The 56,261-nt window shown below is 69.0% G+C and carries 49 protein-coding genes (2 of these 49 cut by a window edge); 20 read left to right on the top strand and 29 right to left on the bottom strand.

Features of this window, described 5'->3' with window-relative positions:
- The 7 genes from DA1_RS11185 to DA1_RS11215 form a co-directional block, all read right to left on the bottom strand.
- A protein-coding gene (locus DA1_RS11185; protein ID WP_034398795.1) for an ABC transporter ATP-binding protein crosses the window boundary here: on the bottom strand, positions 1–39 show its 5' end (the start). It extends 738 nt beyond the left edge of the window; the window shows 39 of its 777 coding nt (coding positions 1–39); its start codon is at positions 37–39; the stop codon falls past the left edge of the window.
- 26 nt (positions 40–65) lie between these two features.
- Positions 66–1,562: an acyl-CoA reductase gene (locus DA1_RS11190; protein ID WP_034395515.1), complete on the bottom strand. Its 1,497-nt coding sequence runs from the start codon at positions 1,560–1,562 to the stop codon at positions 66–68.
- Entirely contained in the window at positions 1,559–2,677 is a 1,119-nt protein-coding gene (locus DA1_RS11195; protein ID WP_034395513.1) for a LuxE/PaaK family acyltransferase, read from the bottom strand. The genes DA1_RS11190 and DA1_RS11195 overlap by 4 nt, the downstream gene beginning before the upstream one ends.
- 187 nt (positions 2,678–2,864) lie before the next feature.
- Entirely contained in the window at positions 2,865–4,613 is a 1,749-nt protein-coding gene (locus DA1_RS11200; RefSeq protein ID WP_034395510.1) for a YncE family protein, read from the bottom strand.
- Between the two features lie 100 nt (positions 4,614–4,713).
- Positions 4,714–5,763: a DUF418 domain-containing protein gene (locus DA1_RS11205; RefSeq protein ID WP_034395507.1), complete on the bottom strand. Its 1,050-nt coding sequence runs from the start codon at positions 5,761–5,763 to the stop codon at positions 4,714–4,716.
- A complete protein-coding gene (locus DA1_RS11210; protein ID WP_034398794.1) occupies positions 5,760–6,386 on the bottom strand; it encodes a TetR/AcrR family transcriptional regulator in 627 nt (208 codons plus the stop codon). The genes DA1_RS11205 and DA1_RS11210 overlap by 4 nt, the downstream gene beginning before the upstream one ends.
- Positions 6,387–6,437: 51 nt before the next feature.
- Positions 6,438–8,267 (bottom strand): CocE/NonD family hydrolase, encoded by a 1,830-nt coding sequence (locus tag DA1_RS11215; RefSeq protein ID WP_012206333.1) that lies wholly within the window; start codon positions 8,265–8,267, stop codon positions 6,438–6,440.
- 354 nt (positions 8,268–8,621) lie between these two features.
- Between DA1_RS11215 and DA1_RS11220 the strand changes: the two genes are divergently transcribed.
- Together DA1_RS11220 and DA1_RS11225 are read left to right on the top strand one after the other, a co-directional pair.
- Positions 8,622–8,909 (top strand): TFIIB-type zinc ribbon-containing protein, encoded by a 288-nt coding sequence (locus tag DA1_RS11220; protein WP_013801755.1) that lies wholly within the window; start codon positions 8,622–8,624, stop codon positions 8,907–8,909.
- An 81-nt stretch (positions 8,910–8,990) separates the two neighbouring features.
- Positions 8,991–9,491 carry a MarR family winged helix-turn-helix transcriptional regulator gene (locus DA1_RS11225; RefSeq protein WP_034395504.1) on the top strand — a complete coding sequence of 167 codons (501 nt, stop codon included), beginning with the start codon at positions 8,991–8,993 and terminating at the stop codon, positions 9,489–9,491.
- A gap of 6 nt (positions 9,492–9,497) precedes the next feature.
- Here the strand turns inward: DA1_RS11225 and DA1_RS11230 are convergent, their stop codons facing one another.
- Positions 9,498–10,385, bottom strand: coding sequence for an amidohydrolase family protein (locus tag DA1_RS11230; protein WP_034395502.1), 888 nt, complete (start codon positions 10,383–10,385; stop codon positions 9,498–9,500).
- A 195-nt stretch (positions 10,386–10,580) separates the two neighbouring features.
- On the opposite strand from DA1_RS11230, the gene DA1_RS11235 reads away from it, so the two are divergent.
- The 9 genes from DA1_RS11235 to DA1_RS11275 all read left to right on the top strand — a co-directional run bounded on the left by DA1_RS11235 (position 10,581) and on the right by DA1_RS11275 (position 20,767).
- Positions 10,581–12,290, top strand: a complete 1,710-nt coding sequence (locus DA1_RS11235) for a tannase/feruloyl esterase family alpha/beta hydrolase (RefSeq protein WP_034395499.1) — start codon at positions 10,581–10,583, stop codon at positions 12,288–12,290.
- Between the two features lie 183 nt (positions 12,291–12,473).
- Positions 12,474–13,622, top strand: a complete 1,149-nt coding sequence (locus tag DA1_RS11240; RefSeq protein ID WP_034395496.1) for a porin — start codon at positions 12,474–12,476, stop codon at positions 13,620–13,622.
- A 50-nt stretch (positions 13,623–13,672) separates the two neighbouring features.
- The gene (locus tag DA1_RS11245) at positions 13,673–14,665 is read left to right on the top strand and encodes a tripartite tricarboxylate transporter substrate-binding protein (RefSeq protein WP_034395494.1); all 993 of its coding nucleotides are present in this window, start codon (positions 13,673–13,675) and stop codon (positions 14,663–14,665) included.
- Between the two features lie 66 nt (positions 14,666–14,731).
- Positions 14,732–15,217: an Rrf2 family transcriptional regulator gene (locus DA1_RS11250; protein ID WP_034395490.1), complete on the top strand. Its 486-nt coding sequence runs from the start codon at positions 14,732–14,734 to the stop codon at positions 15,215–15,217.
- Entirely contained in the window at positions 15,204–16,103 is a 900-nt protein-coding gene (locus tag DA1_RS11255) for an NAD(P)/FAD-dependent oxidoreductase (RefSeq protein ID WP_034395487.1), read from the top strand. Before DA1_RS11250 ends, DA1_RS11255 begins: the two co-directional genes overlap by 14 nt.
- Positions 16,104–16,295: 192 nt before the next feature.
- Positions 16,296–18,455 (top strand): TonB-dependent receptor, encoded by a 2,160-nt coding sequence (locus DA1_RS11260; RefSeq protein WP_332840443.1) that lies wholly within the window; start codon positions 16,296–16,298, stop codon positions 18,453–18,455.
- 74 nt (positions 18,456–18,529) lie between these two features.
- Positions 18,530–18,802, top strand: a complete 273-nt coding sequence (locus DA1_RS11265) for a hypothetical protein (protein ID WP_013801746.1) — start codon at positions 18,530–18,532, stop codon at positions 18,800–18,802.
- On the top strand, positions 18,783–19,121 hold the full coding sequence (locus DA1_RS11270) for a hypothetical protein (RefSeq protein ID WP_013801745.1): 339 nt from the start codon (positions 18,783–18,785) through the stop codon (positions 19,119–19,121). Before DA1_RS11265 ends, DA1_RS11270 begins: the two co-directional genes overlap by 20 nt.
- Complete coding sequence (locus tag DA1_RS11275) at positions 19,118–20,767, top strand: PepSY-associated TM helix domain-containing protein (RefSeq protein WP_034395484.1); 1,650 nt, start codon at positions 19,118–19,120, stop codon at positions 20,765–20,767. Before DA1_RS11270 ends, DA1_RS11275 begins: the two co-directional genes overlap by 4 nt.
- A gap of 73 nt (positions 20,768–20,840) precedes the next feature.
- Here DA1_RS11275 and DA1_RS11280 read toward each other — a convergent pair whose 3' ends face one another.
- The 3 genes from DA1_RS11280 to DA1_RS11290 form a co-directional block, all read right to left on the bottom strand.
- Positions 20,841–21,059, bottom strand: a complete 219-nt coding sequence (locus DA1_RS11280) for a hypothetical protein (protein WP_012206342.1) — start codon at positions 21,057–21,059, stop codon at positions 20,841–20,843.
- A gap of 94 nt (positions 21,060–21,153) precedes the next feature.
- Positions 21,154–21,954: a class D beta-lactamase gene (gene blaOXA, locus DA1_RS11285; protein ID WP_034395480.1), complete on the bottom strand. Its 801-nt coding sequence runs from the start codon at positions 21,952–21,954 to the stop codon at positions 21,154–21,156.
- Between the two features lie 172 nt (positions 21,955–22,126).
- Positions 22,127–23,821 (bottom strand): long-chain fatty acid--CoA ligase, encoded by a 1,695-nt coding sequence (locus tag DA1_RS11290; RefSeq protein ID WP_034395477.1) that lies wholly within the window; start codon positions 23,819–23,821, stop codon positions 22,127–22,129.
- Positions 23,822–24,070: 249 nt separating this feature from the next.
- On the opposite strand from DA1_RS11290, the gene DA1_RS11295 reads away from it, so the two are divergent.
- Positions 24,071–24,601 carry a pyridoxamine 5'-phosphate oxidase family protein gene (locus tag DA1_RS11295; RefSeq protein ID WP_034395474.1) on the top strand — a complete coding sequence of 177 codons (531 nt, stop codon included), beginning with the start codon at positions 24,071–24,073 and terminating at the stop codon, positions 24,599–24,601.
- 1 nt (position 24,602) lies between these two features.
- On the opposite strand, the gene DA1_RS11300 is transcribed toward DA1_RS11295, so the two are convergent.
- The 4 genes from DA1_RS11300 to hrpA form a co-directional block, all read right to left on the bottom strand.
- Positions 24,603–25,106, bottom strand: coding sequence for a hypothetical protein (locus DA1_RS11300; RefSeq protein ID WP_034395470.1), 504 nt, complete (start codon positions 25,104–25,106; stop codon positions 24,603–24,605).
- Positions 25,107–25,108: 2 nt separating this feature from the next.
- Positions 25,109–26,011 carry a LysR family transcriptional regulator gene (locus tag DA1_RS11305; RefSeq protein WP_034395467.1) on the bottom strand — a complete coding sequence of 301 codons (903 nt, stop codon included), beginning with the start codon at positions 26,009–26,011 and terminating at the stop codon, positions 25,109–25,111.
- A 61-nt stretch (positions 26,012–26,072) separates the two neighbouring features.
- A complete protein-coding gene (locus DA1_RS11310) occupies positions 26,073–26,723 on the bottom strand; it encodes a cysteine hydrolase family protein (protein ID WP_034395464.1) in 651 nt (216 codons plus the stop codon).
- Between the two features lie 259 nt (positions 26,724–26,982).
- Positions 26,983–31,056: an ATP-dependent RNA helicase HrpA gene (gene hrpA / locus DA1_RS11315; protein ID WP_034395461.1), complete on the bottom strand. Its 4,074-nt coding sequence runs from the start codon at positions 31,054–31,056 to the stop codon at positions 26,983–26,985.
- Between the two features lie 214 nt (positions 31,057–31,270).
- Between hrpA and DA1_RS11320 the strand changes: the two genes are divergently transcribed.
- Positions 31,271–32,437 carry a metallophosphoesterase gene (locus DA1_RS11320; protein WP_034398790.1) on the top strand — a complete coding sequence of 389 codons (1,167 nt, stop codon included), beginning with the start codon at positions 31,271–31,273 and terminating at the stop codon, positions 32,435–32,437.
- A gap of 27 nt (positions 32,438–32,464) precedes the next feature.
- On the opposite strand, the gene DA1_RS11325 is transcribed toward DA1_RS11320, so the two are convergent.
- The 4 genes from DA1_RS11325 to DA1_RS11340 are packed head-to-tail and all read right to left on the bottom strand — an operon-like array spanning position 32,465 to position 37,940.
- A complete protein-coding gene (locus tag DA1_RS11325) occupies positions 32,465–33,574 on the bottom strand; it encodes a lactonase family protein (RefSeq protein ID WP_034395458.1) in 1,110 nt (369 codons plus the stop codon).
- Positions 33,571–34,314: an ABC transporter substrate-binding protein gene (locus tag DA1_RS11330; protein ID WP_012206352.1), complete on the bottom strand. Its 744-nt coding sequence runs from the start codon at positions 34,312–34,314 to the stop codon at positions 33,571–33,573. The genes DA1_RS11325 and DA1_RS11330 overlap by 4 nt, the downstream gene beginning before the upstream one ends.
- A gap of 19 nt (positions 34,315–34,333) precedes the next feature.
- Positions 34,334–35,299, bottom strand: coding sequence for a GntR family transcriptional regulator (locus tag DA1_RS11335; protein WP_034398788.1), 966 nt, complete (start codon positions 35,297–35,299; stop codon positions 34,334–34,336).
- A gap of 25 nt (positions 35,300–35,324) precedes the next feature.
- Positions 35,325–37,940: an aconitate hydratase AcnA gene (locus DA1_RS11340; protein WP_034395455.1), complete on the bottom strand. Its 2,616-nt coding sequence runs from the start codon at positions 37,938–37,940 to the stop codon at positions 35,325–35,327.
- Positions 37,941–38,037: 97 nt separating this feature from the next.
- On the opposite strand from DA1_RS11340, the gene DA1_RS11345 reads away from it, so the two are divergent.
- Positions 38,038–39,042 carry a Bug family tripartite tricarboxylate transporter substrate binding protein gene (locus tag DA1_RS11345; RefSeq protein ID WP_174549384.1) on the top strand — a complete coding sequence of 335 codons (1,005 nt, stop codon included), beginning with the start codon at positions 38,038–38,040 and terminating at the stop codon, positions 39,040–39,042.
- 57 nt (positions 39,043–39,099) lie between these two features.
- Positions 39,100–40,083, top strand: coding sequence for a Bug family tripartite tricarboxylate transporter substrate binding protein (locus DA1_RS11350; RefSeq protein WP_034395452.1), 984 nt, complete (start codon positions 39,100–39,102; stop codon positions 40,081–40,083).
- 32 nt (positions 40,084–40,115) lie between these two features.
- On the opposite strand, the gene DA1_RS11355 is transcribed toward DA1_RS11350, so the two are convergent.
- The 3 genes from DA1_RS11355 to DA1_RS11365 all read right to left on the bottom strand — a co-directional run bounded on the left by DA1_RS11355 (position 40,116) and on the right by DA1_RS11365 (position 43,420).
- Positions 40,116–41,261, bottom strand: coding sequence for an AAA family ATPase (locus DA1_RS11355; RefSeq protein ID WP_034395450.1), 1,146 nt, complete (start codon positions 41,259–41,261; stop codon positions 40,116–40,118).
- Between the two features lie 35 nt (positions 41,262–41,296).
- Entirely contained in the window at positions 41,297–42,151 is an 855-nt protein-coding gene (locus tag DA1_RS11360) for an RNA ligase family protein (protein ID WP_034395448.1), read from the bottom strand.
- Between the two features lie 411 nt (positions 42,152–42,562).
- On the bottom strand, positions 42,563–43,420 hold the full coding sequence (locus tag DA1_RS11365) for a LysR family transcriptional regulator (protein ID WP_016448234.1): 858 nt from the start codon (positions 43,418–43,420) through the stop codon (positions 42,563–42,565).
- 110 nt (positions 43,421–43,530) lie between these two features.
- Between DA1_RS11365 and DA1_RS11370 the strand changes: the two genes are divergently transcribed.
- The gene (locus DA1_RS11370; RefSeq protein ID WP_034395446.1) at positions 43,531–43,914 is read left to right on the top strand and encodes a tautomerase family protein; all 384 of its coding nucleotides are present in this window, start codon (positions 43,531–43,533) and stop codon (positions 43,912–43,914) included.
- A gap of 36 nt (positions 43,915–43,950) precedes the next feature.
- Here the strand turns inward: DA1_RS11370 and DA1_RS11375 are convergent, their stop codons facing one another.
- On the bottom strand, positions 43,951–44,835 hold the full coding sequence (locus DA1_RS11375) for a LysR family transcriptional regulator (protein ID WP_034395444.1): 885 nt from the start codon (positions 44,833–44,835) through the stop codon (positions 43,951–43,953).
- Positions 44,836–44,967: 132 nt separating this feature from the next.
- Between DA1_RS11375 and DA1_RS11380 the strand changes: the two genes are divergently transcribed.
- Both DA1_RS11380 and DA1_RS11385 read left to right on the top strand, forming a co-directional pair.
- Complete coding sequence (locus tag DA1_RS11380) at positions 44,968–45,957, top strand: Bug family tripartite tricarboxylate transporter substrate binding protein (RefSeq protein WP_013801719.1); 990 nt, start codon at positions 44,968–44,970, stop codon at positions 45,955–45,957.
- 13 nt (positions 45,958–45,970) lie between these two features.
- On the top strand, positions 45,971–47,602 hold the full coding sequence (locus DA1_RS11385; protein WP_034395442.1) for a gamma-glutamyltransferase family protein: 1,632 nt from the start codon (positions 45,971–45,973) through the stop codon (positions 47,600–47,602).
- 23 nt (positions 47,603–47,625) lie between these two features.
- On the opposite strand, the gene DA1_RS11390 is transcribed toward DA1_RS11385, so the two are convergent.
- Both DA1_RS11390 and DA1_RS11395 read right to left on the bottom strand, forming a co-directional pair.
- The gene (locus DA1_RS11390; RefSeq protein WP_034395439.1) at positions 47,626–48,621 is read right to left on the bottom strand and encodes a tripartite tricarboxylate transporter substrate binding protein; all 996 of its coding nucleotides are present in this window, start codon (positions 48,619–48,621) and stop codon (positions 47,626–47,628) included.
- 26 nt (positions 48,622–48,647) lie between these two features.
- Entirely contained in the window at positions 48,648–49,532 is an 885-nt protein-coding gene (locus DA1_RS11395) for an amidohydrolase family protein (RefSeq protein ID WP_169807221.1), read from the bottom strand.
- Between the two features lie 76 nt (positions 49,533–49,608).
- Between DA1_RS11395 and DA1_RS11400 the strand changes: the two genes are divergently transcribed.
- Positions 49,609–50,607 carry a LysR family transcriptional regulator gene (locus DA1_RS11400; RefSeq protein ID WP_034395433.1) on the top strand — a complete coding sequence of 333 codons (999 nt, stop codon included), beginning with the start codon at positions 49,609–49,611 and terminating at the stop codon, positions 50,605–50,607.
- Between the two features lie 51 nt (positions 50,608–50,658).
- Positions 50,659–51,864 (top strand): MFS transporter, encoded by a 1,206-nt coding sequence (locus DA1_RS11405; RefSeq protein ID WP_013801714.1) that lies wholly within the window; start codon positions 50,659–50,661, stop codon positions 51,862–51,864.
- A gap of 12 nt (positions 51,865–51,876) precedes the next feature.
- Here the strand turns inward: DA1_RS11405 and DA1_RS11410 are convergent, their stop codons facing one another.
- The 4 genes in view from DA1_RS11410 to DA1_RS11425 are tightly spaced (at most 13 nt apart) and all read right to left on the bottom strand, a layout consistent with a single transcriptional unit that may run on beyond the window.
- Entirely contained in the window at positions 51,877–53,010 is a 1,134-nt protein-coding gene (locus DA1_RS11410; protein ID WP_034395430.1) for an ABC transporter permease, read from the bottom strand.
- 1 nt (position 53,011) lies between these two features.
- Complete coding sequence (locus DA1_RS11415) at positions 53,012–54,226, bottom strand: ABC transporter permease (protein WP_034395427.1); 1,215 nt, start codon at positions 54,224–54,226, stop codon at positions 53,012–53,014.
- Between the two features lie 13 nt (positions 54,227–54,239).
- Positions 54,240–55,289, bottom strand: a complete 1,050-nt coding sequence (locus tag DA1_RS11420) for an HlyD family secretion protein (RefSeq protein ID WP_034395423.1) — start codon at positions 55,287–55,289, stop codon at positions 54,240–54,242.
- On the bottom strand, positions 55,286–56,261 hold the 3' portion of the coding sequence (locus DA1_RS11425) for a TolC family protein (protein ID WP_034395420.1). 476 nt of this gene lie beyond the right edge of the window; only the last 976 of its 1,452 coding nucleotides appear in the window; the start codon falls outside the window, past its right edge — the gene reads right to left on this strand; the stop codon is at positions 55,286–55,288. The genes DA1_RS11420 and DA1_RS11425 overlap by 4 nt, the downstream gene beginning before the upstream one ends.

Genomic DNA, 56,261 nt, shown 5'->3' on the forward strand with positions numbered 1-56,261 from the left:
AAACGCCATGCCGTCAGCCCCGTCTGTGATGCCCGTCATGCCCGTCGTGCCGGTGTGCATGGATGTCAATCCGCATACGGGGCGAACGGCTGCGCCGCCGCCTCGGCAGATTGCTCGATCTCGGTCATGCGCACCAGGTCCAGCAGGTTGAAGCGGCCGTCATGGTGCCAGCCGGCCTCGGGCATGCTCATGGAGCCGATGGCACTGATGCGCGTGACGCCGGCCGCGCCCAGCAGGCCCGCCAGCCGGTACAGCTGCTCGGGCGATGCGGCAATCCCGGCCGTCTGCAGGTATTCGCGCTGCGCGGCCACCACGGGCACGGCGTCATCCAGGCGGTCCACACCCACCACGGCAATCGTGCGGTACAGGGCCGTGGGCGCCAGCGGCTGCAGGCTGTCGCTGTACGCCACGCTCCAGGGCGCGTCAACGGGGCCCAGCAGCTGCTGCGCGTCGCCCGACCATTCCACGGACTGCTGCCAGCGGGCCACGGCGGCGCCCTCCTCCAGCTCCAACGGCCGGCGCGCAAAGCGCCGCTGCAGGTTGGCCAGCTCGGCCGCCAGATAGTCGGCAAAGGCACGCGCAGAGACGGGGGCGCCGCGCTCCACGTAGAAGACATGGGGCGAGTAGCAGCCCTGCTGGTCGTAGCGCATCACGTCCCAGGCCGCCAGCCGCGCCACGGCGGGCGCCTTGAGCGTGTCCAGCGCCTGGGCGCCCACCATGCCAAAGCCCAGCTTGTGGCCGTGTGGCAGAAAGCGCGTGGTCACGGGCAGGCGCTGGCGCAGTGCCTGCAGCGTCTGGTTGCCGCCGTAGGCGAGCACGGTGTCGGCCTCGGCGTGGAGCGCGGCGGCTCCACCGCCATCCACGCCATCGGCGCCATCCGCCCCATCCACCCCCCCCGCACCACTCCACCACACCACGGCCAGGCAATCGGCCAGCGGCGGGTGGACCTCGGCCAGCAGCCGCGCGAACCAGCCCGCGAACAGCGGCTCGGCGCTGGCCAGCTTGCCAATGGCCGGCGCCTTGACCAGCAGGCCGCAGACCAGGCTCCACAGGGACAGCGCAGGCACATTGCCGGCCCAGCTGTGCATCAGCAGGTCCGGCCCGAAGGCGCGCACCGCGCCGCCCTTGGGCGCGGGCTGGAAGCCGTCGAGCACGGCCGGGTTGGCAAAGTCCTCGGCCACGAAGCGCCGCAGCTGCGCGGCGCGAAAGGTCTTGAAGAAGCCCGTCAGCCCCAGGCGCACCATGTCGGCGTCATAGCCGCTGACCACGGGCAACCAGGTCTCGGCCTGGCGCCGATAGGGATCGCTGCGGTCCAGCAGGCGGGCGATGGCACGGTCGATGGCGTCGATGATCTCGGCTACGGGCATGGCCCTGAGGTGGCGGTCGGCGGCACGCCGCACGTGGGCCGCCAGCGCATGCATCTGCGGGCCGGTCAGCAGGGGCACGGAGACTTCCAGCCGCACGCCTCCGCGTTCGAAGGGCAGCACATGCCACTGCACCTCGGCCTCGCGCAAACCAGGCAGTTCGGGCAGGTAGCCGGCCGTGATCCGCTCGATGTTCATGCGGCAGCGGCCTTCACGAATTCATCGACCGCCAGCGAGCAGCCCTTGGCCGCTGCGCCCTCGGCACGCCCCAGCAACAGGAAACCGCTGTTCTCGCCATGGCCGGCCCACAGGCCCACATCCTCGGTGAGGATGGTGGTGACCGCGTTGTAGTTGGCCAGGTCGCAGTGCACGAGAATGCCGCGCTCGCCGGGCGCCACGCTGCGGCCGGTGACGGGCTCGACCAGGCGCGAGCGTATCCAGTGCGGCCCCGACTTGACCGAGGGCAGCGTGGCATTGCCGTCGTCATAGAACTGCGTGCTCAACTCGGTCATGCCGTACATGTTGATGCAGTGGCTGCGCGGCACGCCCAGCAGCCGGGACAGGTCGGCGTAGAAATCCTCCAGCGGCAGCTCGCGCGACTGGCCCTTGTAGCCGCCCGTGTCCAGGATGCGGCTGCCCGGCGGCAGGCAAAAGCTGCGGCCCTGCTCGCGCAGCGCATCCATCACATGCACCAGGCTGAAGCTGGCGCCCAGCAGCGCATAGGGGCGGCCGCTGCGCTCGGACTCCTCCAGCACGGCGCACAGGCCGGGCATGTCCAGTCCTTCGGGGGTGAGGAAGTAGCGGCTGTCGGGAGTGCCGAATTCCGTCTTGGCCAGCGCCAGGTAGTGGGCCAGCGAAGAGTTGGGCATGGCCTGCTCGTCGGGAAAGAGGATGCCCATGGGCAGGCGCTCGTGCCCGGCCATGAAGCGCTGCGCGAAGTTGCGCGTCATCGACGCATCGTAGACATCGAGCGCGGGATGGAAGTGGCGCCCGCGCGCGGACAGTCCCTTGGCCTGGCCCGTGGTGCCGCTGGTCATGAATACGCGCTCCGTGGGCGAGGCCGGCTCGCTGCGCAGCTCCATGGCCTTGAACGCGTCAATGGGCACGGCGGGAATGTCGCTCCAGGTCTTCACATTGCGCAGCGTGGCGCCGCGCCTCTGGCAGAAGCTGCGAAACGGCGCATTCGATTCGTATTGGTAGGCGAACAGCCGCAGGGCCAGGGCGTCGAACTGCTCGTCGGTGCAGCCGTCCATGGCGATGAATGCAAGCAGATCTGCGACCAGAGAAGCCGCCTGGGGCCGGGCCTTGTCCATGGAATTCCTTCGAGAGCTGGGACGTGATGCTCCGAAGGCTCCCCCGCCCGTGGCGCATGGGCGGCCACGCAGGGGTGCAAGCTCTTCTTCCGCCGGAATGACCCGGTTCAAGTTCTCGGGTGTGGATCTCAGCACTGGCGTGCACCCCGGAGCGGAGGGCTATCTTACAGCAGGGTCGCCAACCCCGTCAGGCCAGCAGGCGAACCCCAAAACCCAACAAGGTCGCGACATACAGCAGCACCAAGGCCTTGCCCAGCACACCGGTGTTGAACCAGAAGTGGCGTGCCACGGCGAAGTCCCAGGCGCCATCGCGCACCTGCAGCTGCGGCAACCGCGCCAGGATCTCGCGCCTGAACGCGGCCTCGTCGAACAGGGGACTGCCATTGAGTCGCAGGGGAATGGCGCGAAGGCCCATCCACAGATGCTGGCGCGTGCAGGTGACGCGACTGGCATCGAATTTTCGGGTCCTGCGTGCCATGCGTACCGCGATCCGATGCCCGTCCGTGGCTATGCGCATGGTCTCCAGCTGCTTGAGCTTGCGCCAGAGCCATGCATACAGACACAGCGGCAACACGGCCAAAAGCACCAGCAGGACACCGAGCATGCCCGTTGGATCGCACGATTTGTCCGGACCGCAGTCGCGCTGGTGCAAAAGCGGCAAGAACCAGTAGACCATCCCGCCAGCGACCAGGCAATGCAGAACGCCAACCATGGCAAGCGCACGCCTGCGCTTCACGGTACTACCCGCAAGCGCCGTGACCGAAGTGACCAACGGCTTTCCTTCCGAGGCTTGAGAAGCCTGCGCGGCGTGCTGAGACGGTGGGGGAGCCACTGCCGCGCTGCAGGCTTCGGTGTCGGCCACTTCCTGCCAGCGCTTGCCGCCCAATTGGCGCAATTCCCCTGCCTTCCAGGCAAGCCACAGTCCCAGAGCCATCAATACCCCGATGCTGCCCAGCAGGAACGAAGGCAACCGCCTGCTCCATTCATAGGACGAGCGGGCAGACGCCAGCTCGCCGCGGAATGGAGCATCCCCGAAAGGCTCCAGCACGCGGCCGTCCAGATCCACGCGATGGACGGTGAATTGGGTCATGTCCGGCAGCAACAACTCCTGACCCACCATGGCGATGGCGTTCGGGTCCTGGTCGGGCGAAAGCGGCATCACCCGTTCAGGCTTCAACTGGGAATCCATCAACAGCAGATCTGCTCCCCGCATGCTCGAGTCTGCCACCAGCACCCATAGACGCTGCTGGCCATCCAGCTGCATGGCGAACGGGAAGCGGCGCCCGGAACGCAGGCCCGCATATTCCACGGGAAATACGGCAGGCGCGGCCTGGGTGCTCTGTGCCGTATCGATTTGCGCAATCTGATGGCGGTTGGTATTGGCCACCCACATGCGCTCGCCTACCTGCAGCGTCTGATTCGGAAAGCGCAGGCCTTCGCTGTAGGTCTTGAGCAGCACATAGGCTTGCGCTGCACTGGAAGCGGCGTCGCGCTGGTAAACGAGAACGCGGTGATGGGATGCGTCGGAGACCACAATCTGCGCTTCATCGGCCGTTACCCGCATCCAGCGATAGCCACCGCGTATGGACAAATCGGGCAGATCCAGCGCCACGCAGCGCTGCATTGCCAGATCGCAGCGATGCACACGTCCCTGGTCATGCGCCCAAAGCGTCTTCTCGCCAATGAACTGAAGGCTGCTGACCGATGGAGTCAAACCCAATTGCGCCAACTCCAGACGCTGCAGGCGTGTGCCCTGCCGATCAAACTGATGCAAAGCGCCATGGCTTTGAATCCACACTGTATTGCCTTGGATTGAGGGAAGCCTGGGGCCCAATGGGTCGGGCAACAGCCAACCCCGAAAGACAAAGGCCAGGATCAACAGGCATTGCAGCCCGATCACAGCCCTGAGCCATTTCTTGTAAACCGCCTCAGCCATTGAATCTCCCCCATTTTTGAATGGAGGCAAGTGTAGACAAACAAGGCATTGCGGCCATCAAAACGATGACTTCATTCGAGCGCAATTTCCAAACTGTGGATCAATCCAGTGCCGTCAGCCGCCGCATCACCCACTCCACGGGCCCCTGCGCCACCTTCTTGCTCCAGGCCCAGGCGGCCAGGCTGGCGATGATCACGTACAGCGCGGCGGCCACGGCCACTTCGCGCAGGCTGCGTGATCCGTCCAGCGCGCCCAGGGCCTCCAGCAGGCCCATGCCGATGAGGATGTGTGCCAGGTACAGGGTCAGCGTCATGCGCCCGGCCGGCAGCAGGCCGCGCCACGGTCCAGCGGGCCAGCGGTCGGCCAGCCGCAGGCAGACGCCTATGGCAATGCTGGCGCAGCCCAGGCCCATCAGCAGGTAGGCTGGGCCGGGCGGCATGGGGCCGGTGGCCAGCCAGGCAGCCCATTCACTCTGTGCCGCAAGTGCCGAGACGGCGCAGGCCAAGCCCACCATCGCAACACCGCAAGCCACCAGACCCCACTGCACGCGCGGCTCGGCCAGCGGCAGGCGTGCCAGCAGCATGCCGCAGAGGAAAAAGGCAAACCAGGGCAGCACCGGATGGAAGCCGTTGAACAGCAGGTTGCGCGCAAAGCCGGCCGGCTCCCACAGACCCTGGTAGGACAGGCTCGCCCAGTCCCAGCCCTGGCTGTAGTCCAGCTGCAGCAAGGCCGTGGCGGACAGCACGGCCACGGCCGCCATGCCGGCCAGCAGCGCCCGTGCGCCGGCCTGCAGCCAGGCGATGGCCAGCACGAAATACACCGCGTAGTAGTGAATGATGTCGGCCGGAAAGATCAGCAGGTTCATGCCACCGGCCACCAGCAGGAACAGCGCGCGGCGCAGCGTCCAGAGGCGCGCCGTGGCCGGCTCCAGCGAGCGCGTGGCCAGCACCAGGCCCAGTCCCGCCAGCACCACGAAGGTGGCCGAGGCCTTGCCCTCCAGAAAATGGAAGAACGACAGCAGCCAGCCCGGCTCCTGCAGCGCGGGATGCATGGCCTGCTTGAAGTTGACGAACACCATGCCTGCCAGCGCCAGGTAGCGCGCCAGGTCCAACCCCGCCAGGCGGGCGCCCCTGCCGGTGGCGTGCCTCATGTCGCGTCCCCCCGTACCTCGCCTCCAAGCAGGCAGGCCAGCAAGGCGGGATGCAGCACATCGACCCCTTCATCCGCCCCCGCGTCTTCTTGCGGCGTCACCGCCAGCGCAAAGCGCAGCGCATCGCTTTCCACGGCATCCAGCAGCAGTTGCGCGGCCAGGCGCACGGGCACGGCGGGCCGCAAGAGGCCCTGCTGCGCCCCGCGCTCCATGAAGCCGGCCAAGCCGTCGAGCATGCGCCTGCGGTTGGCCTCGAAGGCCGGCGCCAGCCCGGGCGAACGCGCGATCTCGGACAGGCATTCGGCGCTGAGCACGGCCCATTCCCGCTGGCGGCACAGCGCCTGGTAGGCGGCCAGGAATTGCGCCACCACAGGCAGCGAAGGGGCTGCGGCCCGCTCCAGCGCCTGCAGCAAGGGCAGCAGCTCGGTCTGCTCCTGCGTGGCGACCTCGGCAATCAAGGCCTGCTTGCTGTCGAAGTGGTTGTACAGATTGCCCAGGCTCACCGAGGCAGCCTGCGCGATGTCGCGCATGCTGGTGCAGTGAAAGCCGCGCTCCACGAAGCACTGCAGGGCGGCCTCCACGATGACGGCCCGGCGCTCGCTGATGTCTTCTTTCTTTTTCATGCCCCGGATGATGAACGAACGTTCATTCATAGTCAACACCGGGGCATGAAATCACAGCGGCGGCAGGGGGCCCACGCCCGAAGGAACGGCCTCCTCGTTGGGCCTGCAGGGCTGGCGCAGCATGCGCCGGCAGTCCGGCAGCTGCCGCTCATGGGCATAGGCGATATGGCCCAGCACGATCTTCGAGGGCCGGCTGCGGTCCAGCCAGACGGTGTTGGTCGAAGGCGTGGACAGATGGTCGAAGGCCCAGTACCCGGTCTGCGAAGGCGTGTCCAGGGTCACGCGCAGGCTGGAGCCCGCGCGGAACACATGGGCGAATTTCTGGATTTCCACGCGCATCAGCGTGGGCTCGCCGGGGCGCAGCGGGCGCACGGCGGCCTCGGTGAAATCACCCCAGGGCCGCAAGGCGGTGGAGCGCTGGCCGTCCAGCGCACGCATGGAGGCACGCAGCCAGCCGCGCTGCACGAACATCTCCTGGCCGTCGGGACGCACCTCCGAGACAGTGACCTGCACATCGGTGTCGCCGGCCGTGGCGCTGAGCCACAGGTCCAGCGAGGCCTCGCCATAAAAGCTCAGCGCGCGCGGCAGCGGGGCCGTGGTGAAGCGCAGCAGGCCCTGCCCGGCGGGGCTGGCCGTCCATTGGCCTGCGCCGGACTCGGTGTCCGCGTCGGGATGGTTGGCCTCGGCGCCCGGCAGCGGGTAGCGGTAGCTGGCCGACTGGCGCTCGGCCTGCGGCGGCGCATCGCCCAGCCCGCCGCCCGGCTGCAGCCACAGCGTCATCGGCGTGACGCGCACGGGCAGCCGGTCAAAGCTGGCCACGGCCGAGGGGCGCAGCTGCCCATAGTCGCCCCCACCGTTCATCCACTGCATTTCCTGCGCCAGCAGCACGCGGGGAGTGTGCTCGAAGCCGTTGCTCTCGCCCTTGAGAAAGCGCGCGTAAAAGCGCTTCATGGTCTCGCGCAGAAAGGGGGCGTTGTCGGTGTGGTGGTCGCCGTTGGAGCTGATCAGCCACATCTTGTCCGGGGCGATGCTGTCCTCGTAGTAGCCCATGCGGGTGCCCACCTGCTCGTCCTGCCAGGACTGGGTGCCCAGCGTGGGGATGTCGATGCGGTGCGTGGAGTTCATGGCGCTCTTGAGCGCGTAGCGGGCGCCGAAGAAGCGGTCCTCGTCCAGCCAGCGCGCCATGTCCAGGTCGGGGCGCTGGATCTTGCGGATGTTGTCCTCCACGACCTGGGCGCATCCGGTATCGCCGTCCAGCGCCCTGGCATCGTCGGCGGCCTTGCGCCATATCGCGGGGAACTGCCGCCACCAGTTGGCGGGAAAGCCGATGTTCTGGATGCCGCCCGGATAGGCCACGTCGCGGTAGGGATCGGCCACGTTCTTGCCCGGCGCGATCGCCTTGAGGCTGGGCGGACGCTGTGCCGCCACCCACAGCTGGTCGTAGCCCGAGTACGAATAGCCCACCATGCCCACCTTGCCCGTGGACCACGCCTGGCGCGCCGCCCACTCCACCGCATGCGCCCCGGCCGCGCCCACGGAGGCATCGGCCCACTGGTTCTCGCCGGTGGAGCAGCCCGTGCCGGGCACGTTCAGGCCCATCACGGCATAGCCTTCCTTGGTCCACTCCTGGGTGGTCTGGTCCGTGACCGAGCCCGATCCGTAGCCGTCGTACTCCATCAGCACGGGAAATGGCCCCGGCCCCTTGGGAAAGACCACCGAATAGCGCATCTTGTTGCCGTCAGGCAGCTGGATGTAGCCCCAGATGCGCGGCCCGGGGTTGGTGCTGCCCGAAGAGCCCCCGCCGCAGGCCGCGAGGCCCAGGGCAAGGGTGGCGATGCCGGCCGCGCCGAGCCACGCGCGGGAATGGCGAAAAGTCATCATGGATGGTCCTCCTGGTTGCTGATGCAGTCATGCCCGCAAGGGGGCAGGCCGCAATGTAGGACCGTCCGGGCACATGGCGCACGCGCAGGCTGAAGGGGGGCTAAAGGGGGGATGAAGGGGCGCTGAAGCGCGCCTGAAGACAGGCTGAAGGCAAACGCGGCCAGTCGCCACGGCCCTCGGCCCCGGGGGCGGCATGGACTGGCACGACATGGTGATGGCGCTTGGAGCGACGGAACTATCCATCGCCCCCGCAGTCGAACGGCCTTCGCTGGAGACCTCAACGCATAACAGCCCGGCCCACACTCCATCGTTGCCGATGGAGCCACTGCCTGAACAGGCAAAGGTGAAACTGTCATGCAATGTCCCGCCTGCCGAGATGCCACGCTCATCATCTCCGAGCGCCAGAACATAGAGATCGACTACTGCCCCCAATGCCGCGGAGTCTGGCTGGACCGCGGAGAGCTGGACAAGCTCATCGAGCGCTCCGCCGCCCAGGCACCCGCAGCGCCAACAGCCTATGAACGCCCGCAGGAACGGCGCGCGGGCCCTGACGGATCCCATGACCGGCGCGAGCACTCCAGCCACGATGGCTACCGCCGCAAGAAGCGCGAAGGCTTTCTCTCCGATCTTTTCGACTTCTAGCACCAGGGCAAGTCCGCTGCGCCGGCATCGGGACATGGCAGCCGCGCCCCACTATGATTCGGCTTTCAGTTCCTTGTCCCCATGCCCCGCGCCCGCACACCCAAGCCCGCTCCTGCCGAAGAGAACACGGCCCCGTCCAGCACTACAGCGCCAGGGCCGTCCATCGACGCCTCCTTCCTGCACACCCTCGTGGGCTACAACGCCCGGCGTGCCTCGCTGTCCATCATCGAAGTGTTCGTGGAGCGCATGGCCACCCACGATCTCAAGATGGTGGAGTTCTCCGTGCTCTCCCTGGTGTCCCACAACCCCGGCATCACCTCGCGCCAGTTGTGCGCGGCGCTGGATGTGATGCCGCCCAACCTGGTGGGCCTCATCGCAGCGCTGGAGCGCCGCAAGCTGATCGAGCGGCGCACCCACCCCACCGACCGCCGCGCCGTGGGCGTGCACCTGACGCCGGCCGGCGCCGAGCTCACGGCACGGGCGGAAAGAACGGCGGCGGAATTGGAAATGGATGCCACCTACCGCCTGACCGACGCCGAGCGCAGGACGCTGATCCAGCTGCTGCAGAAGATCTACAACTGAGCGCGCTCAGTCCGCCTTCTCCGCTGCCGGCTGCTCCAGCCCCAGCAGCCGCACCGCGTTGCCCTTGAGGATGCCGGGCATCACCTCGGGCTTGAAGCCGGCTTCCTGGAAATCCTTCATCCAGCGCTCGGGCGTGATCAGCGGATAGTCGCTGCCGAAGAGCACGCGGTCCTTGAGCAGGGTGTTGGCGTACTGCACCAGCTGCCGGGGAAAGTACTTGGGGCTCCAGCCCGACAGATCGATCCAGACATTGGGCTTGTGCAGGGCCACGGACAGGGCCTCGTCCTGCCAGGGAAAGCTGGGGTGGGCCATCACGATCTGCATGTCGGGAAAGTCGATGGCCACGTCGTCCAGGTGCATGGGATTGCTGTAGGCCAGGCGCAGGCCGCCGCCGCAGCGCATGCCGCTGCCAATGCCGCTGTGGCCCGTGTGGAAGATGGCCGGCAGTTGGTACTCGGCCACCACCTCGTAGATCGGCCAGGCCATGCGGTCGTAGGGATGGAAGCCCTGCACCGTGGGGTGGAACTTGAAGCCCCTGACGCCCTCTTCCTCGATCAGCCGCCGCGCCTCGCGCGCGCCCATGCGGCCCTTGTGCGGATCGATGCTGGCGAAGGCCACCATCATGTCGCTGTTGGCCCGCGCAGCCTCGGCGATCTCCTCGTTGGGAATGCGGCGCCGGCCCAGCTGCGACTCGCTGTCCACCGTGAACATCACCAGGCCCAGGTTGCGCTCGCGGTAGTAGGCCACGGTCTCGGCGATGGTCGGGCGCCGGCCGTTGCCGAAGTACTTGTCGGCGGCGCGGTCGTACTCCTCGCCGTAGTTGTCGAACGGGTTCCAGCAGCTCACCGCGGCATGCGTGTGGATGTCGATGGCAATGAGTTTTTCGTGGTCCATGTCTGTCTCCTGTGCAGCCTGCTGCCTGCCCCGGCATCAAGGGGAAGTCCCAATAAGAAATTCGCAAAGGCCGCTTGAATTGGTTATTAAATATAACCAAAATCGCGGCCATCAGAAAGCGATGCGGATGCGGGCAACGGCTGCCACGCAACGGTTTCGCGCTGAGGCTTCACACCACCTTCCGAGGAGACAGACATGGACAGAAAGATCCACAAGACCCGTTCCCGCGCCTTGCCGGCCACGCTGGCCGCCGCCCTTCCCGCCCTGCTGCTGTCGGCCTGCGGCGGCTCGAGCGACGGCATCGCACAGCTGGCCGAGGCCCGCCCCGCCACGCTGCTGTCGTGCACGGACCTGGCCGCGAAAATATCCTTCCCCAACACCCGCATCACCGCCGCCGAGACCGTGGCCGCCGGCACGCTGACGGTGGCAGGCAAGCCCATTGCCGAGCACTGCCGCGTGACCGGCCGCATGCACGAGCGCGTCAGCACCGTCGACGGTCAGAACTACGCCGTGGGCTTCGAGATGCGCCTGCCGCGCGACTGGAACGGGCGCTTTTTCTACCAGGCCAACGGCGGCCTGGACGGCAGCGTGAGCACGGCCGTGGGCGCACTGGGCGGCGGGCCGCTGGGCAATGCGCTGCAGATGGGCTTTGCCGTGCTCAGCTCCGATGCGGGGCATGCAGGCAGCCTGGGCCCCTTCTTCGGCCTGGACCCGCAGGCGCGGCTGGACTACGGCTACCAGGCCGTGGGCAAGCTCACGCCCATGGCGCGCAGCGCGCTGCAGACTGCCTATGGCAAGGGCCCGGACCGCTCCTACCTGGGCGGCTGCTCCAACGGCGGGCGCCACGCCATGGTGGCGGCCTCGCGCTATGCCGACCAGTACGACGGCATCATTGCCGGCAACCCCGGCACGCGCCTGCCGCTGGCGGCCATTGCCAACATTGCCGGTGCCCAGGGCTATGCGAAGCTGGCCACCACGACACAGGATCTGGGCACGGGCTTCACCCAGGCCGAGCGCCGCCTGGTCAGCCAGGCCGTGCTGGCCCGGTGCGATGCGCTGGACGGCGCCACCGACGGCATGGTGCAGGCCGGCGCAGCCTGCCAGGCGAGCTTCGACCTGGCGCGCGACGTGCCCACCTGCGGCGGCGCGCGCGACGGCAGCTGCCTCAGCGCCGAGCAAAAGAGCACCATTGCCGGCCTGTTCAAGGGCGCCACCACCAGCGGCGGCAGCCGCATCTACAGCAGCTTCCCGTATGACGCAGGGCTGGATACGGCCGGCTGGGCCGGCTGGAAATTCTCCAACTCGCTGAACCTGGACACCGGCGCCGTGGGCCTGGTCTGGCAGGCGCCACCCGAGAACCCGGCCAGCTTCAACGGCCCGCAGTTCGCGCTGACAGGCAGCGTGGACAGCATGCTGGCCAAGGTCCAGGCCACGACGGCGCTGTACACCGAAAGCGCGCTGTCCTTCATGCTCCCGCCCGACTACGGCAAGCTGCCCGTGCTGCGCAACCGGGGCGCCAAGCTCATGGTCTACCACGGCACGGCCGATCCCATCTTCTCCAGCGACGACACCGTGCAGTGGTACGACACGCTGCGCCGCAACCATGGCGACGCCGCCGACTTCGCCCGCCTGTACCTGGTGCCCGGCATGAACCACTGCAGCGGCGGCCCGGCCACCGAGCAGTTCGACATGCTCAGCTCCCTCGTGGCCTGGGTGGAGAAAGGCCAGGCGCCAGACCGCGTGATCGCCAGTGCGCGCGGCGCAGGCAATGCGGGCGGCGCCAACGCCGACCTGCCCGCCACCTGGTCGCCCACGCGCACCCGGCCGCTGTGCCCCCATCCGCTGGCCGCCCACTACAACGGCAGCGGCGACATGGAAAGCGCTGCCAGCTTCAGCTGCCGCTGACCGTGCACTGAAGGCGGGCGGCGCCTGAACGGTCTCCTGAACGGCCCGCCCCCTCCGCCCTCATCCACCCCTTGTCCGCAGTCCCGCCCCCGGCGGGGCCGGGCCCCGCTGCGCCTGAAAAAAAGGCGCGCGGACACCCACGCCAAGACGGCAACGATTTTTCAAACCAGAGGAGACATCACCATGCAAAAAACCCCATCCCCGCTGACCCTGGCGGCCGCCGCCGTGCTGGCCCTGGCCGGCTCCAGCACCAGCTTCGGCGCCTTCGCGCAAGGCACCTCCAGCGTCACGCTCTACGGCATCGTCGATGTGGGCGTGGAGCACCTGAACAACGTGGCGGCAGGCGGCGGTCTCAGCCGCATGCCATCGACCACCAGCCTGGTGCCCTCGCGCTGGGGCCTGCGCGGCAGCGAGGACCTGGGCGGCGGCCTCAAGGCCATCTACACGCTGGAGTCGGGCTTTGCGCCCGACCAGGGCACCTTCAACCAGGGCGGGCGCGGCTTTGGGCGCCAAAGCTGGGTGGGACTGGGCGGCAACTGGGGCAGCCTGACCATGGGCCGCCAGAACTCCATGCTGTTCTGGTCACTGCTCGATTCGGACATCATCGGCCCGGCCGTCTTCGCCATGGGCTCGCTGGACGCCTACATTCCCAACTCGCGCGCCGACAACATGCTGGCCTGGCGCGGCAACTTCGGCGGCCTGGCGCTGGGCGCGGGCTACAGCTTCGGGCGCGATGCCGTCAACGCAGGCCCCAGCCCCGCCGGCACCAACTGCCCGGGCGAGAGCGGATCGGACACGCAGGCCTGCCGCCAGTGGTCGCTGTATGCCAAGTACGACACGCCCGTCTGGGGCCTGGCGCTGGGCTACGAACAGCAAAACGGCCGCACGCCGGCCTCGTCCACCGACCCGGTGTTCGGCGGCATGAACTCCAGCGCCAAGCATGACGAGCGGCTGCACCTGGGCGGCTACTTCAAGCTGGCCGGCGTGAAGGTCGGCGGCGGCCTGCTGCGCCGCGACAACGATGGCGACGCCGTCAAGCCGCGCAGCAACCTCTGGTACGTGGGCGCCTCGTACCCGGTCACCGAGGCGCTGGTGCTCGAAACCCAATGGCTGACGCTGCGCTACCGCGGCGTGTCGGGCTACGACTCCGACCTGCTGGTGGCACGCGCCATCTACAACCTGTCCAAGCGCACGGCGGTCTACACCCAGCTCGGCCACATCCGCAACGACCGCCTGGCCACCGTCTCGGTCAGCGGCGGCGCCCCGGGCAGCAACACCGCGCCGGGCCGCTCGCAGACCGGCATCAACGTCGGCATCCGCCACATGTTCTGAGCCTGTTCTTTCCAGCTTTTCCTTTTCTTCGATTTCACCAGGAGACATCCATGCAGATGCATCGCCGTCATTTCGTCCAGGCCCTGGGCAGCGCCGCCGCCCTGGGGTCGCTGTCGCCACTGCAGGCCCTGGCCCAGGCGCTGGACCAGGTCAAGATCATGTACGGCTTTCCGGCAGGCAGCTCGGGCGACAGCGTGGCCCGCCGCGTGGCCGAGCGGCTGGGCGGCACGCCCTACAGCAAAGGGCCGGGCTTTGTGGAAAACAAGCCCGGCGCCGGTGGCCGCATCGCGGTGGAGGCCCTGAAGAACGCCCCGCCCAACGGCTCGGTGCTGGCGCTGGCGCCCGTGTCGGCCTTCTCGGTCTACCCGCACATCTACCCCAAGCTGACCTACAAGCCCGAGGACGCGATCCCCGTCTCCATCGGCGCCGTCATCTACCACGGCCTGGCCGTGGGGCCTGCCGTGCCGGCCGAGGTCAAGACCCTCAAGGACTTCCTGGCCTGGGCCAAGGCCCACCCCGACCGGGCCAACTTCGGCTCGCCGGGCGCGGGCTCCATGCCGCACCTGCTGGGCGCGCTGCTGAGCCTGCGATCGGGGGTGGAACTCAAGCACGCGCCCTATCGCGGCACCGTGCCCAGCATCACCGACCTGGTGGGCGGCCAGGTCGCGGCCACCATGAACCCCAGCGGCGACTACCTGCAATACCTGAAGGCCGGCCGCCTGCGCGTGCTGGCCACTTCGGGCAAGCAGCGCTCGCCCTTCCTGCCCGACGTGCCCACCTTCACCGAACTGGGCTTTCCCGATGTCACGGTGGAGGAATGGTTCGGCTTCTACGCTCCCGCCAAGACCCCGGCCACCACCATTGCCAACGCCAACGCGGCCATCACGGCCGCGCTCAAGGACAAGGCCGTGATCGACGGGCTGGCCGCCCTGGGCCTGCTGGCGCGCGGCAGCACGCAGCAGGAAATGGCGGCCGACCAGCAGGCCGAGTTCGAGCGCTGGAGTTCGCTGGTCAAGCAGATCGGGTTCACGGGCGAGTCCTGATCAGTCGGCGGCGGGCCCATTCCCCTTCACAGGACAAGGCCACACTCATGCAACAAATAATGTTGCATGAAACAGAACAGCCAATTCTCGGACGTCCTCCATGTGCTGCTGCATATGGCCGAGGGCGATGGACCTGCCACCTCCGACATGCTCGCCGCCGCGCTGCAGACCAACCCGGTCGTGCTGCGCCGGTTGATGTCGGGCCTGCGCGATGCAGGCCTTGTCACCTCCGCCAAGGGCCATGGCGGGGGCTGGGTGCTTTCTTGCGATCTGGACCGCACCACGCTGCGCGACGTGCATGAGGCCCTGGGCGCGCCCGGCCTGGTGGCGCTGGGCTTCAGGGAAGACCGGCCCGGATGCCTGGTCGCCCAGGCCGTGAACGAAGCCTTGAGCAACGCGGTGCAGCAGGCCGAGGCCGCCCTGCTTGCACGCCTGGGCACGGTGACGCTGGCTGCCCTGTCCCAAGACTTCCACGCCCGCCTGGCCCGCCATCGCGCAGCAGGCGGCCAGGGGTGGCACCAACTGCAGGAGCACTCGCATGAAACACGTTGATTTCGTCGTCATCGGCGGCAGCTATGCCGGCCTGTCCGCCGCGCTGCAACTGGCGCGTGCGCGCCGCCAGGTGCTGGTGGTCGATGCCGGGCTGCGGCGCAACCGCTTCGTGGACCAGGCCGGCGAGACATCGCACGGCTTTCTCACCCAGGATGGCGTGCCCCCCGCCCAGATCGCCGCCCAGGCCCGGCAGCAGCTGATGGCCTACCCCACCGTGCAGTGGCTGGACGGCACGGCCGAAGACGCCCGCGTGGCGCCCGATGGCCGGCTGGAGTTCCATGCAGCGGGCACGGCCATCAGCGCTACCCGCCTCGTCCTGGCGCTGGGCGTGCATGACAGCCTGCCGCCCGTGCCGGGACTGGCCGAGCGCTGGGGCCGCAGCGTCTTTCACTGCCCGTACTGCCACGGCTACGAGATGAATGCAGGGCGCATCGGCATCATCGCCAGCTCGGCCCTGGCCCACCACCACGCCGTCATGCTGCCCGACTGGGGCCAGACCACGCTGCTGCTCAACGGTGCCTACACGCCCGGCGCCGAAGAACTTTCCACCCTTGCGCGCCGGGGCACCCAGGTGGAGACCACGCCCATCGCCCGCCTGGAAGGCCGGGCCGACGTGGTGCTGCAGGACGGCCGCCGCCTGTTGATGGACGGCCTGTTCACCCAGCCGCGCACCCGCATCGCCAGCCCCGTGGCCGAACAGCTGGGCTGCGCCCTGCAAGAAGGCCCCATGGGCACCTTCATCAAGGTCGCGGAAGGCCAGGCGACCAGCGTCCCCAACGTGTTCGCCTGTGGCGACGCGGCCCGCGCGGCCGGCAACGTGGCCATGGCGGTGAGCGATGGCGCCATGGCAGGCATTGGCGCGCACCGGTCGATGATGGGGTGGTGATGGGGTGGTGATGGGGTGGTGATGGAGTGGTGATGGAGTGGTGATGGGGGGCGGGCCTTGGGCCAGTGCATGGACGCAGATCAACTGCCCGCCGGACGATGCGTGGATACAACAACTTCCCATGCTAACTAAATTCGTAAATATAATTAAGACTGATTCTCATTGACATCTACAACATCAAGAGTCCAGTCCATGCACACCACCAACGGCCGCGCGCTGCGGTTCAACTCCATTGTTCTGGCCATGCTGGCCGCCGGCGCCGGGTCCACGGCGATCGCACAGGATGCAGCGCAGGCGCCGGCCGCAACGACGCCGACGCTGTCGCAGATCGACGTGCGCGACAAGTACGAGCGCGAGGACCTGCCCACGCTGGCACCGGGGCGCAAGGCCGCCAAGGGTGCACGCCTGGGCATTCTGGGCGCCACCTCCATCGTGGACGCGCCGGTGCATGTCAACGCCTACACCCGCGAGCTGGCCGAGGACTGGTCCGCCCTGTCGCTGCAGGATGTGCTGGAAAACGATGCGGCCGTGGTCTTCACCACCAACAAGGGACACCTGCTGCAGAACTTCAACCTGCGCGGCCTGGATGTGACCGCCATGGACATCGCCACCAACGGCCTGTACGGCGTGGCGCCGGCCAATTCGGTGCCCATCGAGATGTTCGAGCGCGTGGAGGTGATGCGCGGCCCCAACGTGCTGCTGTCCGGCATGCCGCCGCTGGCCAGCGTGGCCGGCTCCGTCAACATGGTCACCAAGCGCGCGCTGGCCCAGCCCATGGCGGACCTGACGGCCACCTACGTCTCGGACTCCTACCTGCAGATGCATGCCGACGTGGGCAGGCGCTTCGGCCCCGAGCAGCGGCTGGGCCTGCGCTTCAACGGCGTCTACGGCTCGGGCGACATGGGCGCCAAGGACGAGAGCCAGAAGCGCCGCGTGGGCGCCCTGGGCCTGGACTACCTGGGCGACAGGGCCCGCTTCTCGCTGGACCTGTACAACAGCATCACCAAGATCGACGGCGGCAGCCCGGGCATGTTCAGCTTCCTGGGCAGCGCGGCCATCCCCGGCGTGGGCCGGCTGCTGGCACCGCCCAGCGGCGACGTGAATATGTTCCGCGGCACCCACGGCCAGTACGACAACAGCGGCCTGCTGGCGCGTGCCGAGGTGGACTTCACGCAGAACTGGCAGGGCTATTTCGCCTTCGGCGCCTCCGAGGCGCAGGGCAAGGGCCTGCTGTTCGGCACCCGCGCCATCGTCACGGGCCTGGACGGCACCACGCGCGGCGCCATCTACAACGTGCATACCGAATCCGAGCGTCGCACGGCCGAGGCCGGCGTCATCGGCAAGCTGAGCACGGGCAGCGTGCAGCACCGTCTGCAACTGTCGTTCAACATCCTCAAGCACAAGGAAGGCACCTACAACACGGCCTGCAACTACTGCTACACCACCAACATGTACGAGCCGACGACGCCCACCTTCCCGGGCGCGCCGCAGTGGAAGGGCTACACCACCGAGAACGAATTCCGCTCGCTGGCCCTGGCCGACGTGATGAGCTTTGCCAACGACAAGGTGCTGCTGACGCTGGGCGCACGCCACCAGACGGTGAAGACACCGCTGGTCAACGGCGTGTCGTCCAACTACAGCAAGAGCCGCGTCTCGCCCATGGCCGGCCTGGTCGTGCGGCCCTGGGGCGACAACGTCTCGCTGTACGCCAACTACACCGAAGGCCTGGAGCCCGGCCGCACCGTGGGCGCGGGCTTTGCCAACACCGGCGAGACCCTGGCGCCCATGCAGACCAAGCAGGGCGAGGTGGGCGTGAAGCTGCAGGCGGGCCAGACCACGCACACGCTGAGCGCCTTCCGCATCGAAAAGCCGTCCATCATCACCAACAGCGGCAATGCCCAGGTGCTCGATGGCGAGCAGCGCCTCAAGGGCCTGGAGTGGAGCGCCTTCGGCAAGCTCACGCAGACGCTGTCTCTGCTGGGCGGGGTGGAGTACATCAAGTCGCGCCAGATCAACTCCGGCCGTGAGAACTACGGCGTGCCCAAGCTGCGCGCGCATCGGCATCGACTGGGAAACGCCCGTGCAGGGCCTGTCGGTCGGCGGCCGCGTGCTGTACACCGGCTCGCAGTGGGTGGACTCCGGCAACAAGCTGCGCGCCCCGGCCTGGAACCGCTTCGACCTGATGGCCAAGTACGAGACCAGGTTCGGCGCCACGCCCGTGCGCTTCAATGCCAGCGTGGAGAACGTGACGGACAAGAACTACTGGATCGGCATGTTCACCGATGGCTTCGTCATGCCCGGCGCACCGCGCACCTTCCGGCTGTCGGCCACCGTGTCGTTCTGACCGCCTGACGCACTGCGCAGGCCACCCGGCGGGGCGCATGTTGTGTCCCGCCGGGTCTTTTGCTTCCCACGATCGAATTTCCATGCCGTTCTTCACCGTCGCCGGCCTGCTTGCCACCTCGCTGGCCTGCCTGTGCATCTACGCCGCCTCGCCCAACCAGCGGCTATGGGCGGCCGCCTGGCCGCGCCGGCCTGCCCTCCTGGCCGGTGGCGGCCTGCTCGCAGCGGGCTGGCTGGCATTCGCCCAGGACATGCGGACGCTGGCCGCCACGTTCACCTGGCTCACCCTGCTGATGCTGGCCTTCGCCCTGCTGCCCTATATCGGAGCGCTGTTCCATGGCCGACGCACACCCTGAGGCCCGCCCGCGCAAGCCGGCCCCCATCCGGCCGGACTGGATCTCCAAGACCCTGGCCGGCCTGCTGCTGGGCCCGGGCCTGGCGATCAGCGCCAGTGGCCTGCTGGCCGCCCTGCTGCACGGCATGCCGCTGGCAGTGAGCGGGCAGCTGGTCATGTGGCTGGTGCCGCCGGTCTGGCTGCTGGTGCAGTCCCTGGTGTATTTCTTTTCCAGCGGCCTGCGCGCCTGGGCCTGGCTGGGCGGGGCCAACGCGCTGGCCCTGGCCGCCTGGTGGCTGGTGCGCGCGGCAATGCACAGCAGCGCAGGAGGCCTGTCATGAGAGCCGACCACATCCGCATCTACAAATCCGTACACACCTGGACGGGCATCCTCAGCGGCATGGCCTTGTTCATCGCCTTCTACGCGGGTGCGCTGACGGTGTTCAAGGAACCCATCCGGCGATGGTCCACGCCGCCGGCCGCCGTGGTGCAGGCCGTGCCCATGGACGAGGTGCAGCCGCTGATCGCCCGGACCCTGGCCAGCACGCCGGCGGCCGCGCGCGGCGCCATCGTGCAGCTGCAGGGCGACAACGCCATACCGCGCCTGCAATGGCAGGTGCGCGATCCCAAGGCCGACGACCATGACGAAAGCGCCGTACGCCACTACACGGCCCAGCTGTCGGCCGACGGCAGCGTGCAGATCAGCGAGCAGCGCCCGTCCCGCCTGGTGGAGTTCATCGACGTGCTGCACCGCGTGGTCGGCCTGCCCGTGGACTCGGACCCCAACCGTTGGATCATGGGCGCGATCTCGGCCCTGTACTTCCTGGCCCTGGTGTCGGGCGTGGTGATCCTGCTGCCCTCGCTGGTCAAGGACTTCTTCGCCCTGCGCGTGGGCAGGAACCTCAAGCGCATGTGGCTGGACGCGCACAACGTGGTGGGCATCGTCAGCCTGCCCTTTCACATCGTCATGGCCCTGAGCGCCGTGGTCTTCGCCTACCACGACCAGATCTTCGACGTGCAGGACAGGCTGATCCACGAAGGCAAATGGGCCCAGACCTTTGCGCGCCCCTCGGGCAAGGCCCCGGACGCGCCGGCACGCAATCCGGCCGACATGCTCAAACCCTCGCAGCTGGTGGAGATCGTCAAGGCCGCCGCGCCCGGCTTCGAGCCCGAAAGACTGCAGTACGCCCAGGTCACCGGCCCCAAGCCCACCGTGCGCGTCTGGGGCAGGAATCCTCAGGCCGTATCGCCGCGCGCCGTGGGCGGCTTTGCCATGCTCGATCCGTACAGCGGCAAGCTGATCTCGGCCGACTACCTGTCAGGCGGACAGAGCACGCCCAACCTGTTCATCAGCAGCTTCTTCGCGCTGCACATGGCCTCCTTCGGCGGACTCGCGGTCTGGTGGCTGTACTTCCTGCTGGGCCTGGCGGGCGCATGGCTGTTCTACGGCGGCAATCTGCTGTGGGTGGAGACGCGGCGCAAGGCCCAGCGCAAGGGCGCAGACTTGCCCGTGCAGCGGCGCGACACGGCCCTCATGGCCTCGGCCACCGTCGGCGTCTGCCTGGGCTGCGTGGCCGGCATTTCCGCCACCATTGCCGCCGCCAAGTGGCTGCCGGGCCGCGTCGATGACCTGGCCGCATGGCACATGGGCATCTACTACGCCGTGTTCTTCACCAGCGTGGCCTGGGCCTTCGTTCGCGGCGCGGCGCGCGCGGCCCCGCCCTTGCTGTGGCTGGCCGCTGCCTGCACGGCCGCGATCGCGCTGTCATCGCTGCTGGGCTGGCTGGCGCCAGGCACCGGCGCGTGGGTGGACACCTCGCTGATCGGCCTGGACCTGACGGCCGTGGCCGGCGTGCTGGCCCTGGCCTGGATGGCGCGTGCCACGGCACGGCGCACGCGCAGCGGCCCGCGGGACAGTGTGTGGTCCGCGCCGAGCGACAGGCCGGCGCATCAGGACACCAAGGACTCACCGGCACCGGCCAGCTGACCTGGCCGGCACGCCATGGGAGTGCGCAGGTGGGCCGGTTGCCTGGTGGGCCGGCCCATCCCCGCTGCTGGGTCTATCCGAAAACTGCGCCGCCCGCATCCAGCGAGGGCGGCCGCAGAAGATCGGCATTGACGCCCATGGCCTCGCTTGCCCGCTCCACGGCCTGCCACAGCGGGGCGGGCATCTGCAGTATTTCCTCGGGGGAGTTCGCGCGGGCAATCCAGTCGCTGATCTCAACGTGCTGCTCGGGGGTGAGCAGGTCCAGGTTCAGCATTTCGTCAATGGTCTTCATCGGGTGTCGGTCTGTCGCTCTTGTGCAGGAGATGTGTGGGAGATGTGTGGGAGGTATGTGGGCAAGGTGCGGAAAGGAAAACGCCCGTGCATTGTCAGCGGTCCGCGGCAGGCAGTCGCTGCAGCAGGGCATCGCGTGCGCGCAGGCCGGCATTGGGCTTTTGCGCCTGCTCATCCTGGATCAGCGTGGCGAACACCAGCCTGCGCTGGTCCTTGGTGGCCCAGCCCACATACCAGCCGTAGGCCCGGCTGGCATCGTAGCGGTTGTCGCTGCCGGGCGACCCGGTGCCGGTCTTGCCATGCACGGTCCAGCCGTCCACAGGCACGGGGTGCCGGGTGATGCGCGCAGTCATGTCGATGGCCTGACTGCTCACAGACAGTTCCCGGCGCACGATCTTGCGCATGAAGGCCACCTGCTCGGCCGCCGAGATGCGCAGCGAGGACACCACCCACGCGCCGTTGTGGCCGGGATGGGCCACGGCAACGGCGGAGACATCCTCGTTGCCGTACTGGAAGGCCCTCACGTAGGCGCCAAACCGCTGCTGGCCCAGCTCCCGCGCCACCTGCTGCGAGTACCAGAACACCGAGTCCTTCATCCAAGCCTGGGGCGTGATCTCGCGCCGCCAGGCATCGCCGCCCCAGTCCGGATACTCCGGTTGGTACGGCCACGCGGGCCGGGATTCGTCCTGCAGGATGCCGGCGTCATAGCCCATCAGGCTGATGGCGATCTTGAAGGTGGAGGCCGGCGTGACCCGCTCGGCGCAGGCCGGGCCGCTGTGCACCAGGGACTGGCCCGTGTCGGCGTCGGCGACGATGGTGCACAGTTCGTGCGCGCAAGCGGGAAGGCAAAAAAATGCTGCCACGACCGTGGCAGCAGACCCAGGAAATCCATGCATGTGCTGTGTACTGTGTGCTGTCTGATGCAGTGTTAGTGTCTGGCGCGCGATCATAGATGCGCGCGCAGCCTTCGCAACGCCCATGCAGCAAACATCCCCACAGCGTCCTCGGCGGCCGCGTCAGGAACGCGCCGAGGGCAAGGGCTTCAGGCTTTGAGGCCCTGAGGGCCGGTCAGCCGGCCTCCGCCTCCTGCAACTGCCGCCACATCACCTTGCCGCTGCCGCTCTTGGGCAGGGCCTTGACGAACTGCACGATCTTGGGCGCCTTGTAGACGGCCATGTTCTCGCGGCACCACTGGATGATGTCCTCGGCCGTGGTGTCTTCCTTGCCGGCGCGCAGCACGACGACCGCCTTCACCGACTCGCCGCGGTAGGCGTCGCGCGTGGAGATCACGCAGGCTTCCTGGATGGCGGGGTGGCGGAACATCAGCGATTCGACCTCGGCCGGCCAGACCTTGAAGCCGCTGGCGTTGATCATGCGCTTGAGGCGGTCGGTGATGAAGTAGTAGCCGTCCTCGTCCACGTGGCCCAGGTCGCCGGTGCGAAAGAAGCGCTTGCCGTCGATCTCCATGAAGACCTGGGCCGTGGCGTCGGGCCGCTTCCAGTAGCCGTCGAAGACCTCGGGGCCGTGGACGACGATTTCGCCCTGCTCGCCCTGCGGGACATCGGCGCCGGTTTCGGGGTCAATGACACGCGCCTCGGTGCTCATGAAGGGAATGCCCAGGCATTGCTGCTTGGGATGCTCGAACGGGTTGCTGTGCGTGGGCGCGGCCGTCTCGGTCAGGCCATAGCCCTCGCTGAAGCGCAGGCCGTATTGCTCCAGCAGGCGCTGGGCCACGGCCTGTGGCATGGCCGCACCGCCGCCGCCGATGTACTTGAGGCTGGTGAGGTCGAACTGCGCAAAGTTGGGGCTGCCCAGCAGGTCGATGACCATGGTGGGGATGTTGGTCCAGCTGGTGACCTGGTAGCGAGAGATCAGCCGCCCCGCCAGCTCGCGGTCCCAGCGCGGCATGACGACCAGGGTGGCGCCCACGAAGATGGCCGTGTGCAGCACCGAGACCATGCCCGTGATGTGGAACATGGGCACGACGGCCAGGACCACGGTCTCGCTGGTGCCGCTGCCCCAGTAGCTGCCCGCCACGGCGTTGTGGTTGATGGAGCGGTGCGGGTGCATGCATCCCTTGGGGTGGCCCGTGGTGCCGCTGGTGTAGGGCAGCACGGCCATGTCGTCGCGGCCCACCACATGGGGCGGCGCGGCTTCGGTGCAGGCCAGGGCCTGCTGCCAGGTGTGGACGCTGCCGCCATCGAGCACGGCCGGCTCACGCCGGGTGAGCAGCCAGTCGTGCCACTGCACGGGCGGGGCGTCGTCGCCCTGCACCCCGGCATCGAAGGCGTCCGTGAACTGGGTGACGACCAGGTGCTCCAGCCGCTGGCCGGGCGCCAGCGCATTGCTGGCCTTGGCCAGTTCGGGGGCCAGGTCGGCCGTGGTGATGGCGACCTTGGCATCGGCGTCGGTGATGTAGTGCCTGAGCTCCTCGGCCATGTTCATGGGGTTGACCGGCACCACCACCGCATTGGCGCGGAAGATGGCGTAGTGCGCCAGGATGAGCTGAGGCGTGTTCTGCATCAGCAGGATCACGCGGTCGCCGCGCTGCACGCCCAGGCTGTGCAGGTAGGCCGCCATGCGCTCCGTGCCCTCGCACAGCTCGCGGTAGCTGATGGAGCTGCCGAAGTAGCGGATGGCTGCCTTGTCCGGGTAGCGTCGCGCATTGACGGCCAGGTTGTCCCAGACGCTGGTGGCGGGCACGGTGATGGAATGGGGCAGGCGGCTGGGCCAGAAAGCGTGGTGCGCGGGCTGGGAGGGCATGGGTGGATGGGCTTTGAAGTGTCGGTGAGTGGAAGGGACGGCGGCAATCCGCCTTGCCAGCGAGGCTAGGCCCACACCCGCTTCCCGGCATTGGGGAAGGCCCCAGGAGATCGTCGCCAAAGTGACGCTTGAGCGCCCATGGCATACCGCTGGCACCGCAACTCGCCTTGTGCTTTCGCAAGCCGGCCACGGGCACGCCACAGGTACGCCCCAGGTACGCCCCAGGTACGCCACAGGTACGATGGCGCCATGCCCACCACGCCCCACCTGTCCCGCCTGCAGCTGTCGCTGCGCGATCTGCTGGCCCGCCACCGCAGCGCGGCCCTGGCCACCCAGCCCGCCGACTCCCCTGCCCCCGGGGCTGGCGATGCACTGCCCGCTCCCCGGCTGTCCATGGTGCCCTGGGCCTGGAATGCGCAGTTTGCCTGCTTTGTGCTGCACGTCAGCGCACTGGCAGCGCACACGCGGGCCATGGAGCTGCACCCGGCCGTCAGCCTGCTGGTGTGCGCGGCCGAAGTGGACGGCGAGGGCGTGCATGCACTGGAGCGCGTGGCCATTGAAGGCGTGGCCAGCACGCCGCCGCCCGGCAGCGTGCTGGCCGATGGCGCGCGCGACAGCTATGTGCTGCGCTTCCCCGAAGCCGCGTTCATGACCGATCTGGGCGACTTCCGCTTTGTCTGCATCACGCCATCCATCGCCCGGCACGTGGCGGGCTTTGGCGCGGCGCGCGATGTGTCGGCCCATGACCTGATCGAAGCACTGAGCATCCAGCCCAGCTGACTCACTGGCCCCGCACGTGGGCCGCGATCAGGGCGCCCGCCGCATCGCCCTGCCCCGCCACGCAGGCGCGCACATGGTCTTCCCACATCTGGCCCTGCTGCTCCACCTGGGCATGGACAAAGCGCTGCAGCATGCGCCGGGGATCATCGCAGCGCTCATAGGCATACGGGTCGCCGCGCGTGCACAGCGCCTTGAACTGCAGCCAGGCGGCCTGCCGCGTCACGGGCATGCCCTGCAGGCGCTGCCACTGGTGCAGCAACTCATGGGCAAAGATGCCTGCGATCTGCGGATGCGACAGGCGCAGCGGCTGGCGCGGATCGGACTGCGTGAAGAAGGCGCGCGGCATGAAGATGCGCCCGCCATTCATGGACAGCGCCCTGCGCGTATCGCCCAGCCGCCGCTGGTACAGGCGCAGGCGCGGCAGCAGCGCATCGAGCGAGGCGCCGAAATGCGTGCGCACAAAGGCCTGCTCCTGCGCGTCCAGTGGCCGGCTCCAGAAGACCATGCTCAGCCGCCTGGCCCCTGCCGATAGCGCCGCGCCATGAAATCCACAAACGCGCGCACGGCCGGGCGCAGATGCCGCGTGCGCGGATACAGCGCGTGGTAGCTGTACTGCCCCAGATGAAAACAGGGCAGCACCCGCACCAGCTGGCCGCGCTCCACGGCCGAGCGCACGGTATGCCAGGTCAGCGCCGCAATGCCCCGGCCTGCGCGTGCGGCCTCGAAGATGGTGGCCACCGAATCGGTGCGCAGCGCCGTGTGCGGCTGCACCTCGGTCACGGCGCCCTGCCCAGACACCACGCTCCAGCGCAATGGAGCCGGGCCCGCCGCAAAGGCCAGGGCGCGGTGCTCGGCCAATTGCCCGGGCGCCTGCACCACGCCCTGGCGCATCAGGTAGGCGGGCGACGCCACCAGCACCAGCGGCGAATGCGTGAGCAGCCGCGCCTGCAGCCCGCTGTCCGGCAATTGCCGGCTGATGCGCACGGCCGCATCCACGCCCTCGGCCACCAGGTCCACCAGCCGGTCGGTGCACAGCAGCTGCAGCTCCAGCTCGGGGAATTGCTGCTCGAACTCGGGCAGCCAGTCGCCCAGCTCGATGGCGCCCACGGCCAGCGGCAGCGTGATGCGCAGCACGCCTGCCACGCGTGCGCGGCGCACGGCCAGCGCGGCCTCGGCCGCATCGAGCTGCTCCAGCAACTGCACGCAGCTCTGGTAGTAGCTGCGCCCCGCATCGGTCAGGCTCAGCCCGCGCGAATTGCGCTGCAGCAGCTGCGTGCCCAGTTCCGACTCCAGCCATTTGACATGGCGCGACGCCGTGGAATGCGTCATGCCCAGCCGATCCTGGGCCGCCGTGAAACCCTGCGCGTCCACCACGCCGCAGAACACCCGCATGGCTTGCCATCTGTCCATTGCTCATGCACTCCTTTGGCGGGGATTGTGGAGCATGGACCGCCGATGCCGCCCAGCCCGCTCAGCGCAGCGCCAGCTCCAGAATGCCGTCCGTGGACAGCACATCGCCAAACACATCCTCGATCTCGGCCAGCGCGGCACGGTGCAGGCTGTCGGCGTCCACGGATTCGCCGTTGCTGCGCGTGATGGCACGTGTGGCCACGGCATCGCTGGCCACGACGACCTCGAAGCCCAGCGGCGCGGCATCGCGTGCGGCGCCGGCCACGCAGGCGTGGGTCATGAGGCCGCAGATGACCACGGTGGTGATGCCACGCGCGCGCAGCTGGTCGGCCAGGTCGGTGCCGACGAAGGCGCTGACGCTGCGCTTTTGCACCACGGTGTCGCCCGCGCGCGGCTGCAGGCCGGGGTGGAACTGGACGGCGCTGCCATTGATGGCGAACACGGGCGCACCTTCGGGGGCAATGTGCTGGATGTGGAACACGGCAACCTGCCCGGCATCGGCCCATTGCAGCAGGCGCCGGGCCTGCTCCAGGACCTGCGGGCCGCGCGGGATGGGCAGGCGGCCGCTGAAGTACTCGTTCTGGAAGTCGATGACCAGCAGCGCCGTGGCACCCAGTGGCAACTGGCTGCGCCCCGGCGCGCCCGACAGGGCGCGGAGGGTGGGATGGCTGGTGGATTGGGTGGCCTGGCTGGCCTGTTCTGCGAGTGACATGCAGTGCTCCTGAAAACGGGAAGTGGTTGATGCCTGCAGTCTAGAAACGCACAGGGCCCGCAGCAACGCCATGGAGCGGCCAGCATCTGTGCAGGTTCTGCACAGATCACCCATGCATTGAAAAATGCCCCATCTCAGTGATGGCGCAAACGGACTTGCATCGCTCCAACCGGCCGCGTGCCGGTGAAGGTGGCGATGCCGCATTGAAACATGGCCTGCGGCCCTCCCGCTCAAGAAAGGGCCGCAGGCCGGCACGGCGCTAGTTCTGCAGCTGCTGCCAGACCTTGTCCAGCCGCTTGATGCTGACCGGGTACGGCGTGCGCAGCTCCTGGGCGAAGAAGCTCACGCGCAGCTCCTCCAGCATCCAGCGGTACTCCTGCATGCGCGCATCGATGTGGCCCTTGCGCTCGGCCACCAGGCGCCAGTAGCGCTGCTCCAGCGGGCGCAGCTCGGTCAGGCGGCTGGCGTCGCGCGCAGGGTCGGCGCGGTACTTGTCCAGCCGGCTGGTGATGGCCTTGAGGTAGCGCGCGTAGTGCTGCAGCTGGGTCCAGGGCGCGGCCGCGATGAAGTTCTTGGGCACCAGGCGCTGCAGTTGCTGGGCGGCGTCGGCCGTGGCGTCAGGCGCGTTCTTGGTGTCCTTGATCTTGCGCTGCGCCGCCGCGTACTCGACCAGGATGGTGGAGGCCATGCGCGCCACCTCGTTGGCGATCAGCGTCAGCCGGCCGCGTCCGTCCTGCACGCGCTGCTTGAACTGCGCGTCGTTGGTGGGAAGCGGCTCCTGCAGGAAGGCGCGGTCTATGGCCACGTCGATGATCTGCTCGCGCAGTTCCTCCTGCGTGCCCAGCGGCATGTAGGCGACGGCCATCTTCTGCAGGTCTGGAATGTTCTTTTCCAGGTACTTGAGCGCGTCGCGGATCTGCAGCGCGAACAGGCGGCGCAGGCCCACGCGGTGGCGTGCGGCCGCAACCTCGGGCTCGTCGAAGACCTCGATGCCGACGGCATCGCCATGGTCGATCAGCGCCGGAAAGCCGATCAGCGTCTGCCCGCCCCGGCCGATCTCCATCAGCTCGGGCAGCTCGCCAAAGCTCCATTCCTTGTAGCGGCTGTCGGCGGGCTGGCTGGGCTTGGCATTCCTGGCAGGCGTGGCCTGGTCGGGCTTTTCCGCCTTGGCAGCGGGCGCAGGCTTCCTGCCGGCTTCGGGCGCGGTGGCAGCGGGTGCAGCAGGGGCCTCCGTGACCGACGCCACCTTCAACGCGGCCAGCGCCTGGAAGGCGCCGCGCGCCTTGGCGCCCAGTTCGGCCTTGAGCGCGCCCAGGTTGCGGCCCTGGCCCAGCTGGCGTCCATGCTCGTCCGTGATGCGGAAGTTCATGAACAGGTGCGGGCTGAGCATGTCCAGCTTGAAGTCGGCGCGCTTGACGTCCAGCGAGGTCTCGTCGCGCACCTGCTTGAGCAGGGCATCGATCAGCGATCCCTGGCCCCAGCGCTCGGGCGTGGTGAAGAGTTCGGCCAGGCGCTGGGCGCTTTCGGGCAGGGGCACGAAGCGGCTGCGCGGGCGCTGCGGCAGGCTCTTGAGCAGGGCCTGGAGCTTGTCCTTGAGCATGCCGGGCACCAGCCATTCCACGCGCTCGTCGCTGACCTGGTTGAGCACGAACAGCGGCACGGTGACGGTGATGCCGTCGCGTGCGTCGCCGGGGCTGTGCAGGTAGCTGGCCGTGCAGTCCACGCCGCCGAGCTTGACCACCTTGGGAAAGGCCTGGGTGGTGATGCCGGCCGCCTCGTGGCGCATCAGTTCGTCGCGCGACAGGCGCAGCAGGTCGGCGTTTTCCTTGGCCGCCTCGCGGAACCAATGGTCGAAGGTGGCGCCGCTGAACACGTCCTTGGGGATCTGCTGGTCGTAGAAGGCGTAGATCAGCTCGTCATCGACCAGCACGTCCTGGCGGCGGCTCTTGTGCTCCAGCTCCTCGACCTTGCGCACCAGCTTGAGGTTGGCGGGCAGGAAGTGCCAGCGCGTATCCCACTGGCCCTCCACCAGGGCCTGGCGGATGAAGATCTCGCGCGCGGACTGCGGATCGATGCGGCCATAGCTCATGCGCCGGCCGTTGTAGACCACCAGGCCGTAGAGCGTGGCGCGCTCCAGCGCCACCACGTCGGCCTGGTTCTTGGACCAGTGCGGATCGAGCAGCTGCTTCTTGAGCAGGTGGGCGCCGACTTCCTCCAGCCACTGCGGATCGATGGCGGCGATGCCCCGGCCGTACAGGCGCGAGGTTTCCACCAGTTCGGCCGCCACGATCCAGCGCCCGGGCTTCTTGGACAGGTGGGCGCCCGGGTGCGGGTAGAAGCGGATGCCGCGCGCGCCCAGGTAGGCGTCGCTTTCATCGCCCTTGTAGCCCAGGTTGCCCAGCAGGCCGGACAGCATGGACAGGTGCACGGCGTCGTAGCCTGCGGCCTCGGTGTTGATCTTCCACTTGTGCTCGTTGACCACGGTCAGCAGCTGCGAGTGGATGTCGCGCCATTCGCGCACGCGGCGGATGTTGATGAAGTTCTGGCGCAGCAGCTGCTCCCACTGGCGGTTGCTGAGCTTGTGCGAGGGCTCGTCATCCGTGCCGGGACCGGTGTCCTGCGGATGGAAGGCCGCCAGCGCCTCGGCCGCCGGGGCGGCCACGCTCTGCCCGCCGCTGCGCTGGGCCACGGGCAGGAAGGCGGCATTGCGCGCCGATGGCTTGGCGGCCGGGGCCTGGGCGCCGGCCATTTCCTTGCGGCTCTTGGCCACCACCTTGCCGCCGCGCGCATCCTGCAGCCATTTCCACAGGCGCAGGTAGCCGCTGAATTCGCTTTTCTCGTCGTCGAACTTGGCGTGCTGCTGGTCGGCCTGCTGCTGGGCCTCCAGCGGCCGGTCGCGCACGTCCTGCACGGACAGGGCCGAGGCAATGACCAGCACCTCGGCCACGGCGCCGCGCGTGCGCGCCTCCAAAATCATGCGGCCCACGCGCGGGTCCAGCGGCAGGCGCGACAGCTCGCGGCCCATGGGCAGCAGCTCGCCGCGCTCGTCCACGGCGCCCAGCTCGCCCAGCAATTGGTAGCCGTCGGCAATGGCGCGGCCCGAGGGCGATTCAAGGAAGGGGAAATTCACCACGTCGCCCAGGCCCAGCGACTTCATGCGCAGGATGACGCCGGCAAGCGAGGAGCGCAGGATTTCAGGGTCGGTGAAGCGCGCGCGCGTGCCGAAGTCAGCCTCGTCGTACAGGCGGATGCAGATGCCGTTGGCCACGCGGCCGCAACGGCCGGCGCGCTGGTTGGCGGCCGCCTGGCTGATGGGCTCGACCAGCAGCTGCTCGACCTTGCTGCGGAAGGAATAGCGCTTGACGCGCGCCGTGCCTGCGTCGATCACATAGCGGATGCCGGGCACGGTCAGCGAGGTCTCGGCCACGTTGGTGGCCAGCACGATGCGCCGGCCCGTGTGGCTGTCGAAGATGCGGTCCTGCTCGGCCTGCGACAGGCGCGAGAACAGCGGTAGCACCTCGGCATGGCGCAGCACGGGCTGCTGTGCCAGGTGCTTGCGCAGGTGGTCGGCCGCCTCGCGGATCTCGCGCTCGCCGGGCAGGAACACCAGGATGTCGCCGCTGACGCCGCCGGACCACAGCTCGTCCACGCCTTCGGCGATGGCATCGTTGAGGTCGTGGTCGCGCTTTTCCTCGAAGGGGCGCCAGCGCATCTCCACGGGGTAGGTGCGGCCCGAGACCATGATCACCGGCGCAGGCCCCTTGGGGCCTTCGAAGTGCCTGGCAAATCGCTCGGCATCGATGGTGGCCGATGTCACCACCACCTTGAGGTCGGGGCGCCGGGGCAGGATCTGCTTGATGTAGCCCAGCAGGAAGTCGATGTTGAGGCTGCGCTCGTGGGCCTCGTCGATGATGAGGGTGTCGTAGGCCTTGAGCAGCGGATCGGTCTGCGTCTCGGCCAGCAGGATGCCGTCCGTCATCAGCTTGACCGAGGCGTCCTTGGACAGCCGGTCCTGGAAGCGCACCTTGTAGCCCACCACATCGCCCAGCGGCGTGTTCAGCTCCTCGGCAATGCGCTTGGCCACCGAGCTGGCGGCAATGCGGCGCGGCTGCGTGTGGCCGATCAGGTGGCCGCGCACCTGGCCCTTGTCGTCGGGCGTGGCGTTGACCTTGCCCCGGCCCAGCGCCAGCGCGATCTTGGGCAGCTGCGTGGTCTTGCCCGAGCCCGTCTCGCCGCACACGATGATGACCTGGTGCCGGTCCATGGCCTCCATGATTTCCTCACGGCGGGCGGATACGGGCAGGGATTCAGGGAAGCTGATCTTCAAAGGCATAAGGGGCTGGATTATCCCCGCGCCATGCCGGCGGCGCCACGCGGCTGCAGATTTCCATACGCCCGCCCTGTGCCGCCCGCATGAAAACCCCCGCATGCCAGGGCCTTCGCCAAGTCAGGCCAGCGGCATGCATGGCATTGCGCACAATCGGCGCTCGCCTTGCCGGCCGCTCCCGGCGCTGGCCGCCTCACCCGCCTTCTTCGATCTGCTCCCCATGGTTTCTCTTGCCGCCCTCGTCATCCCGCTATTGGCCCTGTGGCTGTGGTGGCCCGTCCGCATGATGCCGCGCCGCGCACGCCTGATGGCGGCCGTCGCCACGGCGGCCCTGGGCTGCACGCCCGCCCTGCTGCTGGTGCTGCTGCGCGAGGGCACGGTCGAGTACCGCACGCTGGCCTATCTGCAGGTGCCGGGCGGCTGGGTGCTGGCCCTGCTGCTGATGCTGGCCGTCTTCATCGTGCTGCGCGACGGCCTCTGGGCGCTGGCCGCCGTGGCCCGGCGCGAGGACTGGAAGCAGCGCCTGCACGCCCCGCTGCTCACGGCCGGCGCCCTGGCCCTGGCGGGCCTGCTGTCGGCCTGGGGCGTGGCCAATGCGCTGCGCCCGCCCGAGGTGCACGAACGCACGTTGCGCCTGCCCGGCCTGCCCACCGGCCTGGAAGGCCTGCGCGTGGCCGTGCTGGCCGACATCCACGCCAGCCCCATCAACAACGCGCGCTATGTGCAGACCATCGTGGACCGCACGCTGGAGGCGCGGCCCGACCTCATCGTGCTGCCCGGCGACATGGTGGACGGCGACGTGGACAGCGGCCGCGCCAACGTCGCGCCGCTGGCGCAGCTCAAGGCACGCTACGGCGTGTGGGCGGCGCCCGGCAACCATGAGTACTACAGCGGCTACGACGCCTGGATGGCCGAATTCCGCCGCGTGGGCCTGAACCTGCTGGAAAACCGCATGCAGCTGATCGATGTGCAGGGCGCGCGCCTGGCGCTGTCGGGCATCGGCGATCCGGCCTATGGCCGCCTGTCGCGCCAGAACACCGACCCGTCCGTGGCCGAAGGCGTGCCGCCCGACATCGACACCGTGGCCCGCCAGGCCAAAGAGGCCGGTGCGCAATACCACCTGCTGCTGGCCCACCAGCCCAAGACCGCCCGTGACAACGCTGCCCACGGCGTGGGCCTGCAGCTGTCGGGCCATACGCACGGCGGCCTGATCCTGGGCATGGACCAATGGCTGGTGGCGCCTGCCAATGACGGCTTTGTGCGCGGCGAGTACGAGGTCGGCGCCATGAAGCTCTTCGTCAGCGCCGGCGCAGGCCTGTGGGCCGGCTTTGCCGTGCGCCTGGGCGTGCCGGCCAGCATCGACCTGCTGGTGCTGCGCGGCGCCTGATCCTGCCCCGGAGGGCAGCGCGGACGGCTACCGCGCGAACACCATGCACACCGGGCTGGCGCAGTGGGTGCTGGCCAGCGGGCGCCAGGCGTCATCCCGGGCATGGCAGACGATGCTGTCGCTGTCCTCGTTGAGCACATAGAGCAGGCGCCCGTCGGGCGAGGCCGTGAAAAAGCGCGGCGTGCGCCCGCCCGAGGCGAAGCCGCCACTGGCGTGCAGCAGCCCCGTCAAAGGATCGACATCGAAGACCGCAATGCCGTCAGCGCCGCGATTGGACACCAGCACCTGCCGGCCGTCGCGCGAGGCCTCGATGCCCGCCGCCCGGCTGTTGCCCACAAAGCGCTCCGGCAGGGTGGACAGGATCTGCAAGCCCTGCAGCGCGCCCGTGGCCGCGTCGAAGCGGCAGGTGAGCACGGTGTTGTCCAGTTCGTTGACCACATAGGCGCAGGCCAGCGCAGGATGGAAGGCCATATGCCGCGGGCCCGAGCCTTCGCGGCAGTCCAGCCAGGGCTGGGGCGCAGGCACCAGCCGCCCGTGCTCGAAGGCGAAGATGAAGATCCGGTCCTGCCCCTTGTCAGGCACCAGCACGAAGCGCCCGTCCGGCGAGAAGGGGTTGAAGTGCGGCTTGGCAAACGGCTGCTCCTTGCGATGCGGCCCGGGTTGGCCCGGTAGCGCAAGCCGCTGCTGCACGGAGCCCAGGCGCCCATCCGGTGCGATCGACATCACGGCCAGCGTACCGCCTGGCCCGCCATACCCCCGGTGGCCGTCGCTGGCAGCCGGCTCGCCCAGATGGTCGGAGACCACCAGCTGCCGTCCGCCCGGGGCGATGGCCAGGTGCACCGGGTTGCGCCCGCCGCAGTCCCGGGTCTGCAGCAACGCCAGGCGGCCCGTTGCGGCATCGCGTGCGAAGACGCTGACCTCATGGCCATCGCCATGCACGGTGTAGAGCCGGGTGCCGGCTGCATCGAGCGCCAGGAACGAGGGGTTGGCAAGCCCGTCCACGGTCTGCAGATGCTGCAGGCCGCCCGTGGCTTCGTCCACGCGATAGACGGTGATGCCCTCGCCACGTGCGTCGCGCTCGCGCGTGGTGCGCGAACCCACGTAGGCGTACAGGGGGCGCGACGCTGAGGTGCTCATGCCGATGCGCCCGCCAGCGGTGCGACGGCCGCGCCCTGAATGCCATGGCGCTGCAGCGCCTCGGCCACAAAACCGCAAGCCTTGGCCTCCTCCACAAAGGCCGCCAGCACGCGCAGGGCCTCATCGCCCCGCCCCTTGGGCAGGCCCATGGCCTGCTGGATCACCATGAAGCGGCCCGGCAGCAGGCGCAGGCCCGGCAGGCGTGCGGCATCGGCCTCCAATTGCTGCTTGACGCCGGCGGCCACGTCGGCCGTCGATTCCACAAAGGTCTGCACCACGGCGGGCGAGGACACGGCGCGCTCTATCTGCGCATGCTTGAGCTCGCGGCTCAGGTACAGGTCATAGGCGCTGCCCTTGCCGACCACCACGGTGTGCCCGGCCCGGTCCACCTGGGCGTTGTCGGTCAGCGGCGAATCCTGGCGCACCAGGTAGCTGCCCTCGATCAGCACATAGGGCGCGGTAAAGCCGATGCCCGCGCCGCGCACGGGGTCCACGGCAAAGAAGCCGAAGTCGGCCTCCTCGCGCGTGACGGCATCCACCGACTTGGCGGCCGTATCGAAGACCACCAGTTCCAGCTCCAGCCCCAGCTGCTGCGCAAGGCGCCGGGCCAGGTCGATGGACACGCCTGCGGGCTGGCCATCGGCCTGCAGCCGCGCAAGGATGGGATTGCCGGTGTTGATGGATGCGCGGATGCGGCCAAGCGGCGCGAGGGTGGACAGCAGCTGGGAGGAAAGGTTCATGGATGGCTCGCTTCAAGGGTCAACGGGATGCCCGCCGGGGCGTGGAAGAGGTACGCGAAGGGGTACGCGAAGGTTCTGGGGACGCTGCGCCGGGACCGAGGAGATCGCTGATGCTGGCCAGGTTGCGCAAGGTGCTCGCCAGGTGCTCGCGCATGGCGAGGGAGGCTTCTTCGTTGCGCTCGCGCCCCAGCAGTTCCAGGATGTTCAGATGCTGCTCGCAGTGCTCGCGGTAGCGCGCCCGGTCCTGCATGGAGCGGTAGGACAGCAGGCGCCGCACGCGGTTGACGCGACGAATGGTGTCGATGAAGAACACGTTGCCCGAGGCCTCGACCAGGGACTCGTGGAAGTTCACCCCCCGGTCGTGGATGCGGTCGGCCGGGTCGGTGGCGATGCCGCCTTCCAGCAAGTGGATTTCGGCCGCGCGGCAGCGTTGCAGCACGGCGCGGTCCAGCCGGTAGCCGGGCTCCAGCAGCGCGGCCGGCTCCAGCGCCATACGCAGGCGGTAGGACTGCAACAGGCTGTCGGGCGTGGTCAGCATGGCCGCAAAGGTCCAGCCGTAGCCGGGCTTGCGCTCGATCCAGCCCTCCTGCGAGATGCGGTTGAGCACGGCCGCCAGTTGGGCCTTGCTCAGGCCGTAGCGCGTGCGCAGCGCGGCCTCGGTGACGGATTCGGGCAGGCTGGCGCGCAGCCGGTCCTCGGCGATGCGAAAGTAGATGGCCTCGGTCAGGTCCTGGTCGCCGACCGCCGCCTCAGCCAGCAGTTCGGCCGAAATCCGGTCATGCGGCAGGGCCAGGAAAAACCCCCGGTTGCGCTCGCGCCGCACCACGCCCTGCTCCTGCAGCTGCTGCAAGGCCTCGTTGACGGGCTGGCGGGAGACGCGCAGCCGGTCGGCCAGGCCCTGGGCAGCCAGGTGGGTTCCGCTGTCCCATTGCTCGGAACGGGCCAGTGCCAGGATTTGCGAGCACAGCTGGGTGGAGGTCTTCATGCCCCCATTGTCATGCCATGCCACATCAGCGCCCGGCCGCCTGCCGCAGGATGGAAGGAATCACGCCGCCGCTGCGCAGCAGCCCGGCCTCCAGCTGCGTCTCCACGGCGGCCGTGGCCTGCAGCGCCTGCACGCTGCCATCGCCGCGCAGTATGCGCACGGGCACGGCACAGCGCGGCGCCAGGGCGTCGGACGGTGCATCGATCTCGATACGGTCGCCCGGCTGTAGCGCCAGTTCCTGCGGCCCCATGCCCGCAGGCAAGCGCAGCGGCACGATGCCCATGCCGATGAGGTTGGAGCGGTGGATGCGCTCGAAGCTCAGGGCCAGCACGGCACGTATGCCCAGCAGGCGCTGGCCCTTGGCGGCCCAGTCGCGCGAGGAGCCCGTGCCGTAGCGCTCGCCGGCCACCAGCACCACGGACTGGCCCGCCTTGCGGTAGCGCTGCGCGATGTCCCACAGCGGCGCTATCTCGCCCGACGGTGCATGCAGGCCATGGGCCACGGGGGCACCGGGCGCCAGCAGGTTCTTCAGCGTCTTGCTGTGAAAGGCCGCCCGCACCATCACCTCCCAGTTGCCGCGCCGCGACGCGAAGACGTTGAGATCACCCCGGTCGTCGCCGCGCTCCACCAGGAAATCGGCCACCAGGCTGTCGGGCGGGATGGCGCTGGCCGGCGAGATATGGTCCGTGGTGATGTCGTCGCCCACCACCAGCAGCGGGTGGGCCTGGTAGCGGCCCAGCTGGCTGCCCTCGGACAGCGCGGCAAAGGGCGGGCGGCGCAGCGCGGTGGACCGCGCGTCCCAGGGAAACAACGGCCCCTCGGGCGCCTTCAGCGCATGCCAGGCCGGGTTGAGCGTGGCCCGCGCGAAGTCGCGGCCGAAGTCCTGCGGGTGCAGGCCCAGCGCCAGCGCCGCCTGGACTTCCTCGCGGGTGGGCATGAGGTCGGCCAGGAACACGGGCCGGCCATCGGCCAGGCGCTGCACGGGCTCCAGGCGCAGGTTGCGGGCCGCGTCGCCGGCCAGACCGAAGGCGATGACCAGGGACGGCGACATGATGAAGCTCAGCTCGATGTCCGGATGCACGCGGCCCGGGAAATTCCGGTTGCCCGACAAAATGGCCACGGCCTTGGCCTGGCCGGCGCGCTGGGCCTGGCGCACCGGCTCTGTCAGCGGGCCGGGGTTGCCGATGCAGGTGGTGCAGCCGTAGCCCACGATGCCGAAGCCCACGGCCTCCAGGTCCTGCAGCAGCCCGGCGCGCGCCAGATAGGAGGCAGCCGCCGGCGAGCCCGGTGCCAGCGATGTCTTGACCCATGCGGGGACCTTCAGCCCCAGCGCCCGCGCCTTGCGCGCCACCAGCCCGGCGGCGACCAGCAGCGCGGGATCCGAGGTATTGGTGCAGCTGGTGATGGCGGCCAGCGCCACGGCATGGCGCGGCAACCCGGCCTGCGCGCCGGACGCAACAAAGCCCACGGCCTGCAGCGCGCGGGCGCTGTCGCCATAGTCCAGCAGGTCCTGCGGGCGGCGCGGACCGGCAATGTGCCAGCCCACGGTGTCCAGGTCGATCTCGATCTGGCGTGTGTAGCGCGGCCGGGCCTGCGGATCGAACCACAGGCCCTGGGCACGCATATAGGCCTCGACCAGGGCGACGCGCTGTGGGCTGCGGCCCGTGGCGCGCAGGTAGTCAAGCGTCTGGCCATCGACCGCGAAGTAGCCCGTGGTGGCGCCGTACTCGGGCGCCATGTTGGCCACCACGCTGCGCTGGCCCGCCGTCAGCGTGGACACGCCGGGGCCGAAGTACTCGACGAACTCGCCGGCCACGCCCAGGGCGCGCAGCCGCTGGGTGGCGACCAGGGCCAGGTCGCTGGCCTGCACGCCGGGGCGCAACGCGCCGGTCAGCCGCACGCCGATGACATCGGGGATGCGCAGCATGGTGGGCATGCCGAACATCACGGTCTGCGCCTCCAGCCCGCCAACGCCCCAGCCCAGCACGCCGATGCCGTTGACCATGGGTGTGTGGCTGTCCGTGCCCAGCATCATGTCGGGCACGGCCCAGAGCCTGCCGCCGCGCTCCTCGGTGGTCACCACGGTGGCCAGCTGCTCCAGGTTGATGGTGTGCATGATCCCCGTGCCCGGCGGGTGGATGGTCACATGGGCCAGGGCCCTGGAAGCCCAGCGCAGGAAGCGGTAGCGCTCGGCATTGCGCCGTATCTCGTGCTCCAGGTTGGCCTGGGCGGCGCCCGGCGCTGCATAGGCCTCCACGGCCAGCGAGTGGTCCACCGACACATCGACGGGCAGCACCGGATTGAGCACGGCCGGATCCACGCCCTCTTCGTGCAGCGCGTCGCGCATGGCCGCGATGTCGACCAGCGCCGGCGTGCTGGTGGTGTCGTGCATGAGCACGCGGCCCGGCTGGAAGGCGATCTCGGCCTCGCTGCTGCCGTGATCCATCCAGGCCCGCAGGGCAGCCACGGCAGCGTCCCTTTCCTGCCCCTCCATGTGGCGCAGCACGTTCTCCAGCAACAACCTGAGCACCACGGGCAGGCGCGGCAGGCACTCGCCCAGCACGCCCGGCACATCGGCGGCGTGGTAGCGGACTCCGTCCAGTTCAAGGACGCGGGAAAAGGGGTTCTCGGTGTTTTCCATAGCTGATATTTTGCATTTTGAATTTCTAAAATGCAATCGAACGCCTCATCTCGCTTTCCCTGAAACCCCGGCTAAAAGGCCGCCAAGGAGTTTTGACATGTCCGCTCCCTCCCGCCGCAGCTTGCTGCGCAACCTGGGCACCGCGCTGCTCGCCGGCCTCATCAGCCTCATCGGCAGCCTGCCCGCTGCGGCCCATGACGCGCCGCAGCGCAGCATCACTCTCGTGGTTCCCTTCACGGCAGGTGGCGGTGTCGACGCCATGGCCCGGCTGCTGGCCGAGCGGCTGCGCGTGACGCTCAAGCAGCCGGTGGTGGTGGACAACAGGCCCGGCGCCAGCGGCATGCTGGGCGCAGGGGCCGTGGCACGCGCGGCGGGCGACGGCCACACGCTGCTGCTGGGCTCGGCCGGCGAAACCGCCATCGCCCCGCTGGTGCACCAGGGCCGCATGCCCTACCAGCCGTCCCGCGACCTGGCGCCCCTGACCCTGGTCACGCGCGTGCCCAACGTACTGGTGGCCTCGCCCGGCCTGCCGGCCAGCAACATCGATGAACTGGTGCGCCTGGCCAAGGCCAGCCCCGGCAAGCTCGGCTACGCCACCAGCGGCGTGGGCAATCCCCAGCACCTCAATGGCGAGCTGCTGCAGTCGCTGGCCGGCATTCGGCTGAACCACGTGCCCTACCGGGGCGCGGCCAACCAGCTGGTGGACGTGTCCTCGGGCGTGGTCGAACTGGCCTTCGTCAGCTACGCGGGGGCCGCGCCCTTCATCAAGAGCGGCCGTGTCAAGGCGCTGGCGGTGACTTCAGCGCAGCGCGCCAGCTTCGCCCCCGGCATTGCCGCCATTGCCGAGTCGACGGGCCTGGCCTCCTACGACCTGGACAACTGGTTCGGCCTCTTCGCGCCCGCCTCCACGCCGCCGGCCGTCCAGGCGCGGCTGCATGCGGCGGTGGTCAATGCGCTCAAGGACCCCGCGCTGGCGCAGCGCCTGCGCGAACTGGGCGGCGAGCCCGCTCCCATGTCCCAGCAGCAGTTCAGGGACTTCATCGCCGCCGAGACCGCCAGGTACGCCGCCATCGTGACCTCGGCCCGCATCGTGGCCGAGTGAGGGCGCGCGCCCTTTCCCGGCATTTGCCTTTCCCTTCAGAAAACCACAGGAGACGACATGCAGCTTCATCCCGCGCTGGCCGCCACGGCCGCCGCCATCCTGGTCCTGGCTTCGGCCACGGCCCGATCCCAGACCGCCCCCGACGGCTACCCGGTCCGCGCCGTCACCATCGTCGTGCCCTTCGCGGCCGGCGGAAACACCGACGTCAAGACCCGGCTCGTGGCCAGGCAGCTGGCGCAGATACTGGGCCAGCCCGTGATCGTGGACAACAAGCCCGGCGCCAGCGGCAACATCGGAATGGAGTTCGTGGGCCGCGCCGCAGCCGACGGCTACACCATCGCCATGGGCAGCTTCGGGCCGCTGGCCGTCAACCCCTGGATCTATCCCAGGCTCAACTTCGATCCCAAGACCTTTGTCCCCATCATCCTGCTGGAGAAAAGCCCACTGGTGCTGGTCACGCCCGCCGACAAACCCTATCGCAGCGTGGCCGATGTGGTGACGGCCGCCAAGGACAGGCCGGGGCAGCTGAACATCGCCAATGCAGGGCCGGGCGGCGCGCACCATCTCTCGGCCGAGCTTTTCGAGGCGGCGGCAGGCCTGGACATGGTCGGCGTGCCCTTCAAGGGCGGTGGCCCCGCCGCCACCGCCCTGCTGTCGGGACAGGTGGACCTGATGTTCGAGCAGACCGGTGCGGCAGCGCCCTCCATACAGGCGCGCAAGATCCGCGCGCTGGGTGTGACCTCGGCACAGCGCCTGGCCATGCTCCCTGACGTCCCCACCTTCGCCGAGTCCGGCTTCCCCCAGGTCACCGTCTCCAACTGGATGGGCTATGTGGCGCCCAAAGGCACGCCGCCCGAGATCGTGGCCCGGCTCAACAAGGCGTTCGCCAAGGCCATGGAGCACCCGGAAGTCCGGGAACGCATCGTCTCCCAGGGCAACGAGTTCGGCGGCGGCAGCAGCCAGGAGTTCGCCGCCTTCATCGACAGCGAAGCCGCCAAGTGGGGCCGGCTGGTGAAGGAGCGCGGAATCCGAAGGGACTGAGCGAAAGGCGGGACCTCCCCTCCACCCCCGACCTATCCCTCATTGACCAGCAACGACAGTGCATGCGCCTCGGTAGGCAAAGGCACATCCCAGCGCTGCAGCAGGCTGAGCAGGGCCGCGTTGGTCAGCGTGGTGTCGCGCGCGCGGTTGCGGGCCAGCAGGGTTGGGCGGCTGGCTTCCAGGTGCACGAGTTCCACGCGGGCGCCGTAGGCCAGGCACAGGTCCACGGTCTTGCCGCGCATCTGGCGCGACAGGTGGGTGGCATTCCAGACAAAGGGCTGGCCCGCGCGCAGCAGGGCCTTGGCCTTGTCCACGGCGTGGTGGGCGGCCGCGCCCTCGTTCTGGCCGTGGCGCAGGCCCAGCTCCGTACGCGCATCGTCGAAGGAGACCACGGGCAGGTCGCCATGGTGGGCGGCCACCCAGGTGTTCTTGCCGCTGGCCGGCAGGCCGCACATGACGATGGCGCGCGAGCCGGCCTGCTCGTGCAGCGCATAGTCGGGATGCAGCTGCGCGCCGCGGAAGTAGCGCACCGCCGTCTCGGCCGAGGCAAAGCGGCGTGGCGTGCGTAGGCAGCCCTCCTCCAGCGCGAACTCGCGCACCAGTTCGATGTTGACCAGCACGGACGCAATGTCCGGGCAGATGCGCCCGCGCATGTCGGCGCGCGCCAGCAGCGTGAGCAGGTGCAGGTCCGTCTGCCAGGACAGCTCGCGCACGATGAACTCGGGCGAGAGGCCGCGGCGCGAATCGGCAAAGGCGAAGAACGGCACCTGGTGCACGGCGATCAGCCGGCAGATGGCCTCGCGCTGGTCCACGGGCGCGCCGGCTTCCCAGAGCATGAGCCGCGCATCCAGCGCACCCCGGCGCGAATGGCCGGGCTGGCCGATGCGGCCGTCCTCGCCCACCACGGTGGTCGAGCACTTGGCCACGTCGTGCAGCAGCGCGGCCAGGAAGACCGTCTCGCGCTCGGTGGCGGTGAGCGCCGCATGGCCGGGGTCGGCCAGCAGTTCGCGCACCACCATCTGCGTGTGCGTCCAGACATCGCCTTCGGCGTGGTAGACCGGGTCCTGCGGCGTGGTTTTGGCCTGCTCCAGCTGGGGGAAGGCGGCCAGGCAGGCCGCGAAGTCGGGGTCGGCGCCGGGCTGCGGCACCAGGGACTGGATCTGTTTCCAGTTCGTCATGGAAATCTCCTTGCGATGGGTCTGCGCTGCAGGCCTCACCAGCTTTTTGAAATATCGGCCGCAAAGATGTCTGCGCCTTCGCGCAGCCCGTTGGGGACGATGGGCCGCTCGCTGTGGTGCGAACCCGAGTCGAGGATGACCTGCACGAAGTCCGGCCGCACGAACTTGTAGCGCGCCACGGTCTGGCCGTCCTCCTCCACCTTGAGGTAGAGGCCTTCGGCCAGCTCGGAGCCGTCGGTCTGCCGCCAGCACAGCGGCAGGTCCAGCTTCTGGCGGGCCACCACCTGCTCGAAGGCCTGGCGCCAGCGCGCGCTGCGGCCCAGCGAGGGGGCCAGCAGCGCCAGCAGGTCCTGCATGCGCCGGGGCGCCGCCCCGCTGTAGAGCACGGGCACCGAGACCACGGGCACGCCGGCCAGCAGAGCATGGCGGCGCGGCGTGTCCAGGAAGCACTGCGCCGAGCGGTCCCAGATGTCGAACTCGCAGAACCAGTGCGGCAGCGCGTCGTAGAACAGCGAGTGCTTGGCATACATCCACTCGCCAAACACCTGGTAGCGGTCGTCCAGCAGGGACAGCAGCGCGCCCTCGTGGGCCTGGGCCCATTGCTTGAAGAGGTTGAACTGGCGCTCGCGCCCGCCGGGCCGCTCGCTGTCCAGGTAGTGGCCGCGCGACTGCAGCAGCAGCTGGCCGTCGCCGGCAAAGCTCAGCGCGGCGTTGGCGCCGTCGAGCTTTTCCTCGACGACGATGTGCCGGCCGGCCAGCCGCTCATAGGGCACGGCGTCGTCCTGGTCACCGGCCTGCAGGCGCGAGCCGCGCAGGTGCGGCGTACGGGGGTACTTGAGGATCTCGATGCTCGAAAGAAAACGAGGGCCTGGAGAAATGGATGGGGTCATGTCGTGCTTTCCGAAAACGATGCAGCACCCCACGGCGCCATGCCATGGGGCGGGAAAAGCCGACGACGACGCCAGGCGCCGCAATGCAGGGGATGCAGCGACAGCGCGGCCTGGCCCGTGGTGGCCGGGCCGGCAGGCTGTCGAAGGGGAAGATGGCAGGACTGTCGGCGCCGTCCGCAAACCGGACGGTCAGCCGCAAGCCCTCAAAAGGCCACGCACCGCAGCGCACACGCAAAAGACATCCGGGGCAAGGCCAGGATCAGCGTGTGACGAAGTCGTTCAGCAGGAAGCTGTGCGGCGGGGCATGGTGCACCTCGAAAGGGTGAGGGTGGATGGGAGGGGTGCGAGTCTATCGCCCGTTGGCCCGCAGGCACAAGCGGCTGCGCACCATGCCGGGCCGATTGTTGGCTGCTAGCCACGCACGGCGGACTTGAAGGCGGCGCCCAGCGCATCCAGCGCCGCGCGCGGCCGGCCTTCGCGCACGCGGGTGTGCAGCAGCACGGGCAGGCGCGGCAGCGTGGGCAGGCCCAGGCGCGGGCCCACGTCCACGGCGCCCAGGGCCAGCATGCGCGGCGCCAGCGCGGCCACGCCCAGCCCCGCCATGACGGCGGCCGAGACAGCGGCTACGCCGCCGCCCACGAACACCTCGGTCCACGGCATGCGCGCCGTATCCAGCAGTTGCCCGGCCATGGCGCGCACGCCGCAGGGCTCGGCCAGCGTGGCCAGCGGCAGGGGCTCGCCCGCGCGGTGCTGCCAGCCGGGCGCGGCAAACCAGCCGAAGGGCTCCTCGGCCAGCAGCTCGCCGTCGTCACGCCCGGCATGCGTGCGAACGATCACCGTGTCGTATTCGCGCCGGTCAAACCCCTGCAGCAGCGGGCCGGACGATGCGATGCGGATGTCGATCAGCAGCTGCGGGTCCTGCGCATTCATGCGGGCGATCAGTGCGGGCAGCTCAGGCCCGGCCACGTGGTCGCTGATGCCGATGGTCAGCCGCTGGCGCGTGCTGACGGCCAGCGCCAGTGCGCGCTCATGGGCCTGCAACAGTTCGCGCGCATGGGGCAGGAAGTCGGCGCCCAGCGCGGACAGCTGCACATGGCGCGGCGTGCGCTCGACCAGCCTGCAGCCCAGCCGCTGCTCCAGCCGCTTGAGCTTGAGGCTGACGGCAGCCTGCGTGGTCTGCATGGCTTCGGCCGCGCGCGTGAAGCTGCCCAGGTCCGCGATGTGCACGAAGCCTTGCACGGCATCCAGGTCCAGAGGTCGTTGAATCATTTCAATCCATTATTACTGATATCAGCAATCATGGCTTTTCAAAATATCTGGCGCGGCCTACCTTCGAGGCTCCCACAACGCAAAGCAACGCAACGCAAAGGAGCCACACCATGCCCATGACCCGGATCAACATGCGCGCCGGCAAGTCCCCCGCCTACCGCCAGGCCATCTGCGACAGCCTCTACCGCGCCATGCGCGAAACCTTCAACGTGCCGGAGGACGACCAGTTCATGACCATCACCGAGCATGACGGCGACAACTTCCGCTACGGCGCCTCCTACCTGGGCGTGGCGCGCAGCGACGATCTGGTGCTGGTGCAGCTCACGGTCAGCAACACCCGCAGCCTGGAGCAGAAAAAGGCGCTGTTCAGCCGCATCGCCGAGCTGCTGGTCGAAAGCCCCGGCCTGCGGCCCGAGGACGTGTTCGTCAACCTGGTCGAGGTGGACAAGGAGAACTGGTCCATGGGCCACGGGCTCGCGCAATACGCAACTTAAGACACGCGGATCGGCGCAACACCCACAGCGCCGCGCTCAGGCCGGCGCCGCCAGCGCCGCCACGAATTGCTGACCCACGGCGGTAATGATCTCGGCGCGCGCCGCCGTGCGCAGCTGCACCAGGGCGATCTGCCGGCTCTCGGCAGTCTGGGCAAGGGGCAGCACGCGCAGGCGCGGGTCGCCCTCCCAGCCATGCCGCGCCAGATTGGGCAGCATGGCCACGCCCATGCCGTCGCGCACCAGCTCCACGATGGTCTCGATGGAGTTGAGCTCCAGGAACTCCTGGGGCTTGGCGCGCAGGCGGCGCAGCGTGCGCTCCACCAGCTCGCCCGTGTGCTCGGTGCGGTCGAAGCGGATGAAGGGATAGCGCTCCACCATGTCGGCGGGCGCCGCGGGCCGGGCGGCGCGCGGCGCCAGCAGCACCATGGACTCGGCATACAGCGGTGTCCAGACCAGCGAGGGGCGCTTGATGGCCGGCTTGTAGACCACCACGGCCGCGTCCAGCTCATGGTTCTCCACCTGGGCGATCAGCCGGTTGGACTTGCCCGAGACCACATGCAGGTCCACCGCCGGATGGTGGCGCTTGAGCTCCAGCGTGGCGCGCACCAGCTGGCTCAGCGCCGAGACGATGGAGCCGAACTGCACGGTGCCGGCCAGCGGTGCGTCGGCCCGCGTGCCGTGCTTGGCCTGCTCGTACAGCGCCACCAGCTGGGTGGCAATGGGCACCAGCGCCCTGCCCTGCTCGTTGAGCGTGACCAGCTTGCCCTGGCGCGCGAACAGCTTGCGCTTGAGGTCGTTTTCCAGCGTGCGCATCTGCAGCCCCACGGCCACCTGGGTCAGCGCCACGCGCTGGCCTGCCGCAGTGAAGGAGCCCTCGGCCGCCACGGCGAGGAAAGTGCGAAGAATGCGCAGGCTTGGCATAAAAGATTTACTTTCAAGATTCGTAAGAAATTCCAGCTTTCACCAAACAGTTTCTATCATCAAAATCGCTGGCAACCGATAGCCGATCGTCCTGATCGCACCCTCCCACTTCCCGGATTTCTGGAGATCTCCATGCCTGCACCCGTGTCCCGCCGCCTGCTCGTCTGCTGCGCCGCCCTGTTGACCTGCGCCACGCCCGGCTGGGCCGCGCCCGCCGCCGATGCCTGGCCCTCGCAGCCGCTGAAGATCATGGTGGGCTTTGCCGCCGGCGGCGCCAACGACATCGTGGCCCGCATCCTGGCCAAGGAGCTGCAGCAGCGCCTGGGCCAGAGCGTGGTGGTGGAGAACCGCGGCGGCGCGGGCGGCCTGATCGCCAGCGAAGTGGTGGCCAAGGCGCCCAAGAACGGCTACACGCTGCTGTTGGGCTCCATCGGCAGCAACACCGTGGCGCCCGTGCTGGCCAAGAAGCTGTCGTTCGACCCGCGCAAGGACCTGGAGCCCATCACCCTGGTAGCCGAATCCGGCAACGCGCTGCTGGTGAACGCCGCCCTGCCCTACAAGACGGTGCAGGAAATGATCGAGGCCGCGCGCAAGGCGCCGGGCAGCATCAACTACGCATCGTCGGGCAACGGCTCCACCCTGCACCTGGCCGGCGCGCTGTTCGCGCAGCAGGCCGGCGTGAACCTGGTGCACGTGCCCTACCGCGGCAACGGCCCGGCCATCACCGATGTGTCGGGCGGCCAGGTGCAGGCCATCTTCTCGGGCATTCCGCCTGCCATCACATCGGCGAAGACCGGCCAGACCCGCATCCTGGCCGTGACCACGAAGCAGCGCGTCAAGAACCTGCCCAACGTGCCCACCGTCGCCGAGGCCGGCCTGCCCGGCTATGCCTTCACGTCCTGGTACGGCCTGTTCACCACGGGCGGCACGGACCCGGCCATCGTCGAGCGGCTGGCCCAGGAAGTGCGCAAGATCATGGAGCGCCCCGAAGTGCAAGCCCAGTTCGAGGCCCAGGGCCTGGACCCCGAGACCAGCGACCCCAAGTCCTTCAAGCAGCAGATCGACCGCGAGCTGACGCGCTGGAGCCGTGACGTGAAGACCATGGGCATCACCGCCGACTGAGGCAGGTTCTTTCATGCACGCCTCTTCCTCACCCTTCACTCCCGGCAACCCCTACGACTCCAGGCGGGTGCCCGTATTCGCGCGCAATGCCGTGTCCACCTCCCACCCGCTGGCGGCGCAGGCCGGCCTGCGCATGCTGTGGGCAGGCGGCAACGCGGTGGACGCGGCCATTGCGGCGGCGGCGGCCATGACCATCGTCGAGCCGGTGAGCAACGGCCTGGGCTCGGACGCCTTCTGCATCCTCTGGGATGGCAAGGAACTGCACGGGCTCAACGCCAGCGGCCGCGCACCGCAGGGCTGGGCGCCCGAGTACTTCCACCAGCGCTATGGCCGCCAGGACAAGCCGCCGCGCCGGGGCGTGGACTCCATCACCGTGCCGGGCGCCGTCAGCGCCTGGGTGGCCCTGCACGAGCGCTTCGGCAAGCTGCCCTTTGACGCGCTGATGGAGCCGGCCGCCGAGATCGCCGAGCGCGGCTACCTGGTGCCGCCCGTGGTCCAGCAGAAATGGGCCGCAGGCGCGCCCGAGCTGCAATCGCAGCCGGGGTTCAGGGAAAGCTTCCTGCCCCGGGGCCGCGCGCCGGAAGTGGGCGAGCTGTTCCGCTTTCCCGCCGCAGCGCGCGCCCTGCGCGCCATTGGTGCCACGCGCGGCAAGGCCTTCTATGAGGGCGAGATTGCCCGGGCCGTGACCTCGTTCGTGCAGCAGCACGGCGGCTGCCTGGGCATGGCCGACATGGCCGCGCACGAGGTGCAATGGGTGCAGCCGCTGGCCAAGGACTACCGCGGCCACACTCTGCACGAGATCCCGCCGGGCGGGCAAGGCATTGCCGCGCAGATTGCGCTGGGCATTCTGTCCAACTTCGACCTGGCCAGCCTGCCCGTGGATGGCGTGGCCTCCCAGCATCTGCAGATCGAGGCCATGAAGCTGGCCTTTGCCGACATCTACCGCTACGTGGCCGACGCGGACATGGAGGTGACGCCCGCACAGATGCTGGACGACGCCTACCTGGCCTCGCGCGCCAGGCTGATCGATCCGCGCCGTGCGCAGGACTTCAAGGCCGGCAACCCCGTGCGCGGCGGCACCATCTACCTGACGGCGGCCGACGAGAACGGCATGATGGTCAGCTTCATCCAGAGCAACTTCTCGGGCTTTGGCTCGGGCGTGGTGGAGCCGACCTTCGGCATCAGCCTGCAAAACCGCGGCCACGGCTTCGGCACCGACCCCCAGCACCCCAACCGCGCCAACCTGGTGGGCCCGGGCAAGCGCCCCTTCCACACCATCATTCCGGCCTTCCTGACCCGCGACGGCCAGCCCGTGATGAGCTTCGGCGTCATGGGCGGCAACATGCAGCCCCAGGGCCACATGCAGACTGTGGTGCGCATGCTGGACTACCGCCAGTCGCCCCAGGCGGCCTGCGATGCGCCGCGCTGGCGCGTCAACGAAGGCCTGGCCATCAACGTGGAAGGCGGCATGGACCCGTCCACCATCGCCGGCCTGCAGGCGCTGGGCCACCAGGTGGAGGTCATCCACGACCCCTACCAGGACTTCGGCGCCGGCCAGTTCATCTGGCGCATGGGCGATCCCGCCGTGGAGGGCTACCAGATCGCCAGCGACCCGCGCCGCGACGGGCTGGCGGCCGGGTTCTGAAGCGTGCTCCAACCCGCCTGTGGCTACTCCGCGCGCAAGCGCCCCTGGCGGGTCAGCCGCGCCGCCAGTGCGGCCTCTTCGCTGACCAGGCGCTGCAGCACGGCCGCGCTGGCCGGGAAGGGCTCGCTGCCCAGTTCGCGGATCAGGCGACTGAACTCCGGGTCGGCCACAGACTGGGAGATCCAGCCATACAGGCTTTCCACGCTGGCCGTGGGCACGCCCTTGGGCGCGAACACGCCCACGAAGGTGGTGGCATCGAACACCGGCAGGCCCAGCTGGGCCAGGTCGGGCACATCGGCCAGCCCGCCCCCGGCGCGCGGCCCCAGCACGAGCAGCGCGCGCAGGGCGCCGCTCTTGATATGCGGCGTGGAGCTGGTGATCTGGTCCACCACGGCATCGATCTGCCCGCCGATCAGATCGACCAGGGCCGGCCCCGATCCCTTGTAGGGCACGGGATTGACGCGCACCTTCACGGCATCTTCCAGCTGCAGCACGGCCAGGTGATTGGGCGAGCCCGGGCCGGCATGGCCCACGGTCACGCTGCCATCCCTGGCCTTCATCGCCTTGATGAAATCGGCAGCGGTCTTGAAGCGCGCGTCGTTGGCGCGCACCACCACGACCACGGGCGTGCGGCTGACCACGGCAATGGGCGCAAAGCTGTCGGCGCGGTAGGGCAGCTTGATCATCTCGGGCAAGGTGCCCAACTGGCCCGGCGTGGCCACCAGCAGCGTATGCCCGTCCGGCTCGGCGCGCGCCACCCAGCCCGAGCCCACGGCACCACCGCCGCCCGCACGGTTGTCCACGATCACGGACTGCCCCGCATGCCGGGCCAGCGGAATGCCCAGCGTGCGGGCCACGATGTCCACGTTGCCGCCCGGCGCAAAGGGCACGACCAGCGTGAGCGGCTTGGCGGGAAATGCGCGCGCCTGCACTGCCGATGCGGCCGATGCCGCAGCCAGCGCCGCGAAAGATACCGCCGTGCGGATAAAGCCTCTGCGGCCCGATGTGATTCGATTCATTTTCTCTGTCTCCTGCTATTTGAAAATCAATGACCCCAATACAGGCGCGCGGGGTTATCGACCAATACCGTGTGCCTGTATTCCTCTGGAACCCAATCCACCAGTGCCTGCGCCAATTCGCCAGCGGAATTCGAACGGGCCTTTATTCCGGGATGCGGCCAGTCCGACCCCCATACGATCCGGTGCGGATTGGCCTGCACCAGGGCATGTGCAATCGGAACCACGGCCGGGTCCACGGCCGATGCCGTTGCCGATATCCGGTAGGCGCCCGAGAACTTCACCCAGGCCCGCCCTTCCTTCATCAGCGCCTGCAGGTTGCGGCTGCCCGGCCCGCCGGCGCCCAGCTGGCGCGACGGGTGGCCGAAGTGATCCACCACCACGGCCACGCCCATGTCGGCCACGCGCTGCGCCAGGCCAGCGTCTTCATCCACGTTCACCAGCAATTGCACATGCCAGCCCAGGCCCCGGATGCGGTCGACCACGGCCTGCAGGCTGGAGACGGAGACCCCGCCCGAAAACAGCGCATTGCACCGTGCGCCCCGCACGCCCAGGGCGTGCAGCGCTTCGATCTCTGTATCCGGCGTGTCCTCGTAGATCACGGCCACGCCACGCATGCGGCCCGATTCGGCATGGCGCAGCGTCTGCTTGAGAAGGCCATGATCGCGGCCATACACGCTGGGCTGGACCAGAACGCAGCGGTCCACACCCAATGGGCGAAAGGCTTTCCAATAATCGTCCATGGACGCGACAGCCGGTGTATAGGCGCGTTCCGCAATCAAAGGAAAATCATCGGAACGACCAAATACATGGAAATGGGTATCGCAGGAATTTTCTGGAAACAGATATTGTTCCGCTGGATTTTCGACTGCGTCGCAATCACCGGCACAGCGGTTGAAACTGGGTGAATTCATGGGCATTCATTTCAAAGCTGGTGCATTGTCGTGACGCACGTAAAATTCAGTCAAGCTCATCTTTGTCATCATCAAAATGAACAGCATTCAACATACAGACGGTGCGCCCCGGGCTCCGGTCAACCTGCGCAGCATCGACCTCAACCTGCTGGTGATCTTCGAGGCCCTGGTGGAAGAACGCAGCGTGGGCAAGGCCGCCGCGCGGCTGGGCATCACCTCCTCGGCCGTCAGCCATGCGCTGCGCCGGCTGCGCACCCAGTTCAACGACCCGCTGCTGCTGCGCACGGCCGAAGGCATGTCGCCCACGCCCGAGGCCGTGCGCCTGGCGCGCAGCTTCCGCAAGGCCTTCAGCGAGATCGAAAGCGCCATCGAGGTCAGCAAGGGCTTCGATCCGGCCACGGCGCGGCGCAATTTCCACCTGCGCCTGTCCGACTACGTGGGTGTGCTGCTGCTCCCGCAGCTGTGCATCCATCTGCGTGCGGTGGCGCCGGGCATCAGCCTGTCGGTGCAGTCCTTCGACGGCCGCCAGCCCTCGGACCGCGTCGAGTACGAGGGCGTGGAGATACGGCTGTCCGTCTCGCGCGGTCGCTCGGTGCTGTCGGCGTCACGCCGCCTGCTGGACGACCAGTGGATGGTGCTGATGCGCAAGGACCATCCGGCCGCCGCCTCCCCGCTCACGCTGGAGAAATACCTGGAGCAAGGCCACCTGAAGGTCACGGGCGTGGGCAGCAGCATCGTGGATGAACTCCTGGCCGAGCGCGGGCTGGCGCGGCGCGTGATGTTCCAGGTGCCCACCTGGCTGGGCATGGTGCCCGTCATCGAATCCACCGACCTGGTGGCCGCCATGCCCGCGCACTGGATGCACAGCGTGCTGTCCGGCTCCAACTGCGTGGCGCGCCCCATGCCCCTGCCCGAGCTGGCCCTGTCCATAGACGCCGTCTGGCATCCGCGCAACGATCATGACGCGGGGCACAAATGGTTCAGGGAGTTGATCCACCAGATCTTCCAGGAGGCGTACAGCAAATCCTTGCTCCAGCAGCGCCTGGACAGGGCAGGCACACGGAACAACGCTTAACCCAGCCCTCATGCTTTTCGGTGAAGATGCGGTCTTTCCGCCGCACAAGCCATGACACCAGAACAACACACTCCAGCGCTGCAGCGCCGCAACCTCGGCCTGCTCGTGGCCGCGCAATCGCTGGGGGGCGCGTCGCCGCCCATCATCATTTCGCTGGGCGGCCTGGTCGGCCAGCAGCTGTCCACCAATCCCACGGCCACCACGCTGCCGGTCAGCATCTACCAGCTGGGCCTGGCGCTGTCCACGCTGCCCGCGGCCTGGCTGATGCAGCGCATGGGGCGACGCACGGCCTATGTGCTGGGAGCCATCCTGGGCGTGGTCTCGGGCGTGATCGCGGCCCAGGGCATTGCGCACTCCGATTTCGTGACCTTCTGCATCGGCACGGCGCTGGCGGGCTTTTACGCGGCCTGCGTGCAGAGCTACCGCTTTGCCGCCACCGACGCCATGACCGACCCCGCCGAGCAGGCGCGCGCCATCTCGCGCGTGATGATCGGCGGGCTGATCGCGGCCATCATCGGCCCGCAGGTGGTGATCTGGACGCGCGACGCCCTGCCCATGACGCCGTTCGCAGGCAGCTTCTACAGCCAGGCCGTGCTCGCCCTGCTGGCCCTGCCGCTGCTGCTGGGCCTGAAGCTGCCGCCGCCCCAGGCCCGCGCCGTGGCGGGCGAGGCCCGGCCGCTGGCCGAGATTGCGCGCACGCCCCAGTTCATCGTCGCGGCCTCGGCCGGCGTGGTCAGCTACGGTCTCATGGCCTTTCTCATGACGGCCGCGCCCATGGCCATGGTGGGCTGCGGCCACACGGTGGGCGAGGCGGCGCTGGGCATCCAGTGGCATGTGCTGGCCATGTTCGCGCCCAGCTTCTTCACGGGCCGGCTGATCGCGCGCTTTGGCAAGCGCCGCATCACGGCGCTGGGGCTGGTGATGATCGCCGCCTCGGCCCTGATGGCGTTGATGGGGCTGGAGCTGCTGCACTTCTGGGGCTCCCTGGTGCTGCTGGGCGTGGGCTGGAACTTCGGCTTCATCGGCGCCACGGCCATGGTGACCGAGTGCTACCGCCCTGCCGAGCGCGCCAAGGTGCAGGCCCTCAATGACTTCCTGGTCTTCGGCACCGTGGCCGTGGCCTCGTTCGGCTCGGGCCAGCTGCTGCACACGGCCGGCTGGGACGGCATCAACACCTGGCTGCTGCCCATCGTGGGCGTGGTGCTGCTGATGCTGGCCGTGCAGGGACGGGGTCGCGGCGCGGGCGCGCCGGCCTGAAGCCCCGACCGGTCAATCGCCAGGGTCCACGCGGCGGCTTCCCAGCCAGAGCACGGCCACCCAGCCCAGCAGCGCCAGGGCCAGCAGCACGGACAGATGCCATAGCGCCGCCTCCAGCGGCGCGCCTGCCTGATTCAGGCGCAGCGAGGCCTGGATGGCGGCCGTGCTGGGCGACAGCCAGCGCAGCGCCTGCAGCAGTTGCGGCAGGGCTTCGGCCGGCCAGCTGAAGCCGCCGACGAAGGCCAGCGGGATGGAGGTGAACAGCACCACCTGCATGGCGCGCTCGCGGTTGGCCAGCCACCAGCCCAGCAGCGCCGCCACGCCCGCCACGGCCGGGACGAAGACGGCCAGCAGCGCCAGCGCGCCCCAGGGATTGCCGCCACGCGGATAGTCGTGCCAGACGAAGATCCAGCCGAAGTAGTACAGGCCCGAGAGCCAGCCCAGCGTGCACAGCGCCAACAGCCGCGCCAGCCAGGTGCGTGCCGGCGCCCTGTCCAATCCCTGCTCGCGCCAGGTTCCCACCAGCAGCGCGCCGCCCATGAGCAGCGTCTGCTGCAGGATGATGATGGCCACGGCGGCGACGACGAAGCTGCCGTAGCCTTCCGTCGGATTGAACAAAGCCTGCATCTGCAGGTTGACGGGCGAGCGGCTGGCCTGGGCCTGCAGTGCGCTCTGTCCGCCGGCCGTCAGCCGCCGCAGCTCCACGCCTGCCGATACCGTGCCGAAGGCTTCGGCAAAGCCGTACTGCACCTGCTTGGCGGCCAGCGGGTAGGCACCGTTGGCATAGACGGGGACCACGGCCTCTTCGCTGCGCACCACGCGGCGCTTGAGGTCGCGCGGCAGCAGCGCGTAGCCCATGACGCGGCCATCCAGCAGGGCCTGCTGCGCCTGGGCCTCGTCGCCCGTGACCAGGGTCACCTCGATGCGCGGGCTGGCCTGGGCAAAGCGCAGCATCTGGCGTGCCAGGCCGCTGCCGTCGTGCTGCACCACGGCCACGGGCACGCGCTGCACGACCTCCTGCCCATAGAACCAGGGGTAGAAGAAGCCGTAGAGCACGGGCGCGCCCACCAGCAGCATGAGCACGCCCACGTCGCCGAACACGGCACGCAGGGCGCTGATGAAGTCTTGCGCAAAGCCCCTGGCCATCTCAACGCCCTCCCCATTTGTCGGGGCGGGAAAGGCCGCGCGCCAGGCCTGCCGTGGCCAGCAGCAGCAACACCAGCGCGGCCAGCAATAGCCCGGCCACCACGGGCAGGCTCTGCACGATGGGCGCGCCCATCTGCAGCTGCTCTATCTGCAGCCGCGCATAGTGGGTATAGGGCATGGACAGGGCCCAGGCACGTGCCGAATCGGGCATGGCCAGCAGCGGAAAACCCACGCCGCTGAACGCAAAGGCCGGAGCCGACAGCAGGCCCGCGCCCGACAGCGCCGTGCGCAGCGACAGCGTGAGCGCCGCCAGCAGCGCCCCGGCCGCCAGGCTCACGGCGATCAGCAGCAGCAGGGCCAGCGCCACCCAGGCCAGGCTGGCAGCGCCCTGCCCCGGATGCCAGCCCCGCCCGGCCGTGAGCCACAGCATGGCCAGCGTACCACCCAGGCCCAGGCTGGCCCAGGACAGCGCCAGCTTGCCCGCCAAGGCGCCCGCAATGGCGCTCCAGCCGGGCTTTCCCGGGCCCGCAGCCTCGGCCATCCACTGGCCCAGCGTGCGGTCGCGCAGCTCGCGCCCCACGGACCAGGCGCCGGCCGTCATGCCCAGGATGTGCAGCAGCGCGGGAATCAGCGCCGCCGCCAGGAACTGCTCGTAATTGGTGGAGATGTTGAACAGCGACACCAGGTTGGTGCGTATGGGCTCCATGCGCACGCGCAGCGCCTGGGCCGGGTCGCCGCGCTTGGCTCGGGCCTGCATTTCCACGCCGGCCGACAGCGTTCCCACCACCTGGCGCAGGTCGCGCTGGATCAGGCTGGAATGCGTGGCCAGCTGGGCGTTGTGCATGAGCACCACGTCGGCCCCCTGGCCCCGCTTGATGTCGCGCGCAAAGCCGGGCGGGATCTGCACCACGGCGTAGGCATTCATGGACTGCAGCGCCCATTGCGCCTCCGAGGCATTGAGCGCCTGCGACTGCACGGCCAGGCCCGGCGTGGCGCCCAGCATGCGCACCAGCTGGCGCGACAGGGCGCTGTGGTCCTGGTCCCAGACGGCGACGGGCAGGCGCTGGACCAGGCCTGCCGAGAAGATCCAGACCATGAGCAGCAGCGCCAGCAGCGGCACCCAGCTGACCATGGCCAGGTCCCAGGGCCGCCCGCGCAGCAGCCGCCATTCGCGCCGCAGGCTGGCGGCAAAGGCCGTGGGCGGGTTCGCGCTCACTGCCGCCGGCCGCTCAACGGCCGCCTTCCACGACCACGCTCATGCCGGGCCGCGCGCCCGCAATGGGCTGCTGCGGCCGCGCGCGGACCTCGAAGGTGCGCGCATCGAAGCCCTGGCCCGCGCGCGTGGCGCGCCAGGTGGCGAAGTCGGGCAGCACACCCAGGTAGTAGACCTCGAAGCCGGCCTCGCGGTTGTCCAGGCCCGGCAGGCGGCCGGTAAAGCGGCTGCCCTGGGCAAAGCGTGCAAGCTGGTCCTCGCGCACATTGAGCACCACCCACTGGTCGGCCAGGTCCACCACGGTGACCACGGCCACGCCCTGAGGAGACAGCTCGCCCTGGCGGGCCAGCACCTGGACCACCTCGCCGCCCACGGGGCTGCGCAGCTCGGTCTCGGCACGCGCGGCCTCCACCTCGGCCACCACGCCCTGCACCTGGCGTGCCTGGGCCTGGGCAGCGCTGCGATCCTCCTGGCGCGCGCCCGAAGCCGCCATTTCATACTGCGCACGCGCGGCCAGCGCCTGGTCGCGCGAGGCGCGCCAGTTGGCATCGGCTTCATCGCGCTTCTGGGCCGCAACCAGTCCCTGGTCGAACAGGCTTTGCACACGGCGCAGCGAGGTCTGGGCCAGGTCGGCGGCGGTCTGGGCGCGCTGCCAGTTCAGGCGCGCCATCTGCACTTCCTGCGGGCGGGCGCCGGCCTGCGCCTTGTCGGCCTGGGCCTGGGCGGCATCGCGCGCGGCCTCGGCCTGGGCCAGCTTGGCGCGCACCTCGGGGCTGTCCATCTCCACCAGCAGATCGCCGGGCTGGATCTTCTGGCCTTCGGTGACCCGCACCTTGGCGATGCGCGCCGTGACCTTGGGCGCGATGTCGGTCTCGCGTGCCTCCATCTGGCCCTGGAAATACAGGGGGGCGGGCTGCGCCGCCCGCCAAAAGCCCCAGGCCACGAGCAGCAGCACGGCCAGCACGATGGCCAGGGCCAGCCAGGGGCGCCTGCGCCCCGGCGGCACGGGCGCGGGGCCGAGTGCTTCGGGGGCGCTGCGGGGATGGTCGGGCGTGGCTGTGCTCATGGTGCGTCGGGTGGGATCTGTATGTCGGCCTGGGCCATGAATCGGTCGAATTCCTCGCTCTGGCCCGTGCTCTCCAGCAGTGCGGCCAGGGCCTGCACATACTGGTTGGCCAGTTCGGCACGCTGGGTCTGCACCTTGGCGAGATTGAGGCTGGCATCGATCAGGTCCAGCGTGGTGCTGGTGCCTTCCCGCAGGCCGGCCTCGCGCAGCCGCAGCAGCTCGCGCGCAAGATCCTCCTGGGCCTGCTGGGCCTGGTACTGGCGGCGTGCCTGCTCCACGCCCAGCCAGTTCTTTTCGACCAGCAGCGCGATGTCGCTGAGCGCCTGGGCTTCGGTCAGCTCGGCCTGCTCGATCTTGCGCTGCGAGGAGGCGGCCAGCGCATCGCGGTCGATGCTGTCCCACAGCGTCCAGCGCACGGCCACGCCAGCCACCCAGTTGGGCTTGCCGCTGGTGTTGACCTCGCGCGAACCGAAGGCCAGCAGCTGCGGCCGGCGCAGCGCCTCCTGGGCATCGTGCAGCGACTCGGCCTGGCGCTTCTTGGCCTGCACCTTGTCCAGACCCGGATGGTGCGACTGGGCCGTGGCGACGAAGCCGTCCAGCGGCGGCAAGGGCCGGCTGCTGACGAACAGCGGCGTGCTGGGCAGCACCTGTCGCTGCGCCTTGACCGTGCGCGCCAGCGCCGCTGCGGCCAGGCCTGCGTCGTCGCGCGATTTGCGCGCCTGCTGCTCGGCGTCGGCCAGCGCGGCACGGGCCTGCAGGCGTTCCAGCCGGGAGATCACGCCCGCCTTGAGCATGCTTTGCGCCGCCGTGTCATGCACGCGCACGCCTTCAAGCGCACGCTCGCGCAGCCGTGCGGCCCGCTCGGCCAGCTGGGCGCCGAAGTAGCGCTGCACCAGCAGCGAATGCAGGGCGTGGCTGCTGCTGGCGGCATCGGCCAGGGCTTCGTCAGTGGCAGCGTCCAGGCCACTGCGC

The organism is Delftia acidovorans NBRC 14950 (assembly GCF_001598795.1).
Classification (GTDB): Bacteria; Pseudomonadota; Gammaproteobacteria; order Burkholderiales; family Burkholderiaceae_C; genus Comamonas; species Comamonas acidovorans.

Bases quoted from the DNA above. Each gene is read 5' to 3' on its own strand.
- DA1_RS11280 (WP_012206342.1), bottom strand. From the start codon at position 21,059: ATGAAGACCATTGACGAAATGCTGAACCTGGACCTGCTCACCCCCGAG.
- DA1_RS11270 (WP_013801745.1), top strand. From the start codon at position 18,783: ATGGCCGACGCACACCCTGAGGCCCGCCCGCGCAAGCCGGCCCCCATC.
- DA1_RS11210 (WP_034398794.1), bottom strand. From the start codon at position 6,386: ATGAAAAAGAAAGAAGACATCAGCGAGCGCCGGGCCGTCATCGTGGAG.
- DA1_RS11190 (WP_034395515.1), bottom strand. From the start codon at position 1,562: ATGAACATCGAGCGGATCACGGCCGGCTACCTGCCCGAACTGCCTGGT.
- DA1_RS11215 (WP_012206333.1), bottom strand. From the start codon at position 8,267: ATGATGACTTTTCGCCATTCCCGCGCGTGGCTCGGCGCGGCCGGCATC.
- DA1_RS11320 (WP_034398790.1), top strand. From the start codon at position 31,271: ATGGTTTCTCTTGCCGCCCTCGTCATCCCGCTATTGGCCCTGTGGCTG.
- DA1_RS11355 (WP_034395450.1), bottom strand. From the start codon at position 41,261: ATGACGAACTGGAAACAGATCCAGTCCCTGGTGCCGCAGCCCGGCGCC.
- DA1_RS11245 (WP_034395494.1), top strand. From the start codon at position 13,673: ATGCAGATGCATCGCCGTCATTTCGTCCAGGCCCTGGGCAGCGCCGCC.
- DA1_RS11235 (WP_034395499.1), top strand. From the start codon at position 10,581: ATGGACAGAAAGATCCACAAGACCCGTTCCCGCGCCTTGCCGGCCACG.
- DA1_RS11305 (WP_034395467.1), bottom strand. From the start codon at position 26,011: ATGGACAGATGGCAAGCCATGCGGGTGTTCTGCGGCGTGGTGGACGCG.
- DA1_RS11420 (WP_034395423.1), bottom strand. From the start codon at position 55,289: ATGAGCACAGCCACGCCCGACCATCCCCGCAGCGCCCCCGAAGCACTC.
- DA1_RS11410 (WP_034395430.1), bottom strand. From the start codon at position 53,010: ATGGCCAGGGGCTTTGCGCAAGACTTCATCAGCGCCCTGCGTGCCGTG.
- DA1_RS11290 (WP_034395477.1), bottom strand. From the start codon at position 23,821: ATGCCCTCCCAGCCCGCGCACCACGCTTTCTGGCCCAGCCGCCTGCCC.
- blaOXA (WP_034395480.1), bottom strand. From the start codon at position 21,954: ATGCATGGATTTCCTGGGTCTGCTGCCACGGTCGTGGCAGCATTTTTT.
- DA1_RS11380 (WP_013801719.1), top strand. From the start codon at position 44,968: ATGCCTGCACCCGTGTCCCGCCGCCTGCTCGTCTGCTGCGCCGCCCTG.
- DA1_RS11260 (WP_332840443.1), top strand. From the start codon at position 16,296: ATGCACACCACCAACGGCCGCGCGCTGCGGTTCAACTCCATTGTTCTG.
- DA1_RS11370 (WP_034395446.1), top strand. From the start codon at position 43,531: ATGCCCATGACCCGGATCAACATGCGCGCCGGCAAGTCCCCCGCCTAC.
- DA1_RS11200 (WP_034395510.1), bottom strand. From the start codon at position 4,613: ATGGCTGAGGCGGTTTACAAGAAATGGCTCAGGGCTGTGATCGGGCTG.
- DA1_RS11250 (WP_034395490.1), top strand. From the start codon at position 14,732: ATGAAACAGAACAGCCAATTCTCGGACGTCCTCCATGTGCTGCTGCAT.
- DA1_RS11325 (WP_034395458.1), bottom strand. From the start codon at position 33,574: ATGAGCACCTCAGCGTCGCGCCCCCTGTACGCCTACGTGGGTTCGCGC.
- DA1_RS11330 (WP_012206352.1), bottom strand. From the start codon at position 34,314: ATGAACCTTTCCTCCCAGCTGCTGTCCACCCTCGCGCCGCTTGGCCGC.
- DA1_RS11360 (WP_034395448.1), bottom strand. From the start codon at position 42,151: ATGACCCCATCCATTTCTCCAGGCCCTCGTTTTCTTTCGAGCATCGAG.
- DA1_RS11395 (WP_169807221.1), bottom strand. From the start codon at position 49,532: ATGAATTCACCCAGTTTCAACCGCTGTGCCGGTGATTGCGACGCAGTC.
- DA1_RS11255 (WP_034395487.1), top strand. From the start codon at position 15,204: ATGAAACACGTTGATTTCGTCGTCATCGGCGGCAGCTATGCCGGCCTG.
- DA1_RS11400 (WP_034395433.1), top strand. From the start codon at position 49,609: ATGAACAGCATTCAACATACAGACGGTGCGCCCCGGGCTCCGGTCAAC.
- DA1_RS11350 (WP_034395452.1), top strand. From the start codon at position 39,100: ATGCAGCTTCATCCCGCGCTGGCCGCCACGGCCGCCGCCATCCTGGTC.
- DA1_RS11240 (WP_034395496.1), top strand. From the start codon at position 12,474: ATGCAAAAAACCCCATCCCCGCTGACCCTGGCGGCCGCCGCCGTGCTG.
- hrpA (WP_034395461.1), bottom strand. From the start codon at position 31,056: ATGCCTTTGAAGATCAGCTTCCCTGAATCCCTGCCCGTATCCGCCCGC.
- DA1_RS11365 (WP_016448234.1), bottom strand. From the start codon at position 43,420: ATGATTCAACGACCTCTGGACCTGGATGCCGTGCAAGGCTTCGTGCAC.
- DA1_RS11225 (WP_034395504.1), top strand. From the start codon at position 8,991: ATGCCCCGCGCCCGCACACCCAAGCCCGCTCCTGCCGAAGAGAACACG.
- DA1_RS11405 (WP_013801714.1), top strand. From the start codon at position 50,659: ATGACACCAGAACAACACACTCCAGCGCTGCAGCGCCGCAACCTCGGC.
- DA1_RS11390 (WP_034395439.1), bottom strand. From the start codon at position 48,621: ATGAATCGAATCACATCGGGCCGCAGAGGCTTTATCCGCACGGCGGTA.
- DA1_RS11300 (WP_034395470.1), bottom strand. From the start codon at position 25,106: ATGGTCTTCTGGAGCCGGCCACTGGACGCGCAGGAGCAGGCCTTTGTG.
- DA1_RS11205 (WP_034395507.1), bottom strand. From the start codon at position 5,763: ATGAGGCACGCCACCGGCAGGGGCGCCCGCCTGGCGGGGTTGGACCTG.
- DA1_RS11345 (WP_174549384.1), top strand. From the start codon at position 38,038: ATGTCCGCTCCCTCCCGCCGCAGCTTGCTGCGCAACCTGGGCACCGCG.
- DA1_RS11335 (WP_034398788.1), bottom strand. From the start codon at position 35,299: ATGAAGACCTCCACCCAGCTGTGCTCGCAAATCCTGGCACTGGCCCGT.
- DA1_RS11265 (WP_013801746.1), top strand. From the start codon at position 18,530: ATGCCGTTCTTCACCGTCGCCGGCCTGCTTGCCACCTCGCTGGCCTGC.
- DA1_RS11340 (WP_034395455.1), bottom strand. From the start codon at position 37,940: ATGGAAAACACCGAGAACCCCTTTTCCCGCGTCCTTGAACTGGACGGA.
- DA1_RS11195 (WP_034395513.1), bottom strand. From the start codon at position 2,677: ATGGACAAGGCCCGGCCCCAGGCGGCTTCTCTGGTCGCAGATCTGCTT.
- DA1_RS11385 (WP_034395442.1), top strand. From the start codon at position 45,971: ATGCACGCCTCTTCCTCACCCTTCACTCCCGGCAACCCCTACGACTCC.
- DA1_RS11310 (WP_034395464.1), bottom strand. From the start codon at position 26,723: ATGTCACTCGCAGAACAGGCCAGCCAGGCCACCCAATCCACCAGCCAT.
- DA1_RS11275 (WP_034395484.1), top strand. From the start codon at position 19,118: ATGAGAGCCGACCACATCCGCATCTACAAATCCGTACACACCTGGACG.
- DA1_RS11220 (WP_013801755.1), top strand. From the start codon at position 8,622: ATGCAATGTCCCGCCTGCCGAGATGCCACGCTCATCATCTCCGAGCGC.
- DA1_RS11295 (WP_034395474.1), top strand. From the start codon at position 24,071: ATGCCCACCACGCCCCACCTGTCCCGCCTGCAGCTGTCGCTGCGCGAT.
- DA1_RS11375 (WP_034395444.1), bottom strand. From the start codon at position 44,835: ATGCCAAGCCTGCGCATTCTTCGCACTTTCCTCGCCGTGGCGGCCGAG.
- DA1_RS11230 (WP_034395502.1), bottom strand. From the start codon at position 10,385: ATGGACCACGAAAAACTCATTGCCATCGACATCCACACGCATGCCGCG.